Consider the following 57,671-nt stretch of genomic DNA (forward strand, 5'->3'; position numbering starts at 1 on the left):
ATCGCGGTGCCCTGGATCATGCCGGACCACTCCGGCGTGGGCTGGACGGCGTCGGCCCAGGCGAACTGCCAGTGTGCGGGCAGGAAGTCGCGCCAGTCGCCGAGCGCGGTGACGGCGTCGAGGACGTTGCCGACGATGGTCAGGCCGACGGCGCCGCCGACCGCGCCGAGCGGGGCGTCCGTCTTCGTCGACAGCCAGAACGCGAGCCCCGCGGTGACCAGTTGGGACACGAAGACGTACGCCACGACCACCACGAGCCGCTGGGCGGCGGTGCCCGAGTCGAGCGCGCCGCCGGTGGGCAGCTGGAGCGGGCCCCAGCCGTAGGCGGCGGTGCCGACGGCGAGGGCGACGACGGGCAGCAGGACCATCGCGGCCAGGCTGAGGCCGAGCCCGACGACGAGCTTGGACCACAGGAGGCGGGCTCGGGGCACGGGCGCGGCGAGGAGGTAGCGCAGGGAGGACCAGCTCGCCTCGGAGGCGACCGTGTCCCCGCAGAACAGGGCGACGGGGATGACCAGGAGGAAGCCCGCCGACACGAACAGGTTCACCGCGGCGAAGTTGGCGCCGGACGCGGTCGCCGTGTCCATCAGGGTCACCTGGCCGCCTCGGCCGTCCGGATCGCCGCCGATCGCGAAGGCGGCGAGCAGGACGAACGGCAGGGCGGCCAGGATGCCGCCCATGATCAGCGTGCGACGGCGCTTGAGCTGGCGGACCAGCTCGACCCGCAGCGGCAGGGTGCGCGACGCCCGGTAGCCGGAGGCGTTCTGCACGGGCTCGGCCCGCTCGGTGAGCGTGCTCATGCGGAGCCTCCGATCAGGGTGAGGAACGCGTCTTCCAGGCGGCGGTGGGGGCCGACCGCCTGAACGGGCACGTCGAGCCGGACGAGTTCGGCGACCAGGCGCTGGGCGGTGCCGTCGGCGTCGAGGCGGACCAGGAGGCCCGGTCCGTCGTCGAGCCGCGCGGCCGAGGCGACACCGGGCAGCGCGGCCACCTTCTCGACGACCGGCTCCTCCACGGGCGTGGCGGTGCCGACGAGGAGGGTGTCGCCGGAGCCGATGATCTCGCCGACCGGCCCGGCCTGCACGAGCCGGCCCCGGTCCATGACCACGAGGTGAGTGCAGGACTGCTCGACCTCCGCCAGCAGGTGGCTGGAGACGATCACCGTGCGGCCGGCGGCCGCGTACCGGATCATCACCTCGCGCATCTCGCGGATCTGGGGCGGGTCCAGGCCGTTGGTCGGCTCGTCGAGGATGAGCAGGTCCGGCAGGCCGAGCATGGCCTGGGCGATGGCGAGGCGCTGGCGCATGCCCTGCGAGTAGGTGCGGACCGCGCGCGCGAGGGCGTCGCCGAGGCCGGCGATCTCCAGCGCCTCGTCGAGGTGGGCGTCCTCGGGCGGGCGGCCGGTGGCCTGCCAGTACAGCTCCAGGTTCTCCCGGCCCGAGAGGTGCGGCAGGAAGCCCGCGCCCTCCACGAAGGCACCGACCCGGGAGAGGACGGGGGCGCCGGGGCGGATGGCGTGGCCGAAGACGCGGATCTCGCCGCCGTCCGGCTTGATCAGGCCCATCAGCATGCGGAGCGTGGTGGTCTTGCCCGCACCGTTGGGGCCCAGGAGGCCCAGCACCTGGCCCTTCTCCACGCGGAAGGACAGGTCGCGCACCGCGTACCGGTCCGTCGACCTCGCGTACCGCTTGCCGAGGTCGGTGATCTGGAGCGGGACCTCGGCCAGCTCGGGGTCGGGGGCGGGTGTGGCGGTGCGGCGGCGGCCCGTCACCACCAGGGCCAGGGCGATCAGCACGCCCGCGAGGGGCAGCCACCACACCCAGGACGGCAGCGGTGCGGCCGCGGTGCTCACACCGGGGGCGGTGGGCACCTTCAGGTCGCCCTTCACGGAGACGGTGTACGTCGCCGGGGCCATCGGGGAGGCGTAGCCGAGGTCGGTGGAGGCGAGGACCAGGCGCAGGCGGTGGCCCTTGTCGACCTCGTGGTCGATCGCCGGGAGGGTGATCGTCACGTCCTTGCCGGCCTTGGCGCCCTCGACCCGGATCGGGGCGACGAGCTGGGAGGGCAGGACCTGCTGGGTGCCGTTCGGGCCGACGTCGTAGACCTTGCCGAAGAGGACGGCGTCGTCGGTCGTCGACTTCACGTGGACGGTGACGGTCGGGGAGCCGGTGATCCGCAGGTCGTCCGTGACCGGCGCCGACTGGAACGCGGCGAACTGGCCGGGGAAGTCGAGGGAGACGCCGACACCGAGGGAGGACAGCTGGGCGAGGCCGCCGGCGCCGCCGAGGCCGGGCAGGGCGGAGACGGCGGGCGGGGTGGCGCCGGGCGGGTTGGTGACGGTCTGCTCGCGGCCGGTCAGCGCGATCGAGCGGTCGCCGCTGTCGAGGCCCGGGTAGGTGTCGTCGCTCGCGCCGCGCAGCAGTGCCGCGCCGTCGGTGGAGTCGACGCCTCCCGTGCGGGTGACGCGGAAGGCCGGGCCGGTGTCGGCGGATTCGTCGTTCTTGAGGTAGCGGTCGAACCAGGACGTCACCCGCGCCTGCACGCGGCTCGTCTCCATGTCGCCGCCGTCGTGGCCGCCCGCGATCCAGTCGACGTCGACGGGGGCGCCGTTGGCTCGGATCGCCTTCGCGGCGGCGTCGGACTGGGCGAGCGTGAAGAGGGAGTCGCTCTGGCCCTGTATCAGCAGGGTGGGCACCTTGATGCGGTCGCCGACGGCGGACGGCGAGCGTTCCTCCAGCAGCTTGCGGGCGGCCGCGTCGGGGGTGCCGGACTCGGCGACCCGCTCGTACATCGCGCACAGCGCGGGCTCGAACTTGGCGCAGCCGCCGCCGGTGTTGAAGAAGATGCCGGTCCACAGCTTCTTGAAGACGCCGTCGGGGAACAGGGCGTCCGCGAGGTTCCAGTAGGTGATCGCGGGGGCTATGGCGTCGACGCGGTCGTCGTACCCGGCGGCGAGCAGGGAGATCGCACCGCCGTAGGAGGCGCCGGCCACGCCGACGCGCGGGTCGCCCTTCCTGTCCAGCTGGACCTGGGGTTGCTGGGCGAGCCAGTCGATCAGCTGGGAGACGTCGGCGACCTCGCCCTTTGGGTCGTTCAGCCCGATCCTGCCGGTCGACCCGCCGAAGCCGCGGGCCGACCAGGTCAGCACCGCGTACCCGTGGCGGGCCAGGTCCTCGGCCTGCTGCCGGACGTCGTCCTTGCTGCCGCCGAAGCCGTGCCCGAGGAGGACGGCGGGACGGCGGCCGTCGGAGCCGGAGGTGAAGTACGAGGTGTCCAGGCGCACCCCGTCCACGGCCATGACCCGGTCGGCGCGGTGCACCGGGGGCGCCTCGTCGGAGGCGACGGCCGTCCAGGTCCCTGCGCCGGCCAGCACGGCGACGGCGGCCGCGGCGGCCAGGAGCCGTCGCGGCCGCCGCGGTCCCCGGAGTCCGGGCAGTCGAAGATCCATGCGTCAACGGTACGGGGTGAACCTGTCGGGGAGTTGTCGACCGGAGAGCGAACCGGCACCCCTCCCGAGGGCGTACGGGACCATGTCGCGTACTGCGGGCGCGGTACACGGCGGTACCCATGTGGGGCGGGCGTCGGAAAAAGGTGAGGCGTCCGGAACCGGGGGCTGTCAGTGTGTGTCGCTAGGGTCGGGAGACACAGAGGATTCACAGCGACGGGGTGGGGACCGATGAAGTTGAAGTACACCGCTGCCTGGGTGGGGGTCACGTCGGCGGCGATGTTCGTGGTGTCGGCGTGCGGCGCGGACAGCGTGAAGCAGGCGGCCGACGCCGTCGACAAGACCGACACCGTCATGGCGGCGCTCGCGCGCGCCACCGACCGCACCGAGCAGGTGGGGTCGGCCGAGGTGAAGATGACCACCGACCTGGGCACGGGCGCCCCGGTCACCATGGAGGGCACGTACTCCTGGGGTGACGGGTACGCGTTCGACGTCGAGATGGACACCGCGGCCGCGCAGATGCAGCAGCTCCAGGACGCGCCGACGATGCGCATGCTGTTCGTGGACGGCGCCTACTACTACGACGTCGATCCCCAGGCCGACGGTCCGCTCGCGGGCAAGGAGTGGATGAGGATCGACGGGTCGGCCGTCTTCGGCAAGCAGGGCGCGCAGGCCCTGAGCGGCAGCAACGGCAGCCCGTCGGCGTCCATGAAGGGCCTGAAGTACGCCAAGGACGTCGAAGACCTCGGCGAGGAAACCGTGAACGGGCAGAGCACGACCCACTACCGGGCCGTGATCGGCCAGGACCAGATGGGCAAGCTCAAGGACGCCTACGGCGACCAGAACAGCCTCTTCGGCTCGGTGACCGGCGGCGCGTCCTCGATCACCATGGAGGTCTGGGTCGGCGACAAGGACCTGCCGGTGCGCCTGGTCCAGCAGGTCGGCGCCATGAAGGTCACCATGGACTTCGAGAAGTTCGGCAAGACCGCCGACGTGCAGGCGCCGCCGGCGGCGCAGACCGGTGACCTCACCAAGGTGCTCGAGGAAGCCGGCAAGCAGTAGGGGCGACCGCGGCTGGACGCGGCGGTGCCCCGCCCTCCCCTCACGGGGACGACGGGGCACCGTACGGCCTGTGCGGCTCAGTGGTTGCGCGGGAAGCCCAAGTCCACGCCCGCCGGGGCGTCGGCCGGGTCGGGCCAGCGGGTGGTGACGACCTTGCCGCGGGTGTAGAAGTGCGTGCCGTCGTTGCCGTAGATGTGGTGGTCGCCGAAGAGGGAGTCCTTCCAGCCGCCGAAGCTGTGGTAGCCGACGGGGACCGGGATCGGGACGTTCACGCCGACCATGCCGGCCTCGATCTCCAGCTGGAAGCGGCGGGCGGCGCCGCCGTCCCGGGTGAAGATCGCGGTGCCGTTGCCGAACGGCGAGTTGTTGATGAGGGCCACGCCCTCCTCGTAGGTGTCCACGCGGAGCACGCACAGCACCGGGCCGAAGATCTCGTCCTGGTAGGCCTTCGCGGACGTCGGCACCTTGTCCAGCAGCGAGATGCCGATCCAGTGGCCGTCCTCGAAGCCGTCGACGGTGTAGCCGGTGCCGTCGAGGATCACCTCGGCGCCCTCGGCCGCCGCGCCGGTGACGTAGGAGGCCACCTTGTCGCGGTGGACCTTCGTGATCAGCGGGCCCATCTCGGAGGTCGGGTCGTTGCCGGGGCCGATCTTGATCTTCTCGGCGCGCTCGCGGATCTTCTCCACCAGCTCGTCGCCGATCGCGCCGACGGCCACGACCGCGGAGATGGCCATGCAGCGCTCGCCCGCCGAGCCGTAGGCCGCGGAGACCGCCGCGTCGGCGGCCGCGTCGAGGTCGGCGTCGGGCAGGACCAGCATGTGGTTCTTGGCGCCGCCCAGGGCCTGGACGCGCTTGCCGTTGGCGGAGGCGGTGGTGTGGATGTAGCGGGCGATCGGGGTCGAGCCGACGAAGGAGACGGCCTTGACGTCCGGGTGCTCCAGGAGACGGTCGACGGCCACCTTGTCGCCGTGGACGACGTTGAACACGCCGTCCGGCAGACCGGCTTCGGCCAGCAGCTCGGCGATCTTGATGGACGCCGACGGGTCCTTCTCGGACGGCTTGAGCACGAAGGTGTTGCCGCACGCGATGGCGATCGGGAACATCCACATCGGCACCATCGCCGGGAAGTTGAACGGCGTGATACCGGCGACGACACCCAGCGGCTGGCGGATCGACGACACGTCGACACGGCTCGCGACCTGCGTCGACAGCTCGCCCTTCAGCTGCACGTTGATGCCGCAGGCCAGGTCGACGATCTCCAGGCCGCGCGCGACCTCGCCGAGAGCGTCGCTGTGCACCTTGCCGTGCTCGGCGGTGATCAGCTCGGCGATGGCGTCACGGTTGGCGTCCAGCAGGGCGCGGAAGCGGAAGAGGATCTCCGTGCGCTTGGCCAGCGACGACTGGCCCCAGGTCGCGAAGGCGTCCTTGGCGGCCGCGACCGCCGCGTCCACCTCGTCGACCGTCGCGAACGCGACCTTCGTGGTGACCGCGCCGGTCGCCGGGTCGGTGACCGGCCCGAACGTACCCGACGCGCCTTCGACGGTCTTGCCGCCGATCCAGTGGTTGACGATCTTCGTCATGCCCAGTTACTCCTTCACAGATGGCGGCGTCGGGTCGAGACGTGCCGTTCGTACAGCTCACGGGCCTTGACCGCGGACGATCGGGTCGCGGTCTCGGCGACGGGTACATCCCACCAGGCCTGCGCCGGAGGCGCGCCCGACACTGTGTCTGCCGTTTGGGTCTCGACGTAGACACAAGTGGGAGTGTCGGCGGCCCGGGCCTCGGCGAGGGCCTCGCGCAGATCCCGGACGGTCTTGGCGCGCAGCACGCGCATGCCCAGGCTCGCGGCGTTGGCGGCCAGGTCGACGGGGAGCGGGGCGCCCGTGAAGGTGCCGTCGTCGCTCCGGTAGCGGTAGGCGGTGCCGTAGCGCTCACCGCCGGTCTCCTCGGACAGGCCGCCGATGGACGCGTACCCGTGGTTCTGCACGAGCAGGATCTTGATCGCGACGCCTTCCTGCACCGCGGTCACGATCTCCGTCGGCATCATCAGGTACGTGCCGTCGCCGACCAGCGCCCACACGGGACGGTCGGGCGCGGCCAGCTTCACGCCGAGCGCGGCCGGGATCTCGTAGCCCATGCACGAGTAGCCGTACTCCAGGTGGTACTGGTCCCGCGAGCGCGCCCGCCACAGCTTGTGCAGGTCGCCCGGGAGCGAGCCGGCCGCGTTGATGATGACGTCCGTCTCGTCGACGAGCGCGTCCAGCGCGCCCAGCACCTGCGGCTGGGTCGGGCGCACGTCCGGCTCGTCGGCCTCGTAGCAGGCGTCGACGCGCTGCTCCCAGCGCTCCTTGTCCTCGGTGTACTCGGAGACGTAGGCGTCGGTGACCCGGTGGGCGTGCAGTTGCAGGGCCTCGGTCAGCTCCTGGAGGCCGCTGCGGGCGTCCGCGACGAGCGGGAGTCCGGCGAGCTTGTGGCCGTCGAAGGCGGCGATGTTGAGGTTGAGGAAGCGGACACCGTCGCCGGCGAACAGGGTGTTGGAGGCGGTGGTGAAGTCGGTGTACCGCGTCCCGACGCCGATCACCAGGTCGGCCGTGCGGGCCAGTTCGTCCGCCGTCGCCGTGCCGGTGTGGCCGACGCCGCCGACGTCCTGGGGGTGGTCGTAGCGCAGGGAGCCCTTGCCGGCCTGGGTGGAGGCGACCGGGATTCCGGTGGCCTCGGCGAACTCGGCGAGGGCCTCCTCGGCGCGGCTGTGGTGGACACCGCCGCCGGCGATGACCAGCGGGCGGCGGGCCGCCCTGATCACGCGGACCGCCTCGGCGAGTTCCGCGGGGTCGGCGCCCGGGCGGCGTACGGTCCAGGTGCGCTCGGCGAAGAACTCGTCGGGCCAGTCGTAGGCCTCGGCCTGGACGTCCTGGGGAAGGGCCAGGGTCACGGCCCCCGTCTCCACCGGGTCCGTCAGGACGCGCATCGCCTGGAGGGCGGCCGGGATGAGGGCCTCCGGTCGGGTCACGCGGTCGAAGTACCTCGACACCGGGCGCAGGGAGTCGTTGACGGACACGTCGCCCGCGTACGGCACTTCGAGCTGCTGCAGGACCGGGTCCGCCGGGCGGGTCGCGAAGATGTCGCCGGGGAGGAGGAGGACCGGGAGGTGGTTGATGGTGGCGAGGGCGGCGCCGGTGACCAGGTTGGTGGCGCCCGGGCCGATCGACGTCGTCACCGCGTGGGTGGACAGGCGGTTGGACTGGCGGGCGTAGCCGACGGCCGCGTGGACCATCGACTGCTCGTTGCGGCCCTGGTGGTAGGGCATGACGTCGGCGTACTCGACGAGCGCCTGGCCGAGGCCGGCGACGTTGCCGTGGCCGAAGATGCCCCAGGTCGCGCCGATCAGTCGCTGCCGGACGCCGTCGCGCTCGGTGTACTGGGCGGCCAGGAAGCGGACCAGCGCCTGTGCGACCGTCAGCCTCGTCGTTGAGGTCATCGGTACCCCTCCGTGTGCTCTGGGTGGAAGCAGATCCGCCATTCCCGGGTCGCGCCGGGACCGGCCATGACGTTCAGGTAGTACATGGCGTGGCCGGGCTGGGCGATCGACGGGCCGTGCCATCCGTCGGGGACGAGGACGGCGTCGCCGGAACGGACCTCGGCGAGGACGTCGGATCCGCCCTCACGCGAAGGGGATACGCGCTGGTAGCCGAAACCGTTCGGTCCGTCGATCTCGAAGTAGTAGATCTCCTCCAGCTCCGACTCCTCGCCGGGCCGGTGCTCGTCGTGCTTGTGCGGCGGGTACGAGGACCAGTTGCCGCCAGGGGTGATCACCTCGACGGCGATCAGCTTGTCGCAGTCGAAGGCGTCGGCGGAGGCGAAGTTGCGCACCAGGCGGGCGCAGCTGCCGCTGCCGCGTTCCTCGACGGGGACCTCCGGCGCGGGGCCGTAGCGGGCGGGGAGTCGTCGCTCGCACTTCGCTCCTGCCAGGGCGAAGCGGCCTCCCGCGCCGGAGGCGATCTGGGCCCGGGCGTCACGGGGAACGTACGCGAAGTCGGTGACCGACGCGAAAACGCTTTCCCTGCCCAGGAGTTGGAACTCTTCATCCGCCGTTCGCACGGTACATCCGCCTTCCAGCGGAAGCACGATCCACTCGCTGTCACCGGTGGTGAAGGTGTGCGTGCCACCGGGCGCCAGCTCGACGATCCGCAGACTGCTGTGGGTCCAGCCGGCCCTCTTGGGGTCGATGTCGAGGACGTAGTCCCCGTCGGCGGTCGTCCCCTTGGGGACGTACAGGTCGTCGTGGGTCGAGGCGTGCGGCTCTGTGTTCGTCATACGGCCCTCACAGCAGTCCTACGGCGGTGTCCACGGCGGCGGCCACGTCCCCGTCCGCCGGGTACAGCAGCGAACGTCCGACCACCAGGCCCCGGACGGTGGGCAGTTGCAGCGCCCCGCGCCACTTCTCGTACGCCCCGTCCTGGTCGTCGCCCACCTCGCCGCCCAGGAGCACGGCGGGGAGCGTGGAGGTCTCCATGACCTCGGCCATGTCGTCTGGGTTGTCGGTCACCGGCACCTTCAGCCAGGTGTAGGCCGAGCTGCCGCCGAGGCCGGAGGCGATGGCGATGGACCTGGTGACCGCCTCGGCGGACAGGTCGTTGCGCACCCGGCCCTCGTCCGTGCGGCGGGAGATGAACGGCTCGACGAAGATCGGGAGCCGGCGTGCGGCCATGTCGTCGATCGCGCGGGCGGTGGACTCCAGGGTGTTGAGGGAGCCCGGGTCGTCGTAGTCGATCCGCAGGAGCAGCTTGCCCGCGTCGAAACCGAGACGCTGTATGTCCTCGGCGCGGTGGCCGGTGAAGCGGTCGTCGAGTTCGAAGCTGGCGCCCTGGAGGCCGCCGCGGTTCATCGAGCCCATGACGACCTTGCCGTCGAGGGCGCCGAGGAGCAGCAGGTCGTCGAGGATGTCGGCGGTCGCGAGGACACCGTCGACGCCCGGCCGGGACAGCGCGAGGCAGAGGCGTTCGAGCAGATCGGCGCGGTTGGCCATGGCCAGCTTGCGGTCGCCGACACCGAGCGCGCCACGGGCCGGGTGGTCGGCGGCGACGATCATCAGCCGGCCGCTCGCGCCCAGCAGCGTCCGGCGGGTGCGGCGGGCGGCGGCCTCGGCGATCGCCTCGGGGTGGCGGGTGCGGGTGTGGACGAGCCCCGCGATGTCGACGGTCACCTGACGGCTCCTGCCGTGAGCGCCGTCTCGATCTCGTCGGGGGTCGGCATGGCCGAGGAGCACTCCAGGCGTGAGGCGACGATGGCTCCGGCGGCGTTGGCGTGGCGCATGATCTTCTCCAGGTCCCAGCCCGCGAGCAGACCGTGGCAGAGGGAGCCGCCGAAGGCGTCGCCGGCGCCCAGTCCGTTGAGGACGTTCACCGGGAGCGGGGGGACCTCGGCGGACTCGCCCTTGCTGTTGACGGCGAGGACGCCCTTGGGGCCCTGCTTGACGACCGCGAGCTCCACACCGGCGTCCAGCAGCGCCCGCGCGGCGGCGTGCGGTTCGCGCACTCCGGTGGCGACCTCCACCTCGTCGAGGTTGCCGACGGCGACGGTGGTGTGCTTCAGCGCCTCGGCGTAGAAGGGGCGGGCCGCGTCCGGGTCGGTCCAGAACATCGGGCGCCAGTCGAGGTCGAAGACGGTGGTGCCGGCCTTGGCGCGGTGGGCGAGCGCCGCCAGCGTCGCCGTACGGCTCGGCTCCTCGCTCAGGCCGGTGCCGGTGACCCAGAAGACGCGGGCCTCACGGATGGCGTCGAGCTCCAGCTCGTGGGCGTCGATCTCCAGGTCGGGGGCCTTGGGCTGCCGGTAGAAGTACAGCGGGAAGTCGTCCGGCGGGAAGATCTCGCAGAAGGTGACCGGGGTCGGCAGTCCGGGGACCGGGGTGACCCAGCGGTCGTCGACGCCGAAGCCGCGCAGTGCCTCGTGCAGGTAGGCGCCGAAGGGGTCGTCGCCGGTGCGGGTGATCACCGCGGTGCGCCGGCCGAGACGGGCCGCGGCGACGGCGACGTTGGTCGCGGAACCGCCCAGGAACTTCCCGAAGGACGTCACCCGCGCAAGCGGCACACCCGTCTGCAGCGGATAGAGGTCCACCCCGATCCGCCCCATGGTGATCAGGTCGTACGCCATCGGCTTCCCTTCGTGTCGGGCCGTCCCGGTCAGCGTCCCCGTTCGGCTCTCCACGGCTTTGTAGCCCGCGCGGCGGGCCCTGTCAATGTTTTGTCCAGACATTCGGACCAGCCCTTGACACCCCTCCGGGGAGACCGCACGCTGACGCCCATGACGTCGTTGTCACCTCAGTCCTCACTGTCCCGTATCCGGATCGGCTCGGCCCCCGACAGCTGGGGCGTCTGGTTCCCGGACGACCCGCAGCAGGTGCCGTGGCAGCGCTTCCTCGACGAGGTCGCGCTCTCCGGCTACGAGTGGATCGAGCTGGGCCCGTACGGGTACCTGCCGACCGACCCGGCCGTCCTCACCGAGGAGACGGCCGCACGCGGCCTGAAGGTGTCGGCCGGCACGGTCTTCACGGGGCTGCACCACGGCGAGGCGGTCTGGGAGAAGACCTGGGCGCACGTCGCGGACAACGCGGCGCTCGCGCAGGCCATGGGCGCCTCCCACCTGGTGGTCATCCCGTCCTTCTGGCGGGACGACAAGACCGGCGAGGTGCTGGAGCCGGACACGCTCACGCCCGAGCAGTGGCGGAACCTCACCTCCCTGACCGAGCGCCTCGGCCGAGAGGTGCGGGAGCGGTACGGGCTGCGCATCGTCGTGCACCCGCACGCCGACACGCACATCGACAGCGAGGAGAACGTGGTCCGGTTCCTCGACGGGACCGACTCCTCACTGGTGTCGCTCTGTCTCGACACCGGGCACTACGCGTACTGCGGTGGCGACAGCGTCAAGCTGATCGAGACGTACGGGGAGCGGATCGGGTACCTGCACCTCAAGCAGGTGGACCCGGAGATCCTGGCGGACGTGCGGGCGAAGGGGACGCCGTTCGGGCCGGCGGTCGCGCAGGGCGTGATGTGCGAGCCCCCTGCAGGGGTGCCCGCGCTGGGACCCGTGCTGGAGGCCGCGCAGAAGCTGGACGTCGACCTGTTCGCGATCGTGGAGCAGGACATGTACCCGTGTGAGCCGGACAAGCCGTTGCCCATCGCTCAGCGGACGCGGGCGTTTCTGCGGTCCTGCGGGGCGTAGCCCTCCGGGGGTTGAGCGGGGCGCACTCATGTGCCGGGCTCTGTCATCGTGCGTGTGCGGCGCGTTCGTGGCTTGTCGCGCAGTTCCCCGCGCCCCTTGACAGCGCTTTCGTTGCCCGTGGCCGGACGGCCCCGCGCCTCTTCGGGGCGCTGCCCTTCCGTGCCTTTCCCGGGCGTAGGAGCATGGGGCGATGGTGGGCGGCGAGGCGGTGCGGGTGCGGTCCGGCAGTGGGGTCGGGGGCGCGTGGGAAGTCGCCGTGGCGCGACCCCACCCCCGGCTCCTGCCCGGTGTGCTGAGTTATCGCGGGATCCGGCTCGCCCTGGACCGGCCCCGGCGCAGGCTGGAGACCCCGATCGGGGCGGTCACGTTGCTGTTGGGGTTCGAGGGGCCCGTTCGTATCTCGGGGGCGGGGCGGGTCACGGCCTTGCTGGTGTCGGTGTACTCCGGGCTGACGACGACTGCCGTCGTCGGTGAGCACGCCGGGCGCGTCGCGGGCGTGGAGGTGCTGCTCGCGCCCTGGGCCGCGTTCACCCTCTTCGGTACGCCGCAGCACGAACTCGCCGACCGCGTGGTCGATCCGGACGAACTGCCGCACGACCTGGGCGCCGGTGTCGGCGGACGGTGGCGCGGCACCGGTGAACTGGCCGCCGCGCTGACCGCGTTGCCGACCTGGGCGGAACGGTTCGGTCTGCTCGACGACGTGTTCGCGCGCTGGTCGGCGGCCGGGACGCCGAGTGCGGTGCGGGTACGGCGGGCCTGGTCGCTGCTGGTGCGGTCGGCGGGCGCGATACCGGTACCGCGGCTGGCCGAGGAGGTCGGCTGGAGCGTACGGCAGCTGGAGAACCGCTTCCGTGAGCAGATCGGGCTCGGTCCGAAGGCGGCGGCACGTGTCCTGCGGCTGCAACGGGCCCGCCGTCTGCTGGCGGCCGGGCGGGGCCTCGCGGAGACGGCGGCATCGTGCGGGTTCTACGACCAGGCCCATCTCAGCGGCGAGTTCAAGGCGATGACCGGGTTCACCCCGAGGCAGTTCACGGCGGCCCGGGGGCTGCCGGGGCAGGAAGCGCCGGTGGCGGACCAGGTGAGCGGGGACCGGTTGAACGGGGAGGCGACGAGCCTGGTGCTGCCGGTGTCGATGGGTGAGCGGGGTGCGGATTTCTCCAAGACCCGGCGTCCGCGGTGACTGCACGCTGAGCGTCCGGCCAGTTGCTCCGGGGGATGGCGGGGAAGCAGGTGGGCCGGGTCCGTCGCAGCGGACCCGGCCCATCTCCGCGTCCGGGGCCCTCCTCCCCCGCGTGTCAACGCGCCCCTCCGACAGACCCGCGTACGTCTCTGCGGCACCTCTGTCACAAATGACTCCCTTCCGTCACAGCTGTCGCGGTTACGCGGGCCCCGTGTCACACCCGGTCGACGGCCGTATGCGCGCGGTCACTCCGCGTCGTTGACAGGGCAATTGGCCTGGTGATCGCCAGCGCAGCGCCGGGCTCCCCGGGCGGCCTCCCGGCCGCCGCCCCCGCGCGCAGGGAGGTGCACTCATGACCGACCAAAGGCTCTGGTCCTACAAGGAGATCGCGGCACACATCAAGGTGCAGCCGGACACCGTACGGTCCTACCGCAAGCACGGCCTGCTGCCCCCACCCGACCATGTGGAGGGCGGCAAACTGTACTGGCACCCCGACACCATCCACGCGTGGGTGGCGTCACGGCCCGGCAATCGTGGCCGCAGAGGGGACTGATCCCCCTCCCCGCCGAGCGGTGGCCCGCCTCGAAAATCGTTCTGCGCCCCACTTCCGGGTGGGGCACAGTGCTGCGCATGGACTTCTCCGTCAAACCCGTGCTCACCGGCGAGAACACCGTGCTGCGGCCCTTCACCGAGGCCGACGCCGACGTGATGTGGGAGATCATCGGTGATCCCGAGGTCGTCCGCTTCACCTTCCCGCCGAACAGCGAACTCACCCCGGAGCGCCTGCGTGCCTGGTACGGCTCCCGGGCCGGGCAGCCCGACCGGCTCGACCTCGCCGTCGTCGACCGCGCCACCGGTGAACTCGTCGGCGAGGTCGTCCTGTACGAGTGGGATCGGGACGCCCGCAGCTGCACCTTCCGCACCCTGATCGGCCCAGGCGGCCGCGGCCGTGGACTGGGCACCGAGGCGACCCGGCTGATCGTCGGGCACGGCTTCGAGCAACTCGGCCTGCAACGGATCCAGTTGGAGCTGTACGGCGACAACGACCGGGCCCGGCACGTCTACGAGAAGGTCGGTTTCGTGGTGGAGGGGGTGCGGCGGGAGGCCGCGTTCCGTGAGGGCAAGTGGGTGGACGAGGTGCTGATGGCGGTCCTCGACCGGGAGTGGGCGGCGCTCACCTCCACGGCTCGATGACCGTCACGCCCGCCCCCGGCGCCGTCCCCATCGCCGCCAGCGCCTCCGGTACGGCGTCCAGCGGGATCGTCGACGTCACCAGCAGGTCGGGGCGCAGGACACCCGCCCGGACCAGCTCCAGCATCTCCGGGTAGGTGTGGGCGGCCATGCCGTGACTGCCGAGGAGTTCGAGTTCGAGGGCGATGGCGCGGGCCAGCGGCACGGGGGTCGTACCGTCCGGCGAGGGCAGCAGGCCCACCTGGACGTGGCGGCCCCGGCGGCGCAGGCCGTTCACCGAGGCGGCGCAGGTGGCGGGCGAGCCGAGGGCGTCGAGGGAGAGGTGGGCGCCGCCGGCGGTCAGGTCGCGGACCGCTGCCGCCGTGTCCGGCGTGCTCCGCCCGTCCACGCACTCCGCCGCGCCGAACCTGCGCGCCAGGTCCAGGGCTTTCGGGGACACGTCGACGGCGACCACCCTCGCCCCCGAAGCAGCCGCGATCATCACCGCCGACAGGCCCACCCCGCCGCAGCCGTGCACCGCCACCCACTCCCCCGCCGCGACCCGGCCCTGCTGCACGACCGCCCGGAACGCCGTGGCGAACCGGCAGCCGAGGGAGGCGGCGGTGCCGTAGGACAGGTCGCCGGGGACCGCGACCAGGTTCACGTCGGCGTGGTCCAGCGCCACGTACTGGGCGAAGGAGCCCCAGTGGGTGAAGCCGGGCTGGGTCTGACGCTCGCACACCTGGTGGTCGCCGGCCGCGCAGGACGGGCAGCTGCCGCAGCCGCACACGAACGGCACCGTCACCCGGTCGCCGGGGCTCCAGCGGGAGACCTGTGTCCCGACCTCCTCGACGACTCCGGCGAGTTCATGGCCGGGGACGTGCGGCAGGGTGATGTCCGGGTCGTGGCCCATCCAGCCGTGCCAGTCGCTGCGGCACAGACCGGTGGCCTCGACGCGCACCACCACTCCGTGCTCCGCGAGCCGCGGGTCCGCCACCTCCCGCACCTCGGCCGGCTCCCCGTACCGCTCGAACACCACAGCCCGCATGCGCCTTCGCCCTCGCCTTCGTCCACCGGATGACCGGAGATCACCGGGATCCCCGGGACCACCGGTGATCACCGGTGATCACCGCGAACGCTAGCCGCGCGCCCCCACCTTGTCCTCCTCCCGGTCCGGCTCCCCGAGCGGGGCGGGCTCCCCCTCGCTGAGCCCGAAGCGGGCGTGGAGCCTCCGCAGGGGTGCCGGCGCCCACCAGGTGGCCTTCCCCGTGAGCCGCATGATCGCCGGGACCAGGAGACTGCGGACGACCATCGCGTCCATCAGGACCGCCAGGGCGATGCCGAGCCCGAGCATCTTGGTGTTGGTCACGCGGGAGGTGCCTATCGCGACCATCACGACCGCGAGGATGACGGCCGCCGCGGTGATCAGGCCGCCCGTGCGCTGCAGGCCCAGGCGGATCGCCCGCTCGTGGCCGCCGTCCCCCACTGCCTCAAGGGGGCGGGAGGCGCCCCCACGGTCGTACTCCTCCTTGATGCGGGAGAGGAGGAACACGCCGTAGTCCATCGAGAGGCCGAAGGCCACGCAGAACATCAGGACCGGCAGGGTCGTCTCGATGGAGCCGGGGCTGGTGAAGCCGAGCAGGCCGGAGAGGTGGCCGTCCTGGAAGACCCAGACCACAGCGCCGAACATCGCCGTCAGGCTGAGCGCGTTGAGCAGCACCGCCTGGAGGGGGATCAGCACGCTGCCGGTGAGCAGGAAGACCAGGATCAGGGTGACGACCACGATGAAGGTTGCCGCCCAGGGCAGTTGTGCGGCTATCGCGTGCTTGGAGTCGACCAGGGCGGCCGCCGTGCCGGTCACCTTGGTGTCGAAGGGTGCCCCGGTTGCGCGCAGGTCACCGACCAGGCGCTGGGCGGCATCGTCGACGGCCTCGCCCTTGGGCAGCACCGTGAAGTACGCCGAGTCGCCGTTCACCAACGGGCCGTCCACCCGGGCCACTTCGGGCAGGGCGGCCACGCGCTCCTTGTAGGCCGCGTACTGCGCCTCGGTCGCCCTGCCCTCGGCGAGGACCTCCAGGCCGCCGCCGGGGCTGCCCGGGAAGCCGTCCCTGATGTGCTGCTGCACGACGTGGGACTCGGCGGAGGAGGGCAGCTGGCGATCGTCCGCGGTGCCGAACCTGACGCCCAGGAAGGGCAGTCCGAGGAGGACGAGGACGGCGGTGGTCGCCAGGGCGAAGAAGGGGGCCCTTCGCATGACCAGGGTCGCCGTGCGCGCCCAGGCGGTGCCGTCCTCCCTGCCCGCCGCCTCGCCCTTCCCCTTGGCCGGTCCGCCCCTGCGGAAGAGGCGGCGCAGGTCCAGGGAGTCGACCCGGTGGCCGAGCAGGATCAGGGCCGCCGGGAGCAGGATGAGGGCGGCCGCGGCGGCCAGCAGGACCACGGCCATGCCGGCGTAGGCGAAGGAGCGCAGGAAGTACTGGGGGAAGACGAGCATCGCCGCGAGGGACACCGCGACGGTGAGCGCGGAGAACAGCACCGTGCGGCCCGCCGTGCGCAGGGTGGTGGCGATGGCGGTGAGCGGCTCGGCGCCGCCGGCGAGTTCCTCCCGGAAGCGGCGGACGATGAACAGGGCGTAGTCGATGGCCAGGCCGAGGCCCAGGGCGGTGGTGAGGTTCATGGCGAAGATGGAGACGTCCGTGAACTCCGCGAGGCCGCCGAGGATCGCGTTCGTCCCCAGGATGGCGACGATGCCGACGCCCAGCGGCAGCAGGGCGGCGACCGCGCTGCCGAAGACCATCACCAGCAGCACCAGGGTGATCGGCAGGGCGATGATCTCGGCGCGGGTGAGGTCCTCCTGGATGGTCGTCTGCATCTCGTGCCGCACGGCGACGATGCCGCCGATCCTGACCTCCACCGGGCCGTGCGTGCCGCGCAGCGCGGGGGCGATGCGGTCGAGGGTCTCGCCCATCGTCTTCTCGTCGCCGGTGACGCGGGCGGCGATCAGCGCTTCGTGACCGTCCTGTGCGCGCAGGGCGGGGGCCGACGACGCATCTGCCTGCCAGTAGGAGCCGACACCGACGACGCCCTTCTCACCGGCCAGCCGCTCGGTGAGCCGGGTGGCCTCGGCAACGACCGCCGGGTCGTCGACGGAGGCGCGGCCGGAGTCGACGAGCAGCAGCAGGTTCGGCTGGGAGGCGGGGAACTCGCGTTCCAGGGCCTTGGTCGCGTAGGTGGACTGGGCGTCCGGGTCCTCCCAGCCGCCGCTGCCGAGCCGGTCGGCGACCCCGCTGCCGGCCAGCACCGCGAGCACGGTGAGCACCAGGGCGGCGAGCAGGGACAGGCGGGGGCGGGCGGTCACGAACCTGGTCCAGCCTCCGACACGCGGCGGGCCGTTGACTTCGGTCATGGTGCGGTGTCCCCTTCACCTTGATTCGCCGTGACCCGTGCCGACTCGGACAGGCAGCATGGGTGCGCCATTGCCAATAGACTGGCAAACACGAGAGATCGCTCGCGTTTCTGAGATCAAGAATGCGAGCGACCGCTCGTGTTTGTCAATCGCGTTCGGAGAGCTGGGGATAACGCGTGCCCGAGAACCAGGAGAAGGAGCAGCCGCGCCGCCGTCAGGCGCGGGGCGAGCGCCGTATCGCCCAACTCCTCGAAGCCGCCGCGTCCGTCTTCTGCACGACCGGCTACACGGCCGCCAGCACCAACGCCATCGCCCGCGAGGCGGGCGTCTCCCCGGGCACGCTCTACCAGTTCTTCCCCAACAAGGAAGCGATCGCGATCGAGCTGGGCGACCGCCTCATGCACGAGATGCGGGAGACCTACGGCGAGGCGCTCGCCCCGGTCGACCCCGCGACCCCGCTGGAGGAGGCGGTCGGCGCCGCCGTCGACCGGTTCATCGCCTTCAACTGCGAGCACCCGGTGTTCTTCGCCCTGATGCACGGCCCCGACATCCCCGGCCGCATCGCCGAGGAACACGACGCCCTGCACGCCACGCTGCTCTCCCGGATCGAGGGCCTGCTCTCCTCGTTCCTGCCCGACGCGCCCCCCGCCGACCTCACCCGCGTCGCGTACATGTGCCTCGGCCTGTACAAGGCGGGCCTGGAGCTGGTCCTCGGCCACGAGGGGGCGGAGCGCGACGCGTATGTGCAGGAGCTGAAGAACGCCCTCACCCGTTATCTGGAGCCACTGGTGGGCAACCGCGTCGACAGCGCCTGAGGATCCTGGAAATACCCCCAAGGGGTATAGTCTGCAAGTGGAGGGCCCCCATGGACCCCCTCAGCCCCACGCCTCGACGAGGAGAACGAGATGACAGCCCAGACCGACACCCCGGGTTCCGTCACGACCGTCTACAAGGTGAGCGGCATGAGCTGCGGCCACTGCGAGGGCGCCGTGTCCGCGGAGATCTCCGGACTGCCCGGCGTCAGCTCGGTCCAGGCCGTCGCCTCCACCGGTGAGGTCACCGTCGTCTCCACCGTCGCCCTGGACGAGAAGGCCGTACGGGACGCCGTCGACGAGGCCGGCTTCGAGCTGGTCGGCCGCGCCTGAGGCCCCTTTTCGGCATCGGGCCGTACCGACCGGTCGACACCCGGTGGGATACGGCCCGTTTCCGCTCCCTGGGAGTACGGACATGTCCAGCACCACCGCCACGGCCCCCATAGCCGCCGAGAGCTCCGAGGTCGAGCTGCTCATCGGCGGCATGACCTGCGCGTCCTGCGCGGCCCGCGTGGAGAAGAAGCTCAACCGCATGGAGGGCGTCTCCGCGACGGTCAACTACGCGACGGAGAAGGCCCGGATCACCTACCCCGCGGGCATCGAGGTCGCCGACCTGATCGCGACCGTCGTGAAGACCGGCTACACGGCGCAGGAGCCGGCGCCTCCGGTACCGGACCCGGCGCCGGAGGAGACGTCGGCCGACGCCGACCCCGAGCTGACGGCGCTCCGGCAGCGCCTCCTCGTCTCCGTGCTGCTCGCCGCGCCCGTCGTACTGCTCGCGATGGTTCCGGCGCTGCAGTTCGACAACTGGCAGTGGCTGTCGCTGACCCTCGCCGCGCCGGTCGTCGTCTGGGGCGGCCTGCCCTTCCACCGGTCGGCCTGGACGAACCTGCGGCACGGCGCCTCCACCATGGACACGCTCGTCTCGGTGGGCAGCCTTGCCGCGTTCGGCTGGTCGCTGTGGGCGCTCTTCCTCGGCCACGCGGGCATGCCCGGCATGCGGCACCCCTTCGAGCTGACGGTCTCGCGGACGGACGGCTCCTCCACGATCTACCTGGAGGTCGCCGCCGGCGTCACCGCCTTCATCCTGCTCGGCCGCTACCTGGAGGCCCGCTCCAAGCGGCGCGCCGGGGCCGCCCTGCGGGCGCTGACGGAACTGGGCGCGAAGGACGTGGCCGTGCTGCGACACGAGGAGGGCGAGCGCGGAGCGCTCTCGGTCGAGGGTGGCGGCCGGAGACGGGCGGGCGGCCGCGAGGTGCGGATCCCGGTGGACCGGCTGGCGGTCGGGGACCGGTTCGTCGTACGGCCCGGGGAGAAGATCGCCACGGACGGAACCGTCGTCGAGGGCGTCTCCGCCGTGGACGTCTCCATGCTGACCGGCGAGTCGGTGCCCGTGGACGTCGGCCCGGGCGACGCCGTCACCGGCGCGACCGTGAACGCGGGCGGCCGGCTCGTCGTCGAGGCCACCCGGATCGGCGCCGACACCCGGCTCGCCCACATGGCGAAGCTGGTGGAGGACGCGCAGAACGGCAAGGCCGAGGTGCAGCGGCTGGCCGACCGCGTCGCCGGCATCTTCGTCCCCGTGGTCCTGCTCATCGCGTCCGCCACCTTCGGGGCCTGGCTCGGGCTCACCGGTGACACCGTCGCCGCGTTCACGGCGGCCGTCGCGGTCCTGATCATCGCCTGCCCGTGCGCCCTGGGCCTGGCCACGCCGACCGCGCTGCTCGTCGGCACCGGCCGGGGCGCGCAGCTGGGCATCCTCATCAAGGGCCCCGAGGTCCTGGAGAGCACCCGTCGCGTCGACACCGTCGTCCTCGACAAGACCGGCACGGTCACCACCGGCCGGATGACCCTCCAGGAGGTGTACGCCGCCGAGGACACCGACGTAAAGCAGCTGCTGCGGCTCGCGGGCGCCCTGGAACACGCCTCCGAGCACCCGGTCGCCCGGGCGGTGGCCGCGGGCGCCGAGATGGGGGTCCCCCCGCTCGAGGAAAGCCGGGAGTGGGGGCGGGCCGGGGAGCTGCCGGCGGTCGAGCACTTCGAGAACGTGCCGGGGCGGGGCGTACGCGGGCGCGTGGAGGGACGGGACGTGACCGTCGGGCGCCTCGTCGACGCCCCGCTCCCGCCGGAGCTGGCCCGCGCCAAGGACGAGGCCGAGCGGGACGGTCGTACGGCTGTCGTCGTCGGGTGGGACGGGGCGGTGCGCGGGGTGCTGGCCGTCGCCGACACGGTCAGGGAGACCAGTGCCCAGGCGGTGCGCGAGCTGCGGGCGCTGGGGCTCACGCCCGTGCTGCTGACCGGGGACAACCGGGCGGTGGCCCAGGCGGTGGCCGGCCGGGTCGGCATCGACGAGGTGATCGCCGAGGTGCTGCCCGAGGACAAGGTCGACGTCGTCAGGCGGCTCCAGGGCGAGGGACGGGTCGTCGCGATGGTCGGCGACGGCGTCAACGACGCGGCCGCGCTCGCCGCCGCCGACCTGGGGCTGGCCATGGGGACGGGCACGGACGCGGCGATCGAGGCGGGCGATCTGACGCTGGTGCGGGGGGATCTGCGGGTGGCCGCGGACGCCATCCGGCTGTCCCGGCGGACCCTGGCGACGATCAAGGGCAATCTCGTCTGGGCCTTCGGATACAACGTGGCCGCGCTGCCGCTGGCCGCCGCCGGGCTGCTGAACCCGATGCTCGCCGGGGCGGCGATGGCCTTCTCGTCGGTCTTCGTGGTGACGAACAGTTTGCGGTTGCGGACCTTCCGCTGACCCCGAGGGGCACGCGCGCCAAGTTACCGTCGGTTAGGCGAAGTCGAAACAACTAGCCCCCTGGAGTCCTGCGCGAGCCTCACATAAGCTCTTCACAAGGCTCGCGCATCATCCTTACGCTTGGGCCTCGATCGCTGTATCCGGTCTCTTGCGTATCTAACGGGACATATGCAAGAGACGCAGATCACAGTGATGCGAACGTAACCATCGAAGGGGTTCGAAGGTCTAAGTTGACGGTGTCAGCAAGCGTCTTGGGGGGCGCGAACTGACATCTGGGGATGTCTTGGGGGACTTCCTCAGAGATGCGTTGCCGGGGCACGCACACCGGGAAGCTTTGAGCGGCCCTCCCAGCGTGCGCTGTCCCGGCAGATCGCACACGGCAGGAGTACGGCGAGTTCTGCTCGTTTCGCTCAACACCTGCCAGCCAGACAACCGCATATGGCATCAGCGATTCAGGCGCTGTGTCCTCACAAGCGCCCGGCCGGATCCCGTGGGGGGAATCCGCACCGGGACATGGGAAGGCGCCCTGGTCGTCGGCCCGTGGGGGGACCGGCGCACCAGGGCGCCTTCTGCTGCGCCCGGACACCTCGGCGATGCGGCGCCCGACTCTTCCGCAGGCTCCAGGACCGCCCTCGTCACGCCGACGGGCCGCCCTCACGGACAGCCCGTCACACTGAAGGGCTGCCCTTATGGACAGCCCTTCAGCCTTCGGCAACCACGGCACTCGGCCGACGGGGGGACCGGTGCAGCAGCGCCCCCTCACCCGTGGATGTCAGCGCTCCTCGACGGGGACGAAGTCCCGCTCGACCACGCCCGTGACCGTGCCGACCCGGGGGACCACCCCCGGACCCCCGGCCGCGGACCCGGCACCGCAAGCCCTCAGTGACGGGGAACCAGTGCAGCGGGCCCCCTCACCCGTGGATGTCAGCGCTCCTCGACGGGGACGAAGTCCCGCTCGACCACGCCCGTGACCGTGCCGACCCGGGGGACCACCCCCGGACCCCCGGCCGCGGACCCGGCACCGCAAGCCCTCAGTGACGGGGGACCGGTGCAGCAGCGCCCCCTCACCCGTGGATGTCAGCGCTCCTCGACGGGGACGAAGTCCCGCTCGACGACGCCCGTGTAGATCTGGCGGGGGCGGCCGATGCGGGAGCCCGGCTCCTTGATCATCTCGTGCCACTGGGCGATCCAGCCCGGGAGGCGGCCGAGGGCGAACAGGACCGTGAACATCTCGGTCGGGAAGCCCATGGCCCGGTAGATCAGGCCGGTGTAGAAGTCGACGTTGGGGTAGAGGCTGCGCGAGACGAAGTAGTCGTCGGAGAGCGCGTGCTCCTCCAGCTTCAGCGCGATGTCCAGCAGCTCGTCGGACTTGCCGAGGGCGGAGAGGACGTCGTGCGCGGCGGCCTTGATGATCTTGGCGCGCGGGTCGAAGTTCTTGTAGACCCGGTGGCCGAAGCCCATCAGGCGGACGCCGTCCTCCTTGTTCTTCACCTTGCGGATGAAGGAGTCGACATCGCCGCCGGTGGCCTGGATGCCCTCGAGCATCTCCAGCACCGACTGGTTGGCGCCGCCGTGCAGCGGGCCCCACAGGGCGGAGATGCCGGCGGAGATCGAGGCGAACATGTTCGCCTGCGAGGAGCCCACCAGGCGGACCGTGGAGGTCGAGCAGTTCTGCTCGTGGTCGGCGTGCAGGATGAGCAGCTTGTCCAGGGCGGCGACCACGACCGGGTCGAGCTCGTACTCCTGGGCGGGGACCGAGAAGGTCATGCGCAGGAAGTTCTCGACGTAGCCGAGGTCGTTGCGCGGGTAGACGAACGGGTGGCCGATCGACTTCTTGTACGCGTACGCGGCGATCGTCGGGAGCTTGGCGAGCAGACGGATCGTCGAGAGGTTGCGCTGCTTCTCGTCGAACGGGTTGTGGCTGTCCTGGTAGAAGGTGGACAGCGCGGAGACCACCGACGACAGCATGGCCATCGGGTGGGCGTCGCGCGGGAAGCCCTTGTAGAAGTTCTTGACGTCCTCGTGCAGCAGGGTGTGCTGCGTGATGTCGTTCTTGAAGGCCGAGAGCTCGTCGACGGTCGGCAGTTCACCGTTGATGAGCAGGTAGGCGACCTCCAGGAAGGTGGAGCGTTCGGCCAGCTGCTCGATCGGGTAGCCGCGGTACCGGAGGATCCCGGCCTCACCGTCGAGGTAGGTGATGGCGGATTTATAGGCGGCGGTGTTGCCGTATCCGCTGTCCAGGGTCACAAGACCGGTCTGGGCGCGGAGCTTCCCGATGTCGAAGCCCTTGTCGCCGACGGTGCTGTCGATCACCGGGTAGGTGTACTCGCCGTCGCCGTACCGCAGTACTACAGAGTTGTCGCTCACGTCATCCCTCACCGACGTTGTGCCTCTTCTTCGAGGTTGCCCTGACTGTCTCTACCATCCCCCATTTGGCGCAGGAGAGTGCACTCGGGGGCGACCATTGGGCTTATCGACGGCACTCAGTGCCGTCAACTTGCTCATCCTGCCGCCTTCGTCACGCTTGCGGAAGTGCTCTGTGACCTTCACGACTCATTTGATCGATCATTTTTTGTGATGTCTCGGCATTGACGGACGGAGGGCGAGGTCAGAAGCCGGAGAGCCGGAAGTCGAGTGCCGTGCAGCGGCGTCCGGCCGACACCGTGCGCACCGCCTGTCCGATCGCCTTGCGGGAACCGACGAGGACGACCAGCTGCTTGGCGCGGGTCACCGCCGTGTACAGGAGGTTGCGTTGGAGCATCATCCACGCCCCGGTGGTGACCGGGATCACCACGGCGGGATATTCACTCCCCTGTGAACGGTGGATGGTCACCGCGTACGCGTGGGCCAGTTCGTCCAGTTCGTCGAATTCGTACGGCACCTCCTCGTCCTCGTCCGTCAGCACCGTGAGGCGCTGGTCGACCGGGTCGAGCGAGGTGACCACGCCCACGGTGCCGTTGAAGACACCGTTCTCCCCCTTCTCGTAATTGTTGCGGATCTGGGTGACCTTGTCGCCGACGCGGAAGACCCGGCCGCCGAACCGCTTCTCGGGCAGGTCGGGACGGCCCGGGGTGATGGCCTGCTGGAGCAGGCCGTTGAGCGTGCCGGCGCCGGCGGGGCCGCGGTGCATGGGGGCGAGGACCTGGACGTCGCGGCGCGGGTCCAGGCCGAACCTGGCCGGGACGCGGCGGGCGGCCACGTCGACCGTGAGCCGGCCGGCCTCCTCCGTGTCGTCCTCGACGAAGAGGAAGAAGTCCTTCATGCCGTCGGTGACCGGGTGCTGTCCGGCGTTGATCCGGTGGGCGTTCGTCACCACGCCCGACTGCTGGGCCTGGCGGAACACGCGCGTGAGGCGCACGGCGGGGACGGGGCTGCCGTCCGCGAGCAGGTCGCGGAGGACTTCGCCCGCGCCGACGCTGGGCAGCTGGTCGACGTCTCCGACGAAGAGCAGATGGGCGCCCGGGGGCACGGCCTTCACCAGCTTGTTGGCGAGCAGCAGGTCCAGCATGGACGCCTCGTCGACGACCACCAGGTCGGCGTCGAGCGGGCGGTCGCGGTCGTAGGCCGCGTCGCCGCCGGGCCTGAGCTCCAGCAGGCGGTGGACCGTGGAGGCCTCGGCGCCGGTCAGCTCGGCCAGGCGCTTGGCGGCGCGGCCGGTGGGGGCGGCGAGCAGGACCTTGGCCTTCTTGGCGCGGGCCAGCTCCACGACCGACCGGACCGTGAAGGACTTGCCGCAGCCGGGGCCGCCGGTGAGCACGGCGACCTTCTCGGTCAGCGCCAGCTTGACGGCGGCCTCCTGCTCGGGCGCGAGGTCCGCTCCCGTACGGCCCCTCAGCCAGGTCAGCGCCTTGTCCCAGGCCACGTCGCGGAAGCCCGGCATGCGGTCCTCCGGCGTGCGCAGCAGGCGCATCAGCTGGCCGGAGAGGGAGAGTTCGGCGCGGTGGAAGGGAACCAGGTAGACGGCCGTGACGGGTTCTCCTCCGTCCGGTCCCGGCACCTTCTCGCGTACGACGCCGGGGTCCTCGCCCTCCTCCGGGACCCGGGCCAGCTCGGCCAGGCACTCGATGACGAGGCCGGTGTCGACCTGGAGGAGCTTGACCGCGTCGGCGATCAGCCGCTCCTCGGGCAGGTAGCAGTGGCCCTGGTCGGCGGACTGGGACAGGGCGTACTGCAGGCCGGCCTTGACCCGCTCCGGGCTGTCGTGCGGGATGCCGACGGACTGGGCGATCTTGTCGGCGGTGAGGAAGCCGATGCCCCAGACGTCGGCCGCGAGCCGGTACGGCTGGTTCTTCACCACCGAGATCGAGGCGTCGCCGTACTTCTTGTAGATGCGGACCGCGATCGACGTGGAGACCTCGACGGTCTGGAGGAAGAGCATGACCTCCTTGATCGCCTTCTGTTCCTCCCAGGCGTCGGCGATCTTCCTGGTGCGTTTCGGTCCGAGGCCGGGGACCTCGACGAGACGCTTCGGCTCCTCCTCGATGATCTTCAGGGTGTCCATGCCGAAGTGCTGGGTGATGCGGTCGGCGAAGACCGGGCCGATGCCCTTGACCAGTCCTGATCCGAGGTAGCGGCGGATGCCCTGGACGGTGGCCGGGAGGACGGTCGTGTAGTTCTCCACCAGGAACTGCTTGCCGTACTGCGGGTGCGAGCCCCAGCGGCCCTCCATGCGCAGCGACTCGCCGACCTGGGCGCCGAGCAGCGCGCCGACGACCGTGAGGAGGTCGCCGCCGCCTCTGCCGGTGTCGACGCGGGCGACCGTGTAGCCGTTCTCCTCGTTGGCGTACGTGATGCGCTCGAGCACGCCCTCGAGCGTGGCCAGTCGCCGCTCTCCCGCCCGGGACGCCCCCGCCTGATCGGTCATGGTCCGACGGTACCGCCGGGGTCTGACATCACGATCCTGTCTCGGGGTCTTGCCTACTGCCGTGTAATCGATTCCAATCCTCTCTACACGTCGATGTAATCGATTCCACGAGGAGGTGGAGCGGCGATGGCGAGCATCAAGGACGTCGCTGCCGAGGCGGGGGTCTCCGTCGCCACGGTCTCGCGCGTCCTGAACGACCATCCGTCGGTCAGCGAGGACGCACGCACGCGCGTACTGGCCGCCGTCGAGACGCTGGGCTACCGCCCGAACGCCGTCGCCCGGTCGCTGCGCACCGACCAGACCCACACCCTCGGGCTGGTCATCAGCGACGTGATGAACCCCTACTTCACCGAACTGGCCCGCTCCGTCGAGGAGGAGGCCCGCGCGCTCGGCTACAGCGTCATCATCGGCAACGCCGACGAGCGGCCCGACCTCCAGGACCACCACGTACGGACCCTGCTCGACCGCCGGATCGACGGCCTGCTCGTCTCCCCCACCGACGGCGGCTCGCCGCTGATGCTGGACGCCGTGCGCGCGGGGACGCCGATGGTGTTCGTCGACCGGTGGATCCCGGGCGTGGACGTGCCGGTGGTCCGGGCGGACGGACGGGCGGCCATCCGGGACCTGGTCGCTCATCTGCACGGGCTGGGGCACCGCAGGCTCGCCATCATCGCCGGGCCCGCCGCCACCACCACGGGCAGCGAGCGCGTCGAGGCCTTCCGGGCGGCATTGGCCGAACACGGCCTTCCCCTGCCCGACGCCTACACCGGGCAGGGCGACTTCCAGGCCGAGAGCGGGCGGCGGGTCACCGACGGCTTCCTCGACCTGCCCGAGCCGCCCGAGGTCGTCTTCGCGGCCGACAACCTGATGGCGCTGGGCGCGCTGGACGCCGTACGCGCGCGTGGACTGCGCGTTCCCGACGACATCGCGCTCGCCGCGTTCGACGACATCCGCTGGTTCGTGCACACCGATCCGCCGATCACGGCGATCGCCCAGCCGACGGGCGAGCTGGGACGCGCCGCCGTGCGCGCGCTCGTCGACCGCATCGAGGGACGGCCCCCGCAGTCCGTCACCCTCGCCGCCCGTCTCGTCGTACGCCGCTCGTGCGGCGAGAACCCTGCAAGGAACAGGAGCCAGTCGTGAGCAACGCGGACGAGTTGCTGCGCATCGAAGGCATACGGAAGACCTTCCCCGGGGTGGTCGCGCTCGACGGCGTCGACTTCGACCTGCGCCGGGGCGAGGTGCACGTACTGCTCGGTGAGAACGGCGCGGGCAAGAGCACCCTCATCAAGATGCTCTCCGGCGCCTACCGCCCCGACGCCGGGCGGATCCTGGCCGGCGGCGAGGAGGTGCGCATCCATGGTGCGCAGGACTCCGAGCGCCTCGGGATCGCCACCATCTACCAGGAGTTCAACCTCGTACCGGATCTGACGGTCGCCGAGAACATCTTCCTGGGGCGGCAGCCGCGCCGCTTCGGGATGATCGACCGCAAGCGGATGGAGGCCGAGGCCGCCGTCCTGCTGGAGCGGGTCGGCGTCAACGTCTCTCCCCGCGCGCGCGTGCGCGAACTCGGCATCGCGCGCCTGCAGATGGTCGAGATCGCGAAGGCGCTGAGCCTGAACGCGCGCGTGCTGATCATGGACGAGCCGACGGCCGTGCTCACCTCCGAGGAGGTCGAGAAGCTCTTCGCGATCGTGCGCAGGCTGCGCGAGGACGGCGTGGGCATCGTCTTCATCACGCATCACCTGGAGGAGATCGCCGCCCTGGGCGACCGGGTCACGGTCATCCGCGACGGCAGGAGCGTCGGCCAGGTGCCCGCCACCACGCCCGAGGACGAGCTCGTACGGCTCATGGTGGGCCGTTCCATCGAGCAGCAGTACCCGCGTGAGCGCGCCGACACGGGCGCCGCCCTGCTGTCCGTGGAGGGCCTCACGCGCGACGGTGTCTTCCACGACGTCAGCTTCGAGGTGCACGCCGGTGAGGTCGTCGGCATCGCGGGGCTGGTCGGGGCCGGTCGTACCGAGGTCGTACGGGCCGTGTTCGGGGCGGACCCGTACGACCGGGGAGCGGTGCGGGTCGGGGGCGCGCGACTGCCCCGGTACGACGTGAACGCGGCCATGGCGGCCGGGGTCGGGCTCGTACCGGAGGACCGCAAGGGTCAGGGACTCGTCCTGGACGCCTCCGTCGAGGAGAACCTCGGGCTGGTGACCATGCGGTCGGCGACCCGGGCGGGGCTCGTCGACCTCAAGGGCCAGCACGAGGCCGCCGACCGGATCGCGCAGCAGCTCGGTGTGCGGATGGCGGGCCTCGGCCAGCACGTGCGCACGCTCTCCGGCGGCAACCAGCAGAAGGTCGTCATCGGCAAGTGGCTGCTCGCCGACACCAAGGTGCTGATCCTCGACGAGCCGACGCGCGGGATCGACGTCGGCGCCAAGGTCGAGATCTACCAGCTCGTCAACGAGCTGACGGCCGCCGGTGCCGCCGTCCTGATGATCTCCAGCGATCTGCCCGAGGTGCTCGGCATGAGCGACCGGGTGCTGGTGATGGCCCAGGGCCGGATCGCCGGCGAACTCCCGGCCGACGAGGCCACCCAGGACGCCGTGATGGCACTCGCCGTCAGCGCTCCTGGCACCCCCAGTACCCCTACTACTTCCGAAGTGGAGGCCGGCCGTGGCCGCTGACACGCTCAGGAGCACAACGGGCGCCGGTGGCGCCGCGGCGGTACGCCGTCTGCTGCTCGACAACGGGGCGCTCACCGCGCTCATCGTCCTCGTCATCGCCATGTCGGCGCTGTCGGGCGACTTCCTGACCACCGACAACCTGCTCAACGTGGGCGTGCAGGCCGCCGTGACGGCCATCCTCGCCTTCGGCGTGACCTTCGTGATCGTCTCGGCGGGCATCGACCTGTCGGTCGGCTCGGTGGCGGCCCTGTCGGCCACCGTCCTGGCCTGGAGCGCCACCCAGCAGGGCGTCCCGGTCGTGCTCGCGGTCCTCCTCGCGATCGTCACCGGCATCGTGTGCGGTCTGGTGAACGGTTTCCTCATCGCGTACGGCAAGCTGCCTCCGTTCATCGCCACGCTCGCGATGCTGTCGGTGGGCCGCGGTCTGTCGCTGGTGATCTCCGAGGGCTCCCCGATCGCCTTCCCCGACTCCGTCTCGCACCTGGGTGACACGCTGGGCGGCTGGCTGCCCGTCCCCGTGCTGGTCATGGTCGTCATGGGTCTGATCGCCGCGTTCGTGCTGGGCCGGACGTACATCGGCCGCTCGATGTACGCCATCGGCGGCAACGAGGAGGCCGCGCGCCTGTCCGGTCTGCGCGTGAAGAAGCAGAAGCTCGCCATCTACGCCCTGTCCGGGGTGTTCGCCGCCGCCGCGGGCATCGTGCTCGCCGCCCGGCTGTCCTCCGCGCAGCCGCAGGCCGCCGACGGCTACGAGCTGGACGCGATCGCCGCGGTCGTCATCGGCGGCGCGTCCCTCGCAGGTGGTACGGGCAAGGCCTCCGGCACCCTGATCGGCGCGCTGATCCTGGCGGTGCTGCGCAACGGCCTCAACCTGCTCTCCGTCTCCGCGTTCTGGCAGCAGGTCGTCATCGGTGTCGTCATCGCGCTGGCCGTCCTGCTGGACACCGTGCGCCGCAAGGCCGGGGCGACGCCGGCGGCGGCGGGCACGGGCGGCGGCAAGGGCAGGCAGGCGGCGACGTACGGTCTCGCGGCCGTCGTCACCGTGGCGATCGTCGGCGCGACCTCCTTCCTGCACAGCGGCTCGTCCTCGGCGGCGAACCCGAAGATCGGTCTGGCGCTGTCGACGCTCAACAACCCCTTCTTCGTGCAGATCCAGTCGGGTGCGAAGGCCGAGGCCAAGCGGCTCGGCGTCGACCTGACCGTCACGGACGCCCAGAACGACGCCTCGCAGCAGGCCAACCAGCTGCAGAACTTCACCAGCTCCGGCTACGACTCGATCATCGTCAACCCGGTGGACTCCGACGCGGCCGGTCCGGCCGTGCGCGCCGCCGACAAGGCGAAGATCCCGGTCGTCGCGGTCGACCGCGGCGTCAACAAGGCGCCGACGGACACGCTCGTGGCCTCCGACAACGTCGCCGGCGGCGAGCTCGCCGCGAAGACGATCGCCGAGAAGCTCGGCGGCACCGGCAAGATCGTGATCCTGCAGGGCCAGGCGGGCACCTCCGCCGCCCGGGAGCGCGCCGAGGGCTTCGCCAAGGGGCTGAAGGCCTACCCGGGCATCCAGGTGCTGGCCCAGCAGCCGGCCGACTTCGACCGCACCAAGGGCCTCGACGTGATGTCGAACCTGCTCCAGGCGCACCCGGACGTCCAGGGCGTCGTCGCCGCGAACGACGAGATGGCGCTCGGCGCGATCAAGGCGCTCGGTTCCAAGGCGGGCAGGTCCGTCCAGGTCGTCGGCTTCGACGGCACGCCGGACGGCCTGAACGCGGTGAAGGACGGCACGCTGTACGCGTCCGTCGCGCAGCAGCCGTCCCAGCTGGGCAGAATCGCCGTGGACAACGCGCTGAAGGCGCTGCAGGGCAAGAAGGTCGAGCAGACGGTGAAGGTGCCGGTGAAGGTGGTCACGAAGGAGAACGTGGCCGGCTTCAGCGGCTGACATCGGCGGGCGGGCGGACAGCCGTTCGGGACACGAGGGTCCTTCGGGATCTCAGGGTCCGTGCGGCCGTCCGCCCCACGTCACGTAGCAGGGGAGTTCTTTCATGTACGACTACGACCTACTGGTCGTAGGGTCGGCCAACGCCGACCTGGTGATCGGCGTCGAACGACGGCCGGGGGCCGGCGAGACGGTCCTCGGTTCCGACCTGGCCGTCCACCCGGGCGGCAAGGGCGCGAACCAGGCCGTCGCGGCGGCCCGCCTCGGCGCCCGTACGGCCCTGCTGGCCCGGGTCGGCGACGACGCGTACGGCCGGCTGCTGCTCGACTCGCAGCGGGCGGCCGGCGTCGACACGGTGGGCGTGCTGGTGGGCGGGGCGCCGACCGGGGTCGCGCTGATCACGGTGGACCCGTCCGGCGACAACAGCATCGTCGTCTCACCGGGCGCGAACGGCCGGCTGACACCGGCGGACGTACGGGCCGCGGAGGGCCTGTTCCAGTCCTCCCGGGTGGTGTCGGCGCAGCTGGAGATCCCGCTGGAGACGGTCGTGGCGGCGGCGGCGAGCCTGGCGCCGGACAGCCGCTTCGTGCTGAACCCCTCCCCACCGCGTCCGCTGCCCGCCGTGCTGCTCGCGGCCTGCGACCCGCTGATCGTCAACGAACACGAGGCCAAGGTGATCCTGGGCGAGGCGTGTTCGAGCGACGAGCCGGAGGACTGGGCACGGCTCCTGCTCGCGAAGGGGCCGCGGTCGGTGGTGGTAACGCTCGGCGCGGAGGGTGCGCTGGTGGCGTCCACCGAGGACGGTGTCGAGCGGGTCGCGTCCGTCGAGGTGGACGCCGTGGACACGACGGGCGCGGGTGACTCCTTCACGGCGGCGCTGGCGTGGAAACTGGGCGCGGGCGCGTCGCTCGCGGAGGCGGCGGCGTACGCGGCACGGGTGGGGGCGGTCTCGGTGACGCGGCGGGGCGCGCAGGAGTCGTTCCCCACGGCGGAGGAGGTCGGAGCTCTGTGAAGAAGGCGGGAATCCTGAACCGTCATCTCTCCGGTGCGCTCGCCGAGCTGGGGCACGGGGACGGGGTGCTGGTGTGTGACGCCGGCATGCCGATACCGGACGGGCCGCGCGTGGTCGACCTCGCCTTCCGGGCGGGGGTGCCGTCGTTCGCGGAGGTGGTGGAGGGGCTGCTGGAGGAGCTGGTGGTGGAGGGAGCCACGGCTGCCTCCGAGGTGCGGGAGGCCAATCCGGCGGCGGCCGGGCTGCTGGCCGGCCACTTCACCGAACTCGTCTACGTCTCGCACGAGAAGCTGAAGGAGTTGTCGGCCGGGGCGCGGCTGGTCGTACGGACGGGTGAGGCACGGCCGTACGCCAATGTGCTGCTGCGGTGCGGGGTCTTCTTCTGAGCCGCTCACCGGCGCCCGCACGCCGCTGACCCGCGCGCGGACGCGCGCAGACGCTTCGAGGGGCCCGGTCCGTCGACCGGGCCCCTCGGCTTGCCCCCTCCAACCATCAGAACCCCCGCGATCCCCCCAGATCCCCCTCCAGAAGTCCTGACGCCCTGTACGACCGGCGGGGGCCGGGCAGGGTTGCACGCTCATCGAGTTTTTCTTCGCGGAGCCTCTGAGACTCCTCAAGTCGCTTGCCGGGCAGGGATCATGGCGGTCACGGTGCTCCCCATGACAGGAATCACGGGGCTGAACAAGAAGCACAACTTCGTGCTGCTCGTCCGGGACGCGGACGTGGTCGCCGCGGCCCTGCGTGAGGCGCTGGCCGAGGCCTCGCCCGGGGAACGCCCCGGCCTGGAACGCGCCGCCGCACTCGTCGAGTCCACCGCCGCCGCCACCGAGACCGAGCTGCGCGCCCGCTGGGTCCGCTCGCGGCTGGCCGCCGTCGGCTTCACGGGGGACATCGCCTCGGTCGCGGCGGTGAGGGCACTGCGCCGGGCCGAGCCGAAGCTGAGCCTGCTGGCCGCGGTGCAACTGCAGAAGGAGGCAGTGGTCCATCCGGAGTGATCCGTCAGGCCCGAGCGACCCGGAACACCCGAGCGGCCGCGCACAACGGAGGTGCGTCGAGGAGTGCCGGCCGCCCAGAGCCCCTGGACGGCCGGCCGCCCCTTCGTCAGTGCCGTACGTGCTCCACGAACCGCGCCGCCGTCTCCGCCAGCACCTCGCGCCCGTCCCGCGCCCACAGCCCGTCGTTGAACAGCTCGACCTCGATCGGGCCCGTGTAGCCGGCCGCCTCGACGTAGCCCTGCCACTCGCGCATGTCGATCGCGCCGTCGCCGATCTGGCCCCGGCCGGTGAGGACGCCCTCCGGCAGGGGGGTGGTCCAGTCGGCGAGCTGGAAGGTGTGGATACGGCCGCCCGCGCCCGCCCGGGCGATCTGCTCGGGGGCCGTGTCGTCCCACCAGATGTGGTACGTGTCCACCGTGACGCCCACCTGGTGTGCGGGGAAGCGTTCCGCGAGGTCCAAGGCCTGGGCGAGGGTGGAGACCACGCAGCGGTCGGAGGCGTACATCGGGTGGAGCGGCTCGATGGCCAGCTTCACCCCGTGCTCCTCCGCGTACGGGCCCAGCTCGGCCAGCGCGTCCGCGATGCGCTCCCGCGCGCCCCGCAGGTCCTTCGAACCGGCGGGCAGGCCGCCGGAGACCAGCACGAGCACCTCCGTGCCCAGCGTCGCCGCCTCCTCGACGGCGCGGCGGTTGTCGGCCAGGGCCGTGGCCCGCTCCTGCGGGTCGATCGCCGTGAAGAAGCCACCGCGGCAGAGCGTCGTCACCGCCAGGCCCGCGTCGCGGACCAGCTTCGCCGTCGCCTCCAGGCCGTACGTCTGGACCGGCTCACGCCAGAGGCCGACGCCCGGCACGCCCAACTCCAGGCACGCGTCGACCAGTTCCGGCATCGACAGCTGCTTGACCGTCATCTGGTTGATGCTGAAACGCTCGAGACCGGTCACTGGGCCACTCCGTACAGGGCGAGCAGGTTCTTCATCCGCTCCTCCGCCAGCTTCGGGTCCGGGAACAGGCCCAGGCCGTCGGCGAGTTCGTAGGCGCGGGCGAAGTGCGGGAGGGAGCGGGCCGACTGGAGGCCGCCGACCATGGTGAAGTGGGACTGGTGGCCCGCCAGCCAGGCCAGGAAGACCACGCCCGTCTTGTAGAAGCGGGTGGGGGCCTGGAAGAGGTGGCGGGAGAGGTCGACGGTCGGGTCCAGGAGCTCCCGGAAGCCGGCCACGTCGCCCGTGTCCAGGACCCGTACGGCCTCCGCCGCCAGCGGGCCCAACGGGTCGAAGATGCCGAGCAGGGCGTGGCTGAAGCCCTTCTCGTCGCCCGCGATCAGCTCGGGGTAGTTGAAGTCGTCGCCCGTGTAGCAGCGCACACCCTGCGGAAGCCTGCGGCGGATGTCGATCTCGCGCTGGGCCTCCAGCAGCGACACCTTGATGCCGTCGACCTTGTCCGGGTGCGCGGCGATGACCTCCAGGAAGGTGTCCGTCGCCGCGTCCAGGTCGGACGAGCCCCAGTAGCCCTCGAGCGCCGGGTCGAACATCGGGCCCAGCCAGTGCAGGATCACCGGCTCGGAGGACTGGCGCAGCAGGTGGCCGTAGACCTCCAGGTAGTCCTCGGGGCCCTGGGCGGCCGCCGCCAGCGCGCGGGAGGCCATCAGGATGGCCTGGGCGCCGGAGGCCTCGACGAGGGCGAGCTGCTCCTCGTAGGCCGCGCGGACCTCGGCGAGGGTCGCCGGGCCGGTGAGCTGGTCGGTGCCGACGCCGCAGGCGATGAGACCACCGACCGCCTTGGCCTCGGCGGCGCTGCGGCGGATCAGCTCGGCCGCGCCCGCCCAGTCCAGGCCCATGCCCCGCTGGGCGGTGTCCATGGCCTCGGCCACGCCGAGTCCGTGGGACCACAGGTGGCGGCGGAAGGCGAGGGTCGCGTCCCAGTCGACGGCGGCGGGCGAGTCGGGGGTGGTGTCGGCGAACGGGTCGGCCACGACGTGGGCCGCCGAGAAGACCGTACGGGAGGTGAAGGGGGCGCCGGTGGTGACGGCGAGGGGCTCCGTGCGGGGCTCGTAGGTCCGCAGGCCGCCCTTGCCGTCGGGCAGTTGGATGGTCACAGCTGGATCTCCGGTACGTCGAGACGGCGGCCCTCGGCGGACGACTTCAGGCCCAGCTCGGCGAGCTGGACGCCGCGGGCGCCGGCGAGCAGGTCCCAGTGGTAGTCGGCGCCGGTGTAGACGTGCTTGAGGAACAGCTCCCACTGGGCCTTGAAGCCGTTGTCGAAGTCGGCGTTGTCGGGCACTTCCTGCCACTGGTCGCGGAAGACCTCGGTGGCGGGGATGTCCGGGTTCCACACGGGCTTGGGGGTGGCCGACCTGTGCTGGACCCGGCAGTTCCTGAGCCCGGCCACCGCCGAGCCCTCCGTGCCGTCCACCTGGAACTCCACCAGCTCGTCGCGGTTGACGCGCACGGCCCACGAGGAGTTGATCTGGGCGATGGCGCCGCCGTCGAGCTCGAAGATGCCGTAGGCGGCGTCGTCGGCGGTGGCGTCGTAGGGCTTGCCGTTCTCGTCCCAGCGCTGCGGGATGTGGGTGGTGGCGATGGCCTGGACGGACTTCACCCGGCCGAACAGCTCGTGCAGGACGTACTCCCAGTGCGGGAACATGTCGACGACGATGCCGCCGCCGTCCTCGGCGCGGTAGTTCCAGGACGGGCGCTGGGCGGCCTGCCAGTCGCCCTCGAAGACCCAGTAGCCGAACTCGCCGCGGACGGAGAGGATCCGGCCGAAGAAGCCGCCGTCGATGAGGCGCTTCAGCTTGAGCAGGCCGGGGAGGAAGAGCTTGTCCTGGACGACGCCGTGCTTGATGCCGGCCTCGTTGGCGAGCCGGGCGAGCTCCAGGGCGCCTTCGAGGCCGGTGGCCGTCGGCTTCTCCGTGTAGATGTGCTTGCCGGCCGCGATCGCCTTCTTGATCGCCTCCTCACGGGCGGAGGTCACCTGAGCGTCGAAGTAGATCTCGACGGTCGGGTCGGCGAGGACCGCGTCCACGTCCGTCGAGACGTGCTCCAGGCCGTGCTGCTCGGCGAGCGCCTTCAGCACGTGCTCGCGGCGGCCGACCAGGATCGGCTCCGGCCACAGCACGGTGCCGTCGCCGAGGTCGAGGCCGCCCTGTTCGCGGATGGCCAGGATGGAGCGGACCAGGTGCTGGCGGTAGCCCATGCGCCCGGTCACGCCGTTCATGGCGATACGCACCGTCTTGCGTGTCACGTGGGTCCCTTTCGTAGGTCGTACGCAGCGTTCCGACGCGTCTCGTACGCGGTTGTGCGCGCCGCGTACGCCTTTTCCTGATCAGCGTTACAGCAAGCGCTTTCTATCCAATGAGAAGCTAGCCTCTGACCAGCGGTCTGGACAAGACCGTGTCCATCCCGAGTTGTTCGAGGGGGCGAACAAACGGGGTCCTTGGCCGTAAGGTCTGCTCGGCACGCCCGGAACCATGCCCGCGGCGTGCCCTGTCTACGAGGGCGTACGACGACGTACGACGAGATGCGCGACCGGAGGACGACGAGATGACGGTGACCCTGGCGGACGTGGCGGCCCGCGCGCAGGTCTCCCCCGCGACGGTGTCGCGCGTACTGAACGGGAACTATCCCGTGGCCGCAACCACCCGGGAGCGGGTGCTGCGCGCTGTGGACGAGCTGGACTACGTACTGAACGGACCCGCGAGCGCGCTGGCGGCGGCCACCTCCGACCTGGTCGGCATCCTGGTCAACGACATCGCCGACCCGTTCTTCGGGATCATGGCGAGCGCGATCCAGTCGGAGATCGGGGGACCGGGCGGCAGAGCCGGCGGGGAACGGCTGGCGGTGGTGTGCAACACCGGGGGCACGCCCGAGCGTGAGCTGACCTACCTGACGCTGCTGCAGCGGCAGCGGGCCGCGGCCGTGGTGCTGACCGGCGGGGCCGTGGAGGACGAGCCGCACGCGGCGGCGGTGGCGGCGAAGCTGCGGAAGCTGGGGGAGGCGGGGACGCGGGTCGTCCTGTGCGGGCGCCCGCCCGCGCCGGAGACCGGGGCGATCGCCCTGACCTTCGACAACCGGGGCGGAGGACGGGAGCTCACCGAGCACCTCATCGGGCTCGGCCACCGGCGCCTCGGGTACATCGCGGGCCCCGAGGAGCGGACGACGACCCGCCACCGGCTGGAGGGCCACCGCGCCGCGCTGGCGGCGGCCGGCATCGAGGAGGACCCCCGTTGGACCGTCCACGGCCGCTACGACCGGCGGGCGGGCTACGAGGCGACGCTGGAGCTGCTGCGCCGCGACCCGTCCCTGACGGCCGTCGTCGCCGCGAACGACTCGGTGGCGCTGGGAGCGTGCGCGGCACTGCGCGAGTCCGGGCTGCGCATCCCCGAGGACGTCTCGGTCGCCGGTTTCGACGACCTCCCCTTCAGCATCGACGCGGTGCCCGCCCTGACGACGGTACGGCTGCCGCTGGCGGAGGCGGGGGCCCGGGCGGGCCGGATCGCGATGGGCCGGGAGGAGCCGCCGCCCGGCGGGATCGCCACGGTGCGGGGGGAGTTGATGGTGCGGGGGTCCTCCGGGGTGCCTCGGGGGTGAGGGGCCGGGGCGGGGGCGGGGGCGGGGCGGCTCGGGGACCCCGGGACTTCTCCGGTCCCCGGGACTTCTCCGGTCCCCGGGACTTCTCCGGTCCCCGGGACTTCTCCGGTCCCCGGGACTTCTCCGGTCCCCGGCTCCGACCGAGGACCGCCTGGTGTCGAACTGGCGCGAGACGACGATCCCGCGCTCGCTCGACGACGTCGCCGCGTTGCAGGAGACCGAGGACGGCCCGATCATCGTCCATGGCAGCGCCACCCTGAACCACGCCCTCTCGGACGCCGGCCTGATCGACCGTTACCACCTGCTCGTCTTCCCGCTCCTGCTCGGCGCGGGAAAGCGCCTCTTCAGCGCCACCGACAAGGACACCCAGAAGCTGGAGCTCGTCGAGCACGAGGTCTACGCCAACGGTCTGCAGAAGAACGTCTTCGACGTCGTCCGCTGACGCCCCCCGGCTGGACCCGCACCGCACCCGCGGGCCACAGTGGGACCATGAAGCTCGCCTTCTCCACCCTCGGTGTTCCCGGTCTGCCGCTCGCCGACGTGCTGCGGCTCGCCTCCGCCCACGGCTACCACGGCGTCGAGTTGCGCGCCCACCCGGAGGAGCCGGTGCATCCCGGCCTGGAGCCCGCCCAACGCGCCGCCGCGGCCGCCGAGTTCAAGGCGGCCGGGGTCGAGATCCTGGGACTCGCGGGGTACGCGCGCGTGGCCGCGCCGGGTGCGGACGAGCCCGTGATCGAGGAGGTGCGCGGACTCATCGGCCTCGCCCGTGACCTCGGCGCGCCCTTCGTCCGCGTCTTCCCGGGCGGGTCCGACACCCAGTCCCCCGCCGAGGCGGACGCCGTCGCCGCCCGGCGGCTCGGGACCGCCGCCGAGTACGCCGCCGACCTCGGTGTCCGCGTCCTGCTGGAGACCCACGACTCCCATCGCACCGGCGCCGCCGCGACCCGCGTCCTCGGCCTCGTCGGGCACCGGCAGGTGGGCGCGCTGTGGGACGTGATGCACACCTGGCTGGGCGGCGAGCAGCCGCAGGAGACGTACGCGGCACTCTCGCCGTACCTCGGATACGTGCAGGTGAAGGACATCGCCTCGGCCGAGGACACCACCCCGCTGGCACTGGGCGCGGGAGTGCTGCCGCTCGCCGAGTGCGTGGAGGTCCTCTCCCGGCACGGGTGGGACGGCTGGCTGTGCTGGGAGTACGAGAAGCGGTGGTACGAGAACGCCGAGCCGTTGGACGGGTTGTTGCAGGCGGGGCGGGAGCATCTGGGGCGGTTGCTCAACGAGTCCGCCTGAGGGTCCGGCCCCTGGTTAGGCCTGTCCGGGGTCGCCCCCGGGGGGATCGCCCTGCCGGGACCACCCTGCGGGCATGGCCCTCCCGGGATCGCCCCGCCGGGATCGCCCCGCAGGGACCCTCTGCGGGGAGGCCCCTGCCGGGATCTTCCCCGTGGGGATGCCCCTGCCGGGATCGCCCTGCCGGGACCCTCTGCGAGGGCGCCCCTGCCGGAATCTCCCCGCAGGGATCGCCCCGCCGGGCCCGCCTTGCCGGGCCCCCTGCGAGGATGGCCCGCCCGGGATATCCCCGCCGGGACCCCCTGCGGGGATATCCCCGCCGGAATCTCCCCGTCGGGATCGCCCTGCCGGGATCGCCCTGCCGGGATCGCCCTGGCCCGTAATTGGCTGGCGGGTCCGCGGGGGTGCGGGCTAGCCTCCGCGCCGTGAATCAGCCCTCAGCGCCTGTCGCGCCGCCCGCCGCTCCGTCGGCGTCATGAGTCTCGGCCGGACCTTCCTCGACGTTCGCCCCCTCCGAACCTCCCCCCTCTTCCGGCGGCTGCTGATCGGCCGCACCGTGTCCGTGCTCGGCAGCTTCATGACCATGGTCACCGTCATGTACCAGGTCTGGGACATGACCCACAGCGCGGTCTGGAGCGGCGCGGTCGGCCTGGCGCAGGCGCTGCCGATGGTCGGCTTCGGTCTGTTCGCCGGGGCCTGGGTCGACCGGGTCGACCGGCGCCGCGTCTACCTCCTGGGCACCGTCGGCCAGGCGGTGTGCTCCCTGCTGCTGGCCGTGCAGGGCTTCACCGGGCATGTGCCGGTGGCCGTCGTGCTGGGGCTGGTCGCGGTGCAGTCGGCGTTCGGGGCGGTCGGGGCGCCGGCGGCGGGGGTGTTCGTGCCGCGACTGCTGCCCAAGGACCAGGTCGCCGCGGGGCTCGCCCTGAACCAGGTCACCGGCCAGGCGATGATGCTGCTCGGGCCGGCCGTCGCCGGTGTGGTGCTCGGGTGGTGGGGCATCGGCGTCTGCTATCTGCTGGACGCCCTCAGCTTCGGTGTGTCCTTCTACGGCGCCTTCGGTCTGCCCGCCCTGCCGCCCGAGGGCGAGAAGTCCCGCCCCGGTCTGCACGGCGTCCTGGACGGCCTGCGCTTCCTGACCGGGCACCGGGTGGTGCGCGGCGCGCTGCTGACGGATCTGGCCGCCACCGTGCTCGCGATGCCGGCCAGCCTGTTCCCGCTGGTCAACGCGGAACGCTTCGGCGGTGATCCGCACACGCTGGGCCTGTTCCTGTCGGCGCTGGCGGTGGGGGGTGTCGCGGCGACCGCGTTCTCCGGCCCGGTCACCCGGCTGGCCCGTCCGGGCCCGGTGATGCTGTGCGCGTCCGCGACCTGGGGCGTGGCCCTCGCCCTGTTCGGCGTGACGACCGACGCCTGGACGGGCCTCGGCATGCTGATCCTGGCCGGCGCAGCGGACGCGGTGGCCGTCCTCTCCCGGACGACGATCGTCCAGACCCGTACCCCGGACGCCCTGCTCGGCCGGGTCACGGCCGCCGAGACGATCGTCGGCCAGGCGGGCCCCCACCTCGGCAACCTCCGCGCCGGCGTGGTGGCCGGCTGGACCTCGGGAGCGACAGCGCTGGTCACGGGCGGCCTGCTGTGTCTGCTCGCGGTGGCGGGGGTGGGCGCGACCACGCCGGAACTACGGCGCGGGGGCGGGACGGAGGAGCCTTCGGCGAGCGAGGGAACGGCACCGGAGGCGGACGCGCCACCGTCGACGGCAAAGCCCGGCACCCTCTCGGCGTCCCCGGCAACGGAGCCGGACGGGCCCCGCCGACCACGGCTGCGGCCGGGCCGTGAGACCGGCGCCGGCGCCAGGCCGCAGCGCCGGCAACGACACCGGGGCGCCGGGCACCACCCCTTGGCGGCAGGTAGGTTGATGGCGGCCGGGGCGGGGGCTGCCGGCGCCGAGTGAGGGAACCGACGACGGGGGCGGCATGACGGGACTGATAGGCGTCGGAGTGCTCCTCCTGCCGTTCGGGCTGCGCATCTGGTACGTCGAGCGGAGCATGAGGCGCAACGGCGTGCGCGTGGTCGCCACCTGCGTCGACCACGTCTACGAGGGGAACAGCGCGCATCCGAGAAGGCTGGTCTGCACCGGCATCACCGCGGACGGCCACTCCGCACGCTGGAACGTGGACGCCGACCCCGACTCCTTCCCGCGCGTGGGGGAGCCGATCGAGCTGATCTACGACGCGCAGTACCCGGGTCAGGCGGAACGGTGGACGGAGAAGAAGTCCCCCGTCAGCCTCGGCGTCGGCTGGACCTCCCTGGCCGTGCTGCTGATCGCGGCGGGCACGCTGAGCGTGCTGCTCGGCTGAGGCGGACAACCGCGGTCACGCCGTACGCGCCCGGAACCGCGCCACCCGCTCCGCCAGCCGCACCCGGCGCTCCGGCCACTCGTCGGCCGTGATCGAGAAGATCGCGGAGTCGCGGAGCCGGCCGTCCTCGCCCGGGGCCCAGGAGCGGGACCAGTTGCGCAGGACGCCCTCGAAGCGGGCGCCGACGCTCTCGATGGCCGCGCGGGAACGGCTGTTGCGGGCATCGGTCTTCAGATCCACCCGGGACACCCCCCACTCCTCGAACGCGTGCCGGAAGAGGAGGAACTTGGCCTCGGCGTTCACGCCCGTGCCCTGGGCGGAGCTCGCGAGCCAGGTGAAGCCGACCTCGACGGCGTCCAGCCGGTCCTCGCCCCACCAGCACCGCGGATCCAGGTAGGCCGTGGCGCCGACCGCCCGGCCGGTGGCGAGGGACACCTGCGCGTAGGGCGCGACCCAGCCCGTGGCGGCGCGGGCGAGCTGCGCGTCGACATAGTCGCCGACCTCGTCGGCCCTCGGCACCCAGGTGTACGTGTACGTCCCCCGCTGCTCCTCCGCCGCCACCGCCAGTTCGGCCGCGTGCCGGTGCTCCAGCGGCTCCAGGCGCACCAGCGCGCCATCGAGAACCGGCCCCTCCAGTGTGAAACTCACCCGACGATGTCCTTCCGCAGCCGCCCGAACGCCTCGTGGAAACCGGGGAAAGTCTTCCGGACGCACCCCGGGTCGTCGAACGAGATTCCGGGGGCACGCAGGCCGGTCACCGCGAAGGACATGACGACGCGGTGGTCGCCGTAGGACTTGATCTCCGTGCCGTGCTGTGCGACCGGGCCCGGGTGGACCTCGATCCAGTCGTGGCCCGTCGCCACCTCCACACCCAGCCGCCGGAGGTTCTCCGCGCAGGCCTCCAGCCGGTCGCACTCCTTCACGCGCGTGTTCGCCACGTCCTCGATGCGCACGGGGCCGGAGGCGAAGGGGGCGATCGCGGCGAGGGTCGGCATGGTGTCGGAGATGTCCCGCATGGTGACGGTGACGCCGCGCAACTCGCCGGTGCCCTTCACCGTCGTACGGTCCGCCCCGACCGTCACCTGCGCGCCCATGCGCCGCAGTACGTCCACGAAGCCCAGGTCGCCCTGGAGCGCGCCCGCGCCGAGTCCGGGCACGGTGACCTCGCCGCCCGGCGTCACCGCGGCCGCCGCGAAGAAGTAGCTCGCCGTCGAGGCGTCCGGCTCGATCGCGTACGTCGTCGCGCGGTAGCCCCCCGGCGGGACGACGAAGACGTCGCCCTCCCGGGCGACCTCCACCCCGAACGCCCGCATCATCGCGATCGTGATCTCGACGTACGGCGCCGAGACCAGGTCGGTGACGGTGATGCGCAGGCCGGTGCGGGTCAGCGGGCCGAGCAGGAGCAGGGCGGTCAGGTACTGGGAGGACTGGCCGGCGTCCAGCACGACGTCCCCGCCCTCGACACCGGCCGCCGTGACGGTCAGCGGGTGGTGGCCCTCCGCGTCCTCGTGCCGCAGGTCGACGCCCAGGTCGCGCAGGGCGCGGGTGAGGGGCAGCAGGGGGCGGCGGCGCATCTGGGGGGAGGCGTCGAAGCGGTAGGTGCCGTGGCCGGCGGCGGCGAGGGTCGGCAGGAAGCGGGCGGTGGTGGCGCCGTCGCGGCAGTAGACGTCGGCCTCCCGGACCGCGGGACCCTGCGGGCGGCCGTCGACCTGCCAGGCGTCCGGGGTGCGCCCTACGCGGTAGCCGAGCCGGGTCAGCCCCTCGGCGAAACCCTCGGTGTCGTCGGAACGCAGGGGCCGCTGGAGGGTGGTGACACCGTCGGCGGCCGCCGCCAGGAACAGGGCGCGGGCGGTGATGGACTTGGAACCGGGGATGTCGACGAGGGCCATGCCCCTCATGATCTCGTGCGGGGCGTCCCGGGCGTGGCCGCGTCCACGTGATGGACGCTCTGTCCACCGATCGGACGACCTGCCTCCCGAGGCGCAGCCGAAGAAGGCCGCCGGCCGTCCGTGGCCCAAGTAGACCGCCGGCCGTCCGTGGGCCAAGAAGGCCGCCGGCCGTCCGTGGCCGAAAGCGGCCACCCCGGCGGTGAACGAAGGGCGAGCAGGCGGGAGACCCCCGCCCGCCTCACGCCCCATCAGCCCCGCCGCCCCCTCCCCTCCACCCCCGCATCAACTTCCGGCGATACCCGTACGACGGGAACCCGGCCCGCCCACCGCTCGTCCAACCTCCAAGCTGTCGGATGAGTCTCCTCGGTGCGGTGTCGGCCCTCGCTGCTGGCTGCGATCGCTGACCACCCTCTCCGCCGTACCGCGGCCGGCAGCATGCCGTCATCGGCGCGCCCCCCTCCAATGCGCCGATGGCGGCCCCCATGGAGGTACCGTGCGCATCCCCCTGACCGAAGGAGCGCACATGCCCTCCAGACGTACCGTCCTCGCCGCCACCGCCGGCCTCACCACCGCCCTCGCCCCGACCGGTACCGCCCACGCCCGCGCGACCGACCGCCGCCTGCGTGCCCTGATCTCCCGTATGAGCCTGGAGGAGAAGGTCGGTCAGGTCTTCGTCAGCCGGGTGTACGGTCACTCGGCGACCGCCCCCGACCAGGCCGACGTCGACGCCAACCTCGCGGAGCTGGGCGTGCGGACGGCCGCCGAGCTGATCGCCCGTTACCGGGTCGGGGGGATCATCTACTTCACGTGGGCGCACAACACCCGCGACCCGCGCCAGATCGCCGACCTCTCCAACGGCATCCAGCGGGCCGCCCTCCAGCAGCCGCGCGGTGTGCCCGTGCTGATCTCCACCGACCAGGAACACGGCATCGTCGCCCGCGTCGGCAGACCCGCCACCCTCTTCCCGGGCGCCATGGCGATCGGCGCCGGGAGCTCGCCGGCCGACGCCCGCACCCTCGGCCGGATCTCGGGCCTGGAACTGCGGGCGATGGGCATCCGGCAGGACTACTCCCCCGTCGCCGACGTCAACGTCAACCCGGCCAACCCGGTCATCGGCGTCCGCTCCTTCGGAGCCGACCCGCAGGCGGTGGCCGCCCTGGTCGCGGAGGAGATCCACGGCTACCGGTCGGCCGGGGTCGCGGCGACCGCCAAGCACTTCCCCGGGCACGGCGACACCACCGTCGACAGCCACTACGGCTTCCCCGTCATCACCCACACCCGTGAGGTGTGGGAGGAGCTGGACGCGGTGCCGTTCCGGGCGGCGATCGCGGCCGGCGCCGACTCGATCATGACCGCGCACATCCTGGTCCCGTCCCTCGACGTCCCCCACTCTCGGCTTCGCTCGAGCGGGGGGACCCCCATCGGCGACCCGGCCACCCTCTCCCACCCCGTCCTCACCGGCCTGCTGCGCCAACGCCTCGGCTACGACGGGGTCGTGGTCACCGACGCCCTCGACATGGCCGGCGTCCGCACGAAGTACGGGGACGACCGGGTGCCGGTGCTCGCGCTCAGGGCGGGTGCCGACCAGCTCCTCAACCCGCCGAAGCTGGACGTCGCGTGGAACGCCGTCCGCAAGGCCGTCCAAGGCGGGGAGCTCACGGAGCGGCGGCTCGACCAGTCGGTCCTGCGGATCCTGCGGCTGAAGGCCGGGCTCGGTCTGCTCACCGACCCGTACGCCGACCGGGACGCCGTCGGACGGACCGTCGGCACGCGCGCCCACCTCGCCACGGCCGACCGGATCGCCGAGCGGACGACGACCCTGCTGGTCAACGATGGCCCACTGCTGCCCCTCTCCCCGCGCACACACGCCAGGATCCTCGTCGTGGGCGCCGACCCCGCATCCCCCTCGGGCACCACCGGCCCGCCCACCACCGTCCTCGCCACCGCCCTCACCGGGCTGGGCTTCACGGCGACCGCCCTGTCCACGGGCACGACCCCGTCCACCGCGACGATCGCCCGTGCCGTGACGGCGGCGGGCGAGGCCGACGCGGTGGTGGTGGCGACGTACGACGTCACCGCCACCAGCCCGCAGCGGACACTCGTGGAGCAACTGCTGACGACGGGCCGCCCGCTGGTGGCGGCGGCCATCCGCAACCCGTACGACGTCGCCCAACTCCCCACCGTCAAGGCCTGCTTGGCGACCTACTCCTGGACCGACGTCGAACTGCGCGCCGCCGCCCGGGTGATCGCGGGCACAGTGCGGCCGCACGGAACCCTGCCCGTACCGGTCCAGCGGGCGGACGACCCGACCCGGGTCCTGTACCCGATCGGCCACGGCCTGACGTACCAGGGCACGTAGTGAGTCGTCGCCAAGGGGTGGTCCGGTCAGGTCCTTGAGCGATGCAGCAGGCCTGGGAACCCCAGGCACGTGCATATCCCATCTGTCGGCAGGTCAGGTGTCGTTCTCGGCCTGAAGGGTGGCGGCGTGGTCGGCATCGAGCCCGGCGACCAGGCCGCGCAGGAGGGGGCCGTACTCCGGGTGGGCGAGGGCGAACGCCATCTGGGCGACCAGGTAGTCGGCCGGGTTGCCGGTGTCGTACCAGCGGCCCTTGATGACCTGCCCGTACACCGCGCGCGTGGAGGCGTAGGCGTTGATGGCGTCGGTCAAGTAGATCTCGCCGGTCCGGTGCTCGTACCAGCGGCGGGTCTGCTCGCGCAGTTCGTCGATGATGCCCGGAGTGATGACGTAGCCCCCGATGGCCGCGTACGACGACGGGGCGGCAGCGGGCTCGGGCTTTTCGACCAGCCCGGTGATCCGCAGTTGGCCGCCGCCGAGGTCTTCCTTGACGATGGGCACGCCATAACGCTGGGAGTCGGCCGGATCCATCGGCATGAGGGCCAGCACCGGGCAGCCGGTCTGCTCGTACGCGCGGATCAGCTGCTGGGCGCGGGGGATCTCGGCCACGAAGACGTCGTCGGGCCACAGCACCAGCACCGGCTCGTCGCCGAAGGTCCGGGCGGCGTTCAGCACCGGGGTGCCGTTGCCGTACGGGCCGTACTGGTCGAGGTAGGTGATGTGGCCCCGGCGGGCCAGCTCCGCGATCTCCTCCACCGCGTCCGCGTAGGCCGTCCTGCCGTCTTCGCGGAGTTGTTCGACGAGGGCGGGGTTGGGGCGGAAGTGGTCCTGGATGAGGCTCTTGCCGCCGGAGACGACGATGGTGATGTCCGTGATGCCTGATTCCACCAGCTCGCGGACGGTGTGCTCGATGACCGGCTTGTCGCCGACCGGGAGCATCTCCTTCGGAATCGCCTTCGTCAGGGGCAGTAGACGGGAGCCGAGTCCGGCGGCGGGGATCACGGCCCTGCGAATCGTCGGGGACATCACGGTCTCTCTCAGTGAAGGGCACATCGCACCGATCGGAACGGCACATGGTGACGCTACCAACGGTGCGGCCGAGTGCGGCTCCTTCGGGACGACCCGCTTCACCGAGGTGCCCCGCGGTGGCGAGTGGGCGACGGCAGGGGATGTCGTGCGGCACGACGAGCGGTACCGGTGCAACCGCCAGGGCTACTCGCGTTCTCATGCGTACGGCTCACTCCAGGATGCGGCATATGCCGTTGTCCAGGAATGCTGACGGAGTCCCTGGAGAGCGTGCGCGAGCTGCGGAGGAGGCGTTGTGGCACCTCTGACTCGGATTCCGCTGGAGGGCGGGGGCAGCGTCCTGGTCGAGCAAACGGTGAGCCTGGGGGACGGGCCGGTGAAGGCCGGACGCATCGGTGATGCCGTCCACGACGTACCGGTGACGCTGCAAAGGGCTCTGGAGCCGGTCGCGCAGGCGGCGCAGGCCGCACTGGACCAGTTGCGCAAGGCGCGCCCCGACGAGATCACGGTCGAGTTCGGAGTGGACCTGGCGTTCGAGGCCGGAGCCGTGATCACCAGGAGCCAGGCTGGTTGCCACCTGAACGTGACCGTGTCGTGGAAGAGCGACGGCTCGGGTCAGCAGCACGCGGACGAGAGAACGGCTGCCCTGCGATGACCGGCGCGGACAGAAGGCCGGGCGACGGCATCACATCGGATCTCCTCGCCGCCGTGGCCCAGGTTCTCGGGCCGGACGGAGCGGTCGCCGGCACGGGCTTCCTGGTGGCCGAAGGGGTCCTGGTCACCTGTGCGCACGTCGTCGAAGCGGCCGGGAGCGGTCCGGGCGAGCGGGTCCTTCTGACCTTCCCCCATGTCGAGAGCGCGGAGCGAGTGGAGGGGTGGGTCCCGACGGAGCTGTGGCGTGCCGTCGAGGACGAGGACGTGGCGTTCGTCCGGCTGAGCGGTACGCCGGCAGGCACGAGTGTCCTGCCGTTGGGCTCCGCGGAAGGCTGCCGCGGCCACCAGGTCCGCTCCTTCGGCTTCCCCGCCCAGGCCCCGCCGGAGGGGCACTTCGGCTTCGGTGTGACCGGCGCTCTGCTGCCGGGCGCGGACGGCAGGTGCACGCATCTGCAGCTGACCGCCGCCAACGACCTCACCACCGGCTTCAGTGGCGGGCCCGTCCTCGACGAGGTGACGGGACTGGTCCTCGGCGTGCTCACCGAGATCACGGCACCCGACGCGTACGAGCGGGGGCAGGGCATCGCGTACGTCACCCCGACGCAGGTGCTGCGGGACATCCTGCCGGAGCTGGCCGAGCGGGAGGTGTGTCCGTACCGGGGGCTGGAGCCGTTCACGGCGGAACACGCCCGGTGGTTCCAGGGGCGGCAGGAGGCGGTACGGCAGGTCTTGACCAACCTGGCCCAGCAGCGCCGACTGACGCTGCTGCTGGGGCCGTCCGGTTCGGGCAAGTCGTCGTTGATCCAGGCGGGGGTGCTGCGGGCGCTGGCGGCGGGGGAGCTGCCCGGCAGTGACCGATGGCTCCCTGTCCTCACTCGGCCGAGGCAGGACATGCTCGGGGAAATCGAGCGGGCGGGGCTGCCGGGGGCGAGCAGCGAGGGGATCGTGGCGGCGGTCAACCAGAGGCTCGCGGCCGAGCCTGGTTATCAGCGCGTCCTGCTCGTCATCGACCAGTTCGAGGAACTCCTGGTGCAGAGCACCAACGGCCGGCTGCGTGACCTCCTGAACGTCATCGACGAGGTCACGACGGCGGCCGACGCGTACACCAAGATCACCGTGGTTCTGATCATGCGGGACGACTTCTATCCACAGCTGGCGGCCCTGGCTCCGAAGTTGTTGGAAGCGGCCATGCCGGGCCTCCTCAACGTGCCGGGAACCCTGAGCCAGCAGGACCTGCACGACATCATCGTCCTGCCCGCCCAGGACGTGGGGCTCCGCTTCCAGCCGGGGTTGCCCGAGCGGATCATCGGCGACGTCCTGGAGATCACCCCTGAGTCAGCCATCACCCGGCAGGCGCCGGTCACCGTGCTGCCCCTGCTGGAGATGACGCTCAGCCAGCTGTGGCTCCGGCGGCAGGAGGGCTTCCTCACGCACGAGGCGTACCGGCGCATCGGGGAGGTCAGCGGAAGCGTCACCACGTGGTGCGAGAGCGCCCTGGAGGAGCTGTCCGAGGAGCAACGGCTCATCGCCAGGCGGACGCTGACCTCCCTGGTGCACCCGGCCGACCCGAGTCACAACATCACGGCCGTCCGCACCCAAGTTCCCCTCCAGGAACTGCGCGATCTGGCGGCCGACCCAAGCGACACCGGCGAGAAGGCGGCCGTCGACGACGTTCTCGCCACACTCACCCGCCGCCGCATCATCACCACGCAGACACTTCGGGCCCCACAACACCCCGGTGCTCCGCCGGGCGAGCCGGTGGCCGAGCTGATCCACGAGGCGCTCATCCGGGACTGGGGGGCGCTGCGAGAGTGGGTGGACCAGGACCATCGATTCCAGGAGTGGCTCGTGCGCACGCGCGAGCGGCACGACCGTTGGGCCGAGGACAAGGACCCGGGGGACCTGCTGGGCGGGACGGCGCTGGCGGAGGGGCTGGAGTGGTCACGGCGACGCCATCTGCCAGCTGACATCGAGGCGTTCCTCGCGGCCAGCAGGCAGCGTCAGCGGGCCGCCGTTCGGCGGAGCAGACGCGTGATTGCAGTCCTCGCCGGCCTGCTGGTGCTCGCGATCGTCGCCGGAGTGGTTGCCTTCTGGGAATGGCGTGTGGCGATCGCCGAGCGGGAAGAGGCGCTGTCTCGACACCTTGCCACTCAATCCGACGAACTCATCGCCACGAACCCCGAACTCGCCTCGCTCCTTGCCGTCAAGGCGTACCGCAGCAGTCAGACGTCCGAGGCAATCGACAGTCTGCGAAGCGCCGCGGCCCTGCCGGCGCATCGCAGGCTGTCCGGGCACACTGAGGAAGTGCGCGCAGTGGCGTTCAGCCCGGACGGCCGTACCCTCGCCACCGCCAGCGCCGACAAGACCATCCGCCTGTGGAACCCCGCCACTCGCGAAACCCGCACCACACTCAGAGGACACACCGACGAGGTGAACGCGGTGGCTTTCAGTCCCGACGGCCGCACCGTCGCCACCGGCAGCGACGACGGCTCCGTCCACCTCTGGAACGCCGCCACCGGCAAACTCCGCACCACACTCCCCGGCCACCGCAACGCGGTGTGGTCGATGGCCTACAGTCCCGACGGCCACACTCTCGCCACTGGCAGCGACGACGGAACCGTCCACCTCTGGAACCCGACCACCCGCGAAACCCGCACCACACTCAGAGGACACACCGACCACGTGACGTCGGTCGCCTACAGCCCCGACGGCCGCACCCTCGCCACCGCCAGCGCCGACAAGACCATCCGCCTGTGGGACCCGGCCACCGGCAACCCCCGCACCACACTCGAAGAACACACGGAGCCGGTGACGTCTGTGGCCTTCAGCCCTGACGGCCGCACCCTCGCCACCGCTGACGGCTTCGAGACTCACCTGAGGGACGCCGTCACGGGCAAGATCCGCACCACACTGTACGCCTCAGCGCTCCTGTTGGCCTTCAGCCCTGACGGCAAGACCTTCGCCACTACCAACGACCGCTTGGTCCGGCTGTGGGACACAGCCACCGGTGCGCCTCGGGCCACCCTGCTCGGGCACGCCAACACGGTTCTTGCGGTGGCCTTCAGTCGGGACAGCCGTACCCTTGCCACCGCAGGCCGCGACAAGGCGGTACGCCTGTGGGACGCGAACACCGGACACAACCGCACCACACTCACGGGACACAACAACACGGTGTGGTCAGTGGACTTCAGCCCCGACGGTCGCACCATCGCCACCGCCAGCGCCGACAAAACCGCCCGCCTGTGGGACCGGGCAACTGGCAAACCCCGCACCGCACTCCGAGGACATGACGACGAGGTGAACAGGGTGGCCTTCAGCCCCGACAGCCGCACCCTCGCCACCGGCAGCGACGACGGAACCGTCCGCCTTTGGGACACCGCCACCGGTGAGATCCGCACCACACTCACCGGACACCGCAACAGGGTGTGGTCGGTGGCCTTCAGCCCCGACGGCCACATCCTCGCCACCGCAGGCGATGACGGAACCGTCCGCCTCTGGGACACCGCCACCGGTAAGACCCGCACCACACTCACCGGACACAACGAGACGGTGTACGCCGTGGCATTCAGTCCCAACGGCCGCACCCTCGCCACCGGCAGCGACGACTCCACCGTACGAGTCTGGGACGTGGCCTCTGGCCGGACCCGCACCAAACTCACCGGACACGACGGCGCGGTGATTGCGGTGGCCTTCAGCCCTGACGGCCGCACCCTCGCCACCGGCAGTGCCGACTACACCGTCCGCCTCTGGGACACAGCCACCTTCGAAACGCGCGCCTCTCTGACCAAGCACATCGCATCGGTCGAGGCAGTGGTCTTCAGCCCCGACGGCACCCTTGCCACCGCAGGCGGCGACGGAACGGTCCGCCTCTGGGACGCCGCCACCGGCAAGGCCCTCACCACACTCACCGGCCCCGTCGGCATTATGTACTCGTTGGCGTTCAGCCCCGACGGCCGCACCCTCGCCACCGCAGGCGACGAGGGGACAGTCCGGCTGTTGAACGTCGGCTCTCCCGAACCCGCCGAAGCGCTCAAGAAGATCTGCGCCGTAGTCAACCGCGATCTGACCCCAGAAGAGCGAGCCGCCTACCTCCCCGGCAAATCCACAGACCCCGTCTGCCCGTCCCACTCCTAGGGCGCTCCGCAACATGGTTCGGCCGTGACGGCGGAGCCCGGCTTTGCCGAGCCCTCCGTCACGGCCGAAGAGCCAGAGTCACGGCCGCAGCGCCGGCTCCCGCTCCACGTCCCGTACATCCAGCTTCGCGTCGAACTTCGCCAGCGGCTTGGCCTGGGCCACAGCCGAGGAGGAGACGCCCGCCCAGTCCAGGATCCGAGCCGTGGCCAGGGCCTTCTCGTCGGCGACCAGGCCGGCGACGTTCGCGCCGTGGTTCAGGCCGGGGGCGGTGAAGACGTAGGAGTCCTTCGCGCCCTTGCCGAGGTGGAAGGGCTCGGCGCCCCACGGGTCGTTCTGGCCGTAGACGAAGAGCATGTGGCGGGCGTTGTGCTTGACCCAGGTGTCGACGTCACGCATCGCCCACGGCTGGAACTTCATCGGGATGTCCCGGGGGACGAAGTTGCGCGGCGGCTGGTAGCCGTAGCGGATGTACTTCTTCTCGATGTGGGGGAAGTGGATGGTCGGCGCGCCGAGTTGGGTGCCCGCCTGGTAGTAGTACGGGGTGTACGTCTCCAGGCCCTGGTCGGTGTAGGCGGAGAAGCCGGAGATCGTGTCGATCGAGGTCCAGATCTCGTCGTCGGTCGCGGTCGCCGCGTTCGCCGGGATCGAGTCGCAGTCCGAGAGCAGGCTGTACTGCCAGAAGCCCCAGACGTAGTCGAGGACGACGGCCTCGTAGGCGCGGTCGAGGCTGCCGATGGTGTTGAAGGTGAAGCCCTCCGCCGCCGCGTACTCGGCGTACTTCTTCTCCAGGGGTGCGCGGCGCACCAGCGCCTCGCGCTGGACCGCGTTCAGCCGGTCGCGGCACTCCTTGGTGCCGACGGTGGCGAAGAAGCGGTCGTAGGCCGAGTCCTCGTTGTTCACCACGTCGTTGGGGGCGACGTAGGCGACCACACCGTCCATGTCGCGCGGGTAGAAGCGCTCGTAGTACGTGGCCGTCATGCCGCCCTTGGAGCCGCCCGTGGAGATCCAGTTCTGCGGGTAGATCGTCTTCAGGGCCTTGAAGATGCGGTGCTGGTCGCTCGCGGCCTGCCAGATGTCCAGCTTGGACCAGTCGGCCGGGTCGGGGCGGGACGGGTTGAAGAAGCGGTACTCCATGGAGACCTGGTTGCCGTCCACGATCTGGGTGGGCTCACGGCGGCTGGGCGTGGTGGAGACGTTGTAGCCGCCGGTGTAGAAGACCGTCGGGCGGCTGACGTCCTTGTGCAGCACAGTGATCCGCTGCTGGAACGTGCCCTTGGACGGGTGCCGGTGGTCGACCGGCTGGGTGTAGTTCAGGACGAAGTAGCGGTAGCCGGGGTACGGCTTCTCCTGGATCAGGCTCATGCCCGGTATCGCGAGAAGCCGGTCCTTGATGTCCGTGGCCTCCGGCTCCGCGGCGGTCGCCGCACTCGCCGTGCTCAACGTGCCTATCAGCACGGTGAGCGCCAGCAGCCATCTGAGCGCCTTGCGCATGCGCGTGCACCCTCCCTGTGAGACAGATGTGCGCCGGAAGCTATCGGAGCAACACCCGTCACACCAGGGGGTGTTGGCAAGACAACCCGAAGTCACCCCGAAGTCGGCCCGAAGTCGGGCGGTATGCCGGGACGGGAGCCCGTCAGAAGAGGATCCAGCCGGAGGTGTACGTGCCGCTTCCCACCGAGCCCCTCACCTTCACGGAGCGGTGTCCGACGTAGACCGTCACGGGGACGGAGCTGCGGCTGTGCTTCCTCACCCGCTCCACGGCGACGTGGCCGCGCGCCTGCAGGCTGACGGAGATCCTCCGCTGCGGGCCCGGGTTCTTGGCGAACGTGATGGCGCAGACCGAGCCGCCGCTCTTGTAGATCAGCACCTGGCCGGTGGAGAACGACAGCGTCCTCACCTTCCGGCCCGGGCAGGACGAGGGCGCGGCCTGGGCGGTGCCCGGTGCGGCGAGGGCGAGCAGTACGGAGGTGATCAGCGCGGCCAGAAGGGCCGCCGACCGCCGGCGTATCGCACCACTGTCCACAGTCCCGCCCCTCCCGCGCTACCGGCAACTCCGTACTGGTGTACGGACGCAGGGCGTAGGGCGGATGGTTGCGCCCTGTGCGGTGAGCAGTGCGGGAGCAAGCCGGCCGCGCCCCCGTCGCGGCCGGCGGTTCGCGATCAGATCGAGGTGCCGACCGGCTCCCCCACGAAGGTTCGCCACAGCTCCGCGTACCGCCCGCCGCGCGCGAGCAGTTCCTCGTGGGTGCCGTCCTCGGCGACCCGGCCGTGGTCCATGACCACCACCCGGTCCGCGCGGGCGGCGGTCGTCAGACGGTGGGCGACCACGAGCGTCGTCCGGCGGCCCGCCAGACGGTCCGTCGCCTGGTTGACCTGGGCCTCCGTGGCCAGGTCCAGCGCGGCCGTCGCCTCGTCGAGGAGGAGGATGTCGGGGTCGACCAGCTCGGCGCGGGCCAGGGCGATCAGCTGGCGTTGCCCGGCGGAGAGGTTGCGGCCGCGTTCGGCGACCTCGTGGAGGTAGCCGCCCTCCAGCGTGGCGATCATCTCGTGGGCGCCGACCGCCCGCGCCGCCGCCTCCACCTCGGCGTCGGTGGCGTCGGGGCGGCCGTAGGCGATGGCGTCGCGGACGGTGCCGGGGAAGAGGTACGCCTCCTGCGGGACGACGCCCAGACGGTGGCGGTACGAGGTGAGGTCGAGGGAGCGCAGGTCGGTGCCGTCGACCAGCACGCGGCCGGAGGTGGGGTCGTAGAACCGGGCCACCAGCTTGACCAGGGTCGACTTGCCGGCGCCGGTCTCGCCGACGAAGGCGACGGTCTGGCCGGCGGGGATGCGCAACGCGATCCCGGTCAGGGCCTCTTCGGGTGCGTCGGCGGAGCCGTAGGCGAAGTGCACGTCCTCGAAGGCGATCTCGCCGCGCAGCGAGCGGACTTCGAGCGGCTCGTCGGCGGGCTTCGTGGACGTCGGCTCGCGGAGCAGTTCCTGGATGCGGCCCAGGGAGACCGTGGCCTGCTGGTAGCCGTCGAAGACCTGGGAGAGCTGCTGGACGGGGGCGAAGAACAGGTCGATGTAGAGGAGGTACGCCACGAGCGCGCCGGTCGTCAGGGTCGCGGCGTCGATCCGGCCCGCGCCCGCGATCAGTACGCCGGCGGCGGCCACCGACGACAGGAGCTGCACGAACGGGAAGTACACCGAGATCAGCCACTGGCCCCTGATCCGCGCCCGGCGGTAGCTGTCGCTGCGCTCCGCGAACCGCGCCCCGCCGTCCCGCTCGCGCCGGAAGGCCTGCACGATCCTCAGCCCGGCCACCGACTCCTGGAGGTCGGCGTTGACCACCGACACCCGCTCCCGGGCGAGTTCGTACGCCTTCACGCTGGCCCGGCGGAAGAAGTAGGTGGCGACGATCAGCGGGGGCAGGGTCGCGAAGACGACGAGGGCGAGCTGCACGTCGATCACCAGCAGGGCGACCATGATGCCGAAGAAGGTGACGACCGAGACGAACGCGGTGACCAGGCCGGTCTGGAGGAAGGTCGACAGCGCGTCGACGTCCGTGGTCATCCTCGTCATGATCCGGCCGGTCAGCTCCCGCTCGTAGTAGTCGAGGCCGAGCCGCTGGAGCTGGGCGAAGATCTTCAGGCGCAGGGCGTACAGGACGCGTTCGCCGGTGCGGCCGGTCATCCGGGTCTCGCCGGTCTGCGCCACCCACTGCAGGGCAACGGCGAGCAGGGCGAGCAGGGAGGCCGTCCAGACGGCGCCCAGGGCCATCCGTGTGACGCCGTCGTCGATGCCGTGCCGGATCATCACCGGCAGGAGCAGCCCCATACCGGCGTCCACGGCGACGAGGCCGAGGCTGATCAGGAGCGGCAGCCCGAAACCGCGCAGGAGGCGGCGCAGGCCGTACGAGTCCTCGGGCGTGACCGCGCGGGACTCGTCGACGTCGGGGGTGTCGGTCGCCGGCGGGAGGGCCTCGACCTGGGCGAGGAGCTCGGGCGTGGCGGGCGTACCGGAGAGCGCGGTGTCCTTCGGCTCGCGGTCCCCGGTCCACAGGCGGGGGGTCACCCCGCGCTCGGCGTCGAACTCCGCGTCCAGCTCGTCCCGTACGGAGGTGTCCTCGCGGGGTGCGGCGGGGACGGCGTGGCCGGGCGAGACTCCGCCCAGCTCGTCGGGGTCGGTGAGCAGCCGCCGGTACAGCGCCGACCGCTCCTGCAGCTCCTCGTGGGTGCCGAGGTCCGCGAGACGGCCGGCGTCGAGGACGGCGATGCGGTCGGCGAGGTTGAGGGTGGAGCGGCGGTGGGCGATGAGGAGGGTCGTACGGCCCTCCATGACGTGCTTGAGGGCCTCGTGGATCTCGTGCTCGACGCGGGCGTCCACCGCGGAGGTCGCGTCGTCGAGGACGAGCAGGCGCGGGTCGGTGAGGAGGGCGCGGGCGAGCGCGATGCGCTGGCGCTGGCCGCCGGAGAGGGTCAGGCCGTGTTCGCCGACCTTGGTGGCGTAGCCCTCGGGCAGCTCGGCGATGAAACGGTCGGCCTGGGCGGCGCGGGCGGCGGCCTCGATCTCCTCGTCGGTCGCGTCGGGACGGCCGTACGCGATGTTGGCGCGGACGGTGTCGGAGAAGAGGAAGGAGTCCTCGGGGACCAGGCCGATCGCCGCGCGCAGGGAGTCGAGGGTGAGCTCGCGGACGTCGTGGCCGCCGATCAGGACGGCGCCCCGGGTGACGTCGTAGAAGCGGGGCATCAGCAGCGAGATCGTCGACTTGCCGGAGCCGGAGGAGCCGACGACGGCGAGGGTCTCGCCGGGGCGGATCTCGAAGGACAGCCCCTGGAGCACCGGGTGGTCGTCGTCGTACCCGAAGGAGACGTCGTCGAACTCGACGGTCGCGGGGGCGTCGGCCGGGAGGTCCTTGGTGCCGTCCTTCAGGGTCGGCTCGGTGTCGATCAGCTCCAGGACGCGTTCGGTGCCCGCCCGGGCCTGCTGGCCGACCGTGAGGACCATGGCGAGCATGCGGACCGGCCCGACGAGCTGGGCGAGGTAGGTGGAGAAGGCGACGAACGTGCCGAGCGTGATGTGTCCGCGCACGGCGAGCCAGCCGCCGAGCGCGAGCATCGCGACCTGCCCGAGGGCGGGGACGGCCTGCAGGGCCGGGGTGTACCGGGAGTTCAGCCGGACCGTGCGCAGACGCCCGGCGAAGAGCCTGCGTCCGACCTCCCGCAGCTTCCCGGTCTCCTGCTCCTCCTGCCCGAAGCCCTTCACCACGCGGACACCGCTGACGGCCCCGTCGACCACACCGGCGACGGCGGCGGCCTGGGCCTGCGCGTACCAGGTGGCGGGGTGCAGCTTCGTGCGGCTGCGCTTGGCGATCCACCACAGGGCGGGGGCCACGGCGAGGGCGACGAGGGTGAGCGGGAGCGACAGCCACGCCATGACCACGAGGGAGATCAGGAAGAGCGCGAAGTTCCCGATGGTCATCGGGAGCATGAAGAGGAGACCCTGGATGAGCTGCAGGTCGCTGGTCGCCCGGCCGACGACCTGCCCGGTCGACAGCTCGTCCTGGCGGCGGCCGTCGAGCCGGGTGATCGTCCCGAACATCTCCGTCCGCAGGTCGTGCTGGACGTCGAGGGCGAGACGGCCGCCGTAGTAGCGGCGGACGTAGGTGAGCACGTAGACGAGCAGGGCCGCGCCGATCAGGGCGCCCGCCCAGGGGGCCATGGCACGGCTGTGGTCGCCGATCACGTCGTCGATGATCACCTTGGTGATCAGCGGGACGACCGCCATGACGGCCATGCCGGCGAGGGAGGAGCCGAGGGCGAGGACCACATCCGCCGGGTGACGCCACGCGTACCTCGCGAGCCTGTGCGCCCAGCCTCGCCTGTCCCCCTGTTGCGCTGCCACGCCGGTGCCTCCCGTTCGTCCTGATCTTCCAGAAGGCACCAACGCGGAGGTAAGCGGATTTCATCCCTCCGCAACAATCGGGGGCGCGGGGCGGGGGCGTACCCGGAGGGGTCAGACGCGCACGCGCAGGTCGTAGAACCGGGTCGTCTGCGCCGCGTTCTGGTTGTCGTCGCTGACCAGCAGCACCTTCAGGCGGCCCTTGGCTCGGCCCGTGATCGCCATGCCCTCGATGTTGTCCAGCAGGGGATTCGGCTGGGGCTGCTGGGCGGTCGCTCCGAGTGACGGGCAGTTCACGAGGTCCGCGAGAAGGGTCTTCCTGATCAGGCGGACGTCGTCCTGGCCGGTCAGCGTGTCGATGCCGCTCGTGTCCGTCGCCCGGCGCGGGTCGGCCAGGTACAGGCGGACCGTGTTGCCGACGCCGGCGGTGAAGCCGCGCTCCAGGACGAGGAGACGGCCGTCGGGGGTGGCGGCGACCTCCGGGACGCCGAGGCCGGCGTCGGTGCGGTAGGCGTACTGGGCGGCGAGGGCGAAGCGGCCGTCCTTGGTCCGCTTCCAGGTCTGGAAGCGGACGATGCCGGCGGTGTCGCCGGAGAGCGCGTACTCCATGGACGCCAGCAGGGTGCGCCCGCCGGGCAGCAGGGTCAGCCCCTCGAAGGTGCCGTTGGAGACGGCGCGCCCGGCCGGGGCGACGCGGAGGGCGTCGGGGACGGGGAGGCGGTCGAGGATCTTCCCCGCGGGGCTGTACCGGCGTATGGACGGCTCGGTCTCGGAGGTGATCAGCCGGGTGCCGTCGGGTTCGACGACCAGGCCCTCGGAGTCGAGGGCGGCGCCGCTCTCGTCGGCGAGCGGGACGACCGCCCTGGGCACGAGGGTCTTCGCGTCGAGGTCGAAGAGGGCCGAGCGGTCGGAGAGGGCCGCGAGCGAGCCGTCCCCGTCGACGGCGAGCGCGGAGAAGTTGCCGACGAAG

General features: G+C 71.7%; 41 protein-coding genes and 2 pseudogenes (2 of these 43 running past the window's edge). 22 read left to right on the plus strand and 21 right to left on the minus strand.

The genetic code is table 11. The features are described from left to right. Nucleotides 1–800: the 5' portion of an ABC transporter permease gene (locus tag ACPT94_RS01410; RefSeq protein ID WP_425244875.1), read on the minus strand. It extends 73 nt beyond the left edge of the window; 800 of the gene's 873 nt are visible here — the first part of the coding sequence; the start codon lies at nucleotides 798–800; its stop codon lies off the left edge, out of view. After that, nucleotides 797–3,448, minus strand: coding sequence for an alpha/beta fold hydrolase (locus ACPT94_RS01415; RefSeq protein ID WP_425244876.1), 2,652 nt, complete (start codon nucleotides 3,446–3,448; stop codon nucleotides 797–799). Before ACPT94_RS01415 ends, ACPT94_RS01410 begins: the two co-directional genes overlap by 4 nt. Nucleotides 3,449–3,676: 228 nt before the next feature. Between ACPT94_RS01415 and ACPT94_RS01420 the strand changes: the two genes are divergently transcribed. After that, a complete protein-coding gene (locus ACPT94_RS01420) occupies nucleotides 3,677–4,507 on the plus strand; it encodes an SCO4651 family lipoprotein (RefSeq protein WP_425244877.1) in 831 nt (276 codons plus the stop codon). Between the two features lie 77 nt (nucleotides 4,508–4,584). Here the strand turns inward: ACPT94_RS01420 and mmsA are convergent, their stop codons facing one another. From mmsA to iolC, 5 genes are read right to left on the minus strand one after another with little or no spacing between them, the layout of a single operon-like run. Then, nucleotides 4,585–6,087, minus strand: coding sequence for a CoA-acylating methylmalonate-semialdehyde dehydrogenase (gene mmsA, locus ACPT94_RS01425; RefSeq protein WP_425244878.1), 1,503 nt, complete (start codon nucleotides 6,085–6,087; stop codon nucleotides 4,585–4,587). A gap of 14 nt (nucleotides 6,088–6,101) precedes the next feature. Continuing rightward, complete coding sequence (iolD, locus tag ACPT94_RS01430; RefSeq protein WP_425244879.1) at nucleotides 6,102–7,985, minus strand: 3D-(3,5/4)-trihydroxycyclohexane-1,2-dione acylhydrolase (decyclizing); 1,884 nt, start codon at nucleotides 7,983–7,985, stop codon at nucleotides 6,102–6,104. Then, nucleotides 7,982–8,821, minus strand: a complete 840-nt coding sequence (iolB, locus tag ACPT94_RS01435; protein ID WP_360336735.1) for a 5-deoxy-glucuronate isomerase — start codon at nucleotides 8,819–8,821, stop codon at nucleotides 7,982–7,984. Before iolB ends, iolD begins: the two co-directional genes overlap by 4 nt. 7 nt (nucleotides 8,822–8,828) lie before the next feature. Beyond that, a complete protein-coding gene (locus ACPT94_RS01440; RefSeq protein WP_360336737.1) occupies nucleotides 8,829–9,710 on the minus strand; it encodes a Cgl0159 family (beta/alpha)8-fold protein in 882 nt (293 codons plus the stop codon). Next, nucleotides 9,707–10,657: a 5-dehydro-2-deoxygluconokinase gene (iolC, locus tag ACPT94_RS01445; protein ID WP_425244880.1), complete on the minus strand. Its 951-nt coding sequence runs from the start codon at nucleotides 10,655–10,657 to the stop codon at nucleotides 9,707–9,709. Before iolC ends, ACPT94_RS01440 begins: the two co-directional genes overlap by 4 nt. A gap of 150 nt (nucleotides 10,658–10,807) precedes the next feature. Between iolC and ACPT94_RS01450 the strand changes: the two genes are divergently transcribed. From ACPT94_RS01450 to ACPT94_RS01465, 4 genes are all read left to right on the plus strand, one after another. Next, a complete protein-coding gene (locus ACPT94_RS01450; protein WP_360336741.1) occupies nucleotides 10,808–11,725 on the plus strand; it encodes a sugar phosphate isomerase/epimerase family protein in 918 nt (305 codons plus the stop codon). A 319-nt stretch (nucleotides 11,726–12,044) separates the two neighbouring features. Continuing rightward, the gene (locus ACPT94_RS01455; protein WP_425244916.1) at nucleotides 12,045–12,905 is read left to right on the plus strand and encodes a helix-turn-helix domain-containing protein; all 861 of its coding nucleotides are present in this window, start codon (nucleotides 12,045–12,047) and stop codon (nucleotides 12,903–12,905) included. A gap of 352 nt (nucleotides 12,906–13,257) precedes the next feature. After that, on the plus strand, nucleotides 13,258–13,458 hold the full coding sequence (locus ACPT94_RS01460) for a helix-turn-helix transcriptional regulator (RefSeq protein WP_360336743.1): 201 nt from the start codon (nucleotides 13,258–13,260) through the stop codon (nucleotides 13,456–13,458). A gap of 77 nt (nucleotides 13,459–13,535) precedes the next feature. Beyond that, nucleotides 13,536–14,099 (plus strand): GNAT family N-acetyltransferase, encoded by a 564-nt coding sequence (locus tag ACPT94_RS01465; protein ID WP_360336745.1) that lies wholly within the window; start codon nucleotides 13,536–13,538, stop codon nucleotides 14,097–14,099. Here the strand turns inward: ACPT94_RS01465 and ACPT94_RS01470 are convergent. Together ACPT94_RS01470 and ACPT94_RS01475 are read right to left on the minus strand one after the other, a co-directional pair. Continuing rightward, on the minus strand, nucleotides 14,080–15,123 hold the full coding sequence (locus ACPT94_RS01470; protein WP_425244881.1) for a zinc-dependent alcohol dehydrogenase family protein: 1,044 nt from the start codon (nucleotides 15,121–15,123) through the stop codon (nucleotides 14,080–14,082). The two genes, ACPT94_RS01465 and ACPT94_RS01470, sit on opposite strands and share 20 nt — an antisense overlap. 90 nt (nucleotides 15,124–15,213) lie before the next feature. Then, nucleotides 15,214–17,478 (minus strand): MMPL family transporter, encoded by a 2,265-nt coding sequence (locus ACPT94_RS01475; RefSeq protein ID WP_425244882.1) that lies wholly within the window; start codon nucleotides 17,476–17,478, stop codon nucleotides 15,214–15,216. A gap of 176 nt (nucleotides 17,479–17,654) precedes the next feature. Here ACPT94_RS01475 and ACPT94_RS01480 point away from each other — a divergent pair, with 176 nt between their 5' ends. The 3 genes from ACPT94_RS01480 (at nucleotide 17,655) to ACPT94_RS01490 (ending at nucleotide 21,045) form a co-directional block, all read left to right on the plus strand. Next, nucleotides 17,655–18,293, plus strand: a complete 639-nt coding sequence (locus ACPT94_RS01480; protein WP_360336751.1) for a TetR family transcriptional regulator — start codon at nucleotides 17,655–17,657, stop codon at nucleotides 18,291–18,293. 90 nt (nucleotides 18,294–18,383) lie between these two features. After that, the gene (locus tag ACPT94_RS01485) at nucleotides 18,384–18,623 is read left to right on the plus strand and encodes a heavy-metal-associated domain-containing protein (protein ID WP_360336753.1); all 240 of its coding nucleotides are present in this window, start codon (nucleotides 18,384–18,386) and stop codon (nucleotides 18,621–18,623) included. Nucleotides 18,624–18,705: 82 nt separating this feature from the next. Continuing rightward, a complete protein-coding gene (locus ACPT94_RS01490) occupies nucleotides 18,706–21,045 on the plus strand; it encodes a heavy metal translocating P-type ATPase (RefSeq protein WP_360336755.1) in 2,340 nt (779 codons plus the stop codon). Nucleotides 21,046–22,122: 1,077 nt separating this feature from the next. Here ACPT94_RS01490 and ACPT94_RS01495 read toward each other — a convergent pair. Both ACPT94_RS01495 and recD2 read right to left on the minus strand, forming a co-directional pair. Beyond that, nucleotides 22,123–23,412, minus strand: coding sequence for a citrate synthase (locus ACPT94_RS01495; RefSeq protein WP_360336757.1), 1,290 nt, complete (start codon nucleotides 23,410–23,412; stop codon nucleotides 22,123–22,125). A 241-nt stretch (nucleotides 23,413–23,653) separates the two neighbouring features. Then, nucleotides 23,654–25,909, minus strand: a complete 2,256-nt coding sequence (gene recD2, locus ACPT94_RS01500) for an SF1B family DNA helicase RecD2 (protein WP_360336759.1) — start codon at nucleotides 25,907–25,909, stop codon at nucleotides 23,654–23,656. Nucleotides 25,910–26,035: 126 nt separating this feature from the next. Here recD2 and ACPT94_RS01505 point away from each other — a divergent pair, with 126 nt between their 5' ends. The 6 genes from ACPT94_RS01505 (at nucleotide 26,036) to ACPT94_RS01530 (ending at nucleotide 32,530) form a co-directional block, all read left to right on the plus strand. Further along, a complete protein-coding gene (locus tag ACPT94_RS01505; RefSeq protein ID WP_360336761.1) occupies nucleotides 26,036–27,052 on the plus strand; it encodes a LacI family DNA-binding transcriptional regulator in 1,017 nt (338 codons plus the stop codon). Next, the gene (locus ACPT94_RS01510; RefSeq protein WP_360336763.1) at nucleotides 27,049–28,590 is read left to right on the plus strand and encodes a sugar ABC transporter ATP-binding protein; all 1,542 of its coding nucleotides are present in this window, start codon (nucleotides 27,049–27,051) and stop codon (nucleotides 28,588–28,590) included. Before ACPT94_RS01505 ends, ACPT94_RS01510 begins: the two co-directional genes overlap by 4 nt. Further along, the gene (locus ACPT94_RS01515) at nucleotides 28,580–30,526 is read left to right on the plus strand and encodes an ABC transporter permease/substrate-binding protein (protein ID WP_360336765.1); all 1,947 of its coding nucleotides are present in this window, start codon (nucleotides 28,580–28,582) and stop codon (nucleotides 30,524–30,526) included. Before ACPT94_RS01510 ends, ACPT94_RS01515 begins: the two co-directional genes overlap by 11 nt. A gap of 103 nt (nucleotides 30,527–30,629) precedes the next feature. After that, nucleotides 30,630–31,535 carry a ribokinase gene (locus tag ACPT94_RS01520; protein WP_425244883.1) on the plus strand — a complete coding sequence of 302 codons (906 nt, stop codon included), beginning with the start codon at nucleotides 30,630–30,632 and terminating at the stop codon, nucleotides 31,533–31,535. Then, complete coding sequence (rbsD, locus tag ACPT94_RS01525; protein WP_360336769.1) at nucleotides 31,532–31,921, plus strand: D-ribose pyranase; 390 nt, start codon at nucleotides 31,532–31,534, stop codon at nucleotides 31,919–31,921. The genes ACPT94_RS01520 and rbsD overlap by 4 nt, the downstream gene beginning before the upstream one ends. 273 nt (nucleotides 31,922–32,194) lie before the next feature. Further along, entirely contained in the window at nucleotides 32,195–32,530 is a 336-nt protein-coding gene (locus ACPT94_RS01530; RefSeq protein ID WP_360336771.1) for a hypothetical protein, read from the plus strand. A 106-nt stretch (nucleotides 32,531–32,636) separates the two neighbouring features. On the opposite strand, the gene ACPT94_RS01535 is transcribed toward ACPT94_RS01530, so the two are convergent. Genes ACPT94_RS01535 through ACPT94_RS01545 form a run of 3 tightly spaced genes read right to left on the minus strand, consistent with a single transcriptional unit; the run spans nucleotide 32,637 to nucleotide 35,769 of the window. Then, nucleotides 32,637–33,437, minus strand: a complete 801-nt coding sequence (locus ACPT94_RS01535) for a sugar phosphate isomerase/epimerase family protein (RefSeq protein WP_360336991.1) — start codon at nucleotides 33,435–33,437, stop codon at nucleotides 32,637–32,639. A gap of 29 nt (nucleotides 33,438–33,466) precedes the next feature. Next, the gene (locus ACPT94_RS01540) at nucleotides 33,467–34,621 is read right to left on the minus strand and encodes a dihydrodipicolinate synthase family protein (RefSeq protein ID WP_425244884.1); all 1,155 of its coding nucleotides are present in this window, start codon (nucleotides 34,619–34,621) and stop codon (nucleotides 33,467–33,469) included. Next, nucleotides 34,618–35,769, minus strand: coding sequence for a Gfo/Idh/MocA family protein (locus ACPT94_RS01545; protein ID WP_360336775.1), 1,152 nt, complete (start codon nucleotides 35,767–35,769; stop codon nucleotides 34,618–34,620). Before ACPT94_RS01545 ends, ACPT94_RS01540 begins: the two co-directional genes overlap by 4 nt. A 299-nt stretch (nucleotides 35,770–36,068) precedes the next feature. Here ACPT94_RS01545 and ACPT94_RS01550 point away from each other — a divergent pair, with 299 nt between their 5' ends. From ACPT94_RS01550 to ACPT94_RS01570, 5 genes and pseudogenes are all read left to right on the plus strand, one after another. Beyond that, nucleotides 36,069–37,115 (plus strand): LacI family DNA-binding transcriptional regulator, encoded by a 1,047-nt coding sequence (locus tag ACPT94_RS01550; RefSeq protein ID WP_360336777.1) that lies wholly within the window; start codon nucleotides 36,069–36,071, stop codon nucleotides 37,113–37,115. Between the two features lie 142 nt (nucleotides 37,116–37,257). Then, nucleotides 37,258–37,557, plus strand: a pseudogene (locus ACPT94_RS01555) (dihydrofolate reductase family protein); the annotation flags it as partial. Nucleotides 37,558–37,604: 47 nt separating this feature from the next. After that, nucleotides 37,605–38,405, plus strand: a complete 801-nt coding sequence (locus ACPT94_RS01560) for a sugar phosphate isomerase/epimerase family protein (RefSeq protein ID WP_360336779.1) — start codon at nucleotides 37,605–37,607, stop codon at nucleotides 38,403–38,405. A gap of 472 nt (nucleotides 38,406–38,877) precedes the next feature. Next, a pseudogene (locus ACPT94_RS01565) lies at nucleotides 38,878–40,092 on the plus strand (MFS transporter); the annotation flags it as partial. 283 nt (nucleotides 40,093–40,375) lie between these two features. Further along, nucleotides 40,376–40,759, plus strand: coding sequence for a hypothetical protein (locus ACPT94_RS01570; protein ID WP_425244885.1), 384 nt, complete (start codon nucleotides 40,376–40,378; stop codon nucleotides 40,757–40,759). 15 nt (nucleotides 40,760–40,774) lie between these two features. Here ACPT94_RS01570 and ACPT94_RS01575 read toward each other — a convergent pair whose 3' ends face one another. Beyond that, complete coding sequence (locus tag ACPT94_RS01575; RefSeq protein ID WP_425244886.1) at nucleotides 40,775–41,407, minus strand: GNAT family N-acetyltransferase; 633 nt, start codon at nucleotides 41,405–41,407, stop codon at nucleotides 40,775–40,777. Then, the gene (aroA, locus tag ACPT94_RS01580) at nucleotides 41,404–42,648 is read right to left on the minus strand and encodes a 3-phosphoshikimate 1-carboxyvinyltransferase (protein ID WP_360336787.1); all 1,245 of its coding nucleotides are present in this window, start codon (nucleotides 42,646–42,648) and stop codon (nucleotides 41,404–41,406) included. The genes ACPT94_RS01575 and aroA overlap by 4 nt, the downstream gene beginning before the upstream one ends. Before the next feature lie 523 nt (nucleotides 42,649–43,171). Here aroA and ACPT94_RS01585 point away from each other — a divergent pair. Continuing rightward, a complete protein-coding gene (locus ACPT94_RS01585) occupies nucleotides 43,172–45,007 on the plus strand; it encodes a glycoside hydrolase family 3 protein (protein ID WP_360336789.1) in 1,836 nt (611 codons plus the stop codon). Nucleotides 45,008–45,100: 93 nt separating this feature from the next. Here ACPT94_RS01585 and ACPT94_RS01590 read toward each other — a convergent pair whose 3' ends face one another. Next, nucleotides 45,101–46,030 (minus strand): UTP--glucose-1-phosphate uridylyltransferase, encoded by a 930-nt coding sequence (locus ACPT94_RS01590; RefSeq protein ID WP_360336791.1) that lies wholly within the window; start codon nucleotides 46,028–46,030, stop codon nucleotides 45,101–45,103. 295 nt (nucleotides 46,031–46,325) lie between these two features. Between ACPT94_RS01590 and ACPT94_RS01595 the strand changes: the two genes are divergently transcribed. Both ACPT94_RS01595 and ACPT94_RS01600 read left to right on the plus strand, forming a co-directional pair. After that, entirely contained in the window at nucleotides 46,326–46,685 is a 360-nt protein-coding gene (locus tag ACPT94_RS01595) for a CU044_2847 family protein (protein WP_360336793.1), read from the plus strand. A 53-nt stretch (nucleotides 46,686–46,738) separates the two neighbouring features. After that, nucleotides 46,739–50,818, plus strand: coding sequence for an nSTAND1 domain-containing NTPase (locus ACPT94_RS01600; RefSeq protein ID WP_425244887.1), 4,080 nt, complete (start codon nucleotides 46,739–46,741; stop codon nucleotides 50,816–50,818). Nucleotides 50,819–50,896: 78 nt separating this feature from the next. Here ACPT94_RS01600 and ACPT94_RS01605 read toward each other — a convergent pair whose 3' ends face one another. The 4 genes from ACPT94_RS01605 to ACPT94_RS01620 all read right to left on the minus strand — a co-directional run. Continuing rightward, nucleotides 50,897–52,309 (minus strand): S28 family serine protease, encoded by a 1,413-nt coding sequence (locus tag ACPT94_RS01605; protein WP_360336798.1) that lies wholly within the window; start codon nucleotides 52,307–52,309, stop codon nucleotides 50,897–50,899. A gap of 142 nt (nucleotides 52,310–52,451) precedes the next feature. Next, nucleotides 52,452–52,841: a hypothetical protein gene (locus tag ACPT94_RS01610; RefSeq protein ID WP_360336800.1), complete on the minus strand. Its 390-nt coding sequence runs from the start codon at nucleotides 52,839–52,841 to the stop codon at nucleotides 52,452–52,454. A 137-nt stretch (nucleotides 52,842–52,978) separates the two neighbouring features. Further along, nucleotides 52,979–56,704, minus strand: coding sequence for an ABC transporter ATP-binding protein (locus ACPT94_RS01615; protein ID WP_360336802.1), 3,726 nt, complete (start codon nucleotides 56,702–56,704; stop codon nucleotides 52,979–52,981). Nucleotides 56,705–56,815: 111 nt separating this feature from the next. Next, nucleotides 56,816–57,671 carry the 3' portion of an esterase-like activity of phytase family protein gene (locus ACPT94_RS01620; RefSeq protein ID WP_360336804.1) on the minus strand. It continues 164 nt past the right edge of the window, so only the last 856 of its 1,020 coding nucleotides appear in the window; the start codon falls outside the window, past its right edge; the stop codon is at nucleotides 56,816–56,818.

Origin of the sequence: Streptomyces aurantiaciflavus (assembly GCF_049808595.1) — a bacterium.
GTDB lineage: Bacteria > Actinomycetota > Actinomycetes > Streptomycetales > Streptomycetaceae > Streptomyces.

Coding starts and splice junctions, on each gene's coding strand:
- ACPT94_RS01415 (WP_425244876.1), bottom strand. CDS start 3,448: ATGGATCTTCGACTGCCCGGACTCCGGGGACCGCGGCGGCCGCGACGG.
- ACPT94_RS01420 (WP_425244877.1), top strand. CDS start 3,677: ATGAAGTTGAAGTACACCGCTGCCTGGGTGGGGGTCACGTCGGCGGCG.
- mmsA (WP_425244878.1), bottom strand. CDS start 6,087: ATGACGAAGATCGTCAACCACTGGATCGGCGGCAAGACCGTCGAAGGC.
- iolD (WP_425244879.1), bottom strand. CDS start 7,985: ATGACCTCAACGACGAGGCTGACGGTCGCACAGGCGCTGGTCCGCTTC.
- iolB (WP_360336735.1), bottom strand. CDS start 8,821: ATGACGAACACAGAGCCGCACGCCTCGACCCACGACGACCTGTACGTC.
- iolC (WP_425244880.1), bottom strand. CDS start 10,657: ATGGCGTACGACCTGATCACCATGGGGCGGATCGGGGTGGACCTCTAT.
- ACPT94_RS01450 (WP_360336741.1), top strand. CDS start 10,808: ATGACGTCGTTGTCACCTCAGTCCTCACTGTCCCGTATCCGGATCGGC.
- ACPT94_RS01460 (WP_360336743.1), top strand. CDS start 13,258: ATGACCGACCAAAGGCTCTGGTCCTACAAGGAGATCGCGGCACACATC.
- ACPT94_RS01465 (WP_360336745.1), top strand. CDS start 13,536: ATGGACTTCTCCGTCAAACCCGTGCTCACCGGCGAGAACACCGTGCTG.
- ACPT94_RS01470 (WP_425244881.1), bottom strand. CDS start 15,123: ATGCGGGCTGTGGTGTTCGAGCGGTACGGGGAGCCGGCCGAGGTGCGG.
- ACPT94_RS01475 (WP_425244882.1), bottom strand. CDS start 17,478: ATGACCGAAGTCAACGGCCCGCCGCGTGTCGGAGGCTGGACCAGGTTC.
- ACPT94_RS01485 (WP_360336753.1), top strand. CDS start 18,384: ATGACAGCCCAGACCGACACCCCGGGTTCCGTCACGACCGTCTACAAG.
- ACPT94_RS01490 (WP_360336755.1), top strand. CDS start 18,706: ATGTCCAGCACCACCGCCACGGCCCCCATAGCCGCCGAGAGCTCCGAG.
- recD2 (WP_360336759.1), bottom strand. CDS start 25,909: ATGACCGATCAGGCGGGGGCGTCCCGGGCGGGAGAGCGGCGACTGGCC.
- ACPT94_RS01505 (WP_360336761.1), top strand. CDS start 26,036: ATGGCGAGCATCAAGGACGTCGCTGCCGAGGCGGGGGTCTCCGTCGCC.
- ACPT94_RS01520 (WP_425244883.1), top strand. CDS start 30,630: ATGTACGACTACGACCTACTGGTCGTAGGGTCGGCCAACGCCGACCTG.
- ACPT94_RS01530 (WP_360336771.1), top strand. CDS start 32,195: ATGACAGGAATCACGGGGCTGAACAAGAAGCACAACTTCGTGCTGCTC.
- ACPT94_RS01535 (WP_360336991.1), bottom strand. CDS start 33,437: ATGACGGTCAAGCAGCTGTCGATGCCGGAACTGGTCGACGCGTGCCTG.
- ACPT94_RS01550 (WP_360336777.1), top strand. CDS start 36,069: ATGACGGTGACCCTGGCGGACGTGGCGGCCCGCGCGCAGGTCTCCCCC.
- ACPT94_RS01560 (WP_360336779.1), top strand. CDS start 37,605: ATGAAGCTCGCCTTCTCCACCCTCGGTGTTCCCGGTCTGCCGCTCGCC.
- ACPT94_RS01570 (WP_425244885.1), top strand. CDS start 40,376: ATGACGGGACTGATAGGCGTCGGAGTGCTCCTCCTGCCGTTCGGGCTG.
- aroA (WP_360336787.1), bottom strand. CDS start 42,648: ATGGCCCTCGTCGACATCCCCGGTTCCAAGTCCATCACCGCCCGCGCC.
- ACPT94_RS01585 (WP_360336789.1), top strand. CDS start 43,172: ATGCCCTCCAGACGTACCGTCCTCGCCGCCACCGCCGGCCTCACCACC.
- ACPT94_RS01590 (WP_360336791.1), bottom strand. CDS start 46,030: ATGTCCCCGACGATTCGCAGGGCCGTGATCCCCGCCGCCGGACTCGGC.
- ACPT94_RS01605 (WP_360336798.1), bottom strand. CDS start 52,309: ATGCGCAAGGCGCTCAGATGGCTGCTGGCGCTCACCGTGCTGATAGGC.